Annotated in this window: 56 protein-coding genes and 1 riboswitch (2 of these 57 only partly in view); of the genes, 22 read left to right on the forward strand and 34 right to left on the reverse strand. The window is 73.8% G+C overall.

Going from position 1 to position 55758, the window contains the following annotated elements; translation table 11 throughout:
- Positions 1-739: the 3' portion of a VWA domain-containing protein gene (locus VFG42_RS16420; RefSeq protein ID WP_324909844.1), read on the forward strand. Its footprint begins 239 nt before the window's first position; 739 of the gene's 978 nt are visible here — the last part of the coding sequence; its start codon lies off the left edge, out of view; its stop codon occupies positions 737-739.
- A gap of 42 nt (positions 740-781) precedes the next feature.
- Positions 782-1939: an acyltransferase gene (locus VFG42_RS16425; protein ID WP_324909845.1), complete on the forward strand. Its 1158-nt coding sequence runs from the start codon at positions 782-784 to the stop codon at positions 1937-1939.
- Here VFG42_RS16425 and VFG42_RS16430 read toward each other — a convergent pair.
- Complete coding sequence (locus VFG42_RS16430; RefSeq protein ID WP_324909846.1) at positions 1905-2198, reverse strand: DUF4333 domain-containing protein; 294 nt, start codon at positions 2196-2198, stop codon at positions 1905-1907. The genes VFG42_RS16425 and VFG42_RS16430 overlap by 35 nt on opposite strands.
- Positions 2195-4549: a glycosyltransferase gene (locus VFG42_RS16435; RefSeq protein ID WP_324909847.1), complete on the reverse strand. Its 2355-nt coding sequence runs from the start codon at positions 4547-4549 to the stop codon at positions 2195-2197. Before VFG42_RS16435 ends, VFG42_RS16430 begins: the two co-directional genes overlap by 4 nt.
- Before the next feature lie 96 nt (positions 4550-4645).
- Here VFG42_RS16435 and VFG42_RS16440 point away from each other — a divergent pair, with 96 nt between their 5' ends.
- Positions 4646-5332 (forward strand): chlorite dismutase family protein, encoded by a 687-nt coding sequence (locus VFG42_RS16440; RefSeq protein ID WP_324909848.1) that lies wholly within the window; start codon positions 4646-4648, stop codon positions 5330-5332.
- A gap of 93 nt (positions 5333-5425) precedes the next feature.
- Here VFG42_RS16440 and VFG42_RS16445 read toward each other — a convergent pair whose 3' ends face one another.
- Together VFG42_RS16445 and VFG42_RS16450 are read right to left on the reverse strand one after the other, a co-directional pair.
- Complete coding sequence (locus VFG42_RS16445; RefSeq protein ID WP_324909849.1) at positions 5426-6727, reverse strand: hypothetical protein; 1302 nt, start codon at positions 6725-6727, stop codon at positions 5426-5428.
- Between the two features lie 175 nt (positions 6728-6902).
- Positions 6903-7289, reverse strand: coding sequence for an iron-sulfur cluster assembly accessory protein (locus VFG42_RS16450; protein WP_324909850.1), 387 nt, complete (start codon positions 7287-7289; stop codon positions 6903-6905).
- Positions 7290-7324: 35 nt separating this feature from the next.
- Between VFG42_RS16450 and VFG42_RS16455 the strand changes: the two genes are divergently transcribed.
- A complete protein-coding gene (locus tag VFG42_RS16455; RefSeq protein ID WP_324909851.1) occupies positions 7325-7561 on the forward strand; it encodes a BolA family transcriptional regulator in 237 nt (78 codons plus the stop codon).
- Positions 7558-7953, forward strand: coding sequence for a Grx4 family monothiol glutaredoxin (grxD, locus tag VFG42_RS16460; protein WP_324909852.1), 396 nt, complete (start codon positions 7558-7560; stop codon positions 7951-7953). Before VFG42_RS16455 ends, grxD begins: the two co-directional genes overlap by 4 nt.
- A 3-nt stretch (positions 7954-7956) precedes the next feature.
- On the opposite strand, the gene VFG42_RS16465 is transcribed toward grxD, so the two are convergent.
- Positions 7957-9702 carry a hypothetical protein gene (locus VFG42_RS16465; protein WP_324909853.1) on the reverse strand — a complete coding sequence of 582 codons (1746 nt, stop codon included), beginning with the start codon at positions 9700-9702 and terminating at the stop codon, positions 7957-7959.
- A gap of 67 nt (positions 9703-9769) precedes the next feature.
- On the opposite strand from VFG42_RS16465, the gene mtnA reads away from it, so the two are divergent.
- Positions 9770-10819 carry an S-methyl-5-thioribose-1-phosphate isomerase gene (mtnA, locus tag VFG42_RS16470; RefSeq protein ID WP_324909854.1) on the forward strand — a complete coding sequence of 350 codons (1050 nt, stop codon included), beginning with the start codon at positions 9770-9772 and terminating at the stop codon, positions 10817-10819.
- Between the two features lie 58 nt (positions 10820-10877).
- Here the strand turns inward: mtnA and VFG42_RS16475 are convergent, their stop codons facing one another.
- On the reverse strand, positions 10878-11948 hold the full coding sequence (locus tag VFG42_RS16475) for an NAD-dependent epimerase/dehydratase family protein (protein WP_324909855.1): 1071 nt from the start codon (positions 11946-11948) through the stop codon (positions 10878-10880).
- A gap of 45 nt (positions 11949-11993) precedes the next feature.
- Between VFG42_RS16475 and VFG42_RS16480 the strand changes: the two genes are divergently transcribed.
- Positions 11994-12869, forward strand: a complete 876-nt coding sequence (locus tag VFG42_RS16480) for a DegV family protein (protein WP_324909856.1) — start codon at positions 11994-11996, stop codon at positions 12867-12869.
- A gap of 5 nt (positions 12870-12874) precedes the next feature.
- Here the strand turns inward: VFG42_RS16480 and VFG42_RS16485 are convergent, their stop codons facing one another.
- The 7 genes from VFG42_RS16485 to VFG42_RS16515 are packed head-to-tail and all read right to left on the reverse strand — an operon-like array spanning position 12875 to position 16658.
- Positions 12875-14005, reverse strand: coding sequence for an AI-2E family transporter (locus VFG42_RS16485; protein ID WP_324909857.1), 1131 nt, complete (start codon positions 14003-14005; stop codon positions 12875-12877).
- A gap of 57 nt (positions 14006-14062) precedes the next feature.
- On the reverse strand, positions 14063-14299 hold the full coding sequence (locus VFG42_RS16490; protein ID WP_324909858.1) for a DUF3618 domain-containing protein: 237 nt from the start codon (positions 14297-14299) through the stop codon (positions 14063-14065).
- 56 nt (positions 14300-14355) lie between these two features.
- Complete coding sequence (locus tag VFG42_RS16495; protein WP_324909859.1) at positions 14356-14775, reverse strand: phage holin family protein; 420 nt, start codon at positions 14773-14775, stop codon at positions 14356-14358.
- Entirely contained in the window at positions 14772-15071 is a 300-nt protein-coding gene (locus VFG42_RS16500) for a hypothetical protein (protein ID WP_324909860.1), read from the reverse strand. Before VFG42_RS16500 ends, VFG42_RS16495 begins: the two co-directional genes overlap by 4 nt.
- Positions 15068-15205, reverse strand: a complete 138-nt coding sequence (locus VFG42_RS16505; RefSeq protein ID WP_324909861.1) for a hypothetical protein — start codon at positions 15203-15205, stop codon at positions 15068-15070. Before VFG42_RS16505 ends, VFG42_RS16500 begins: the two co-directional genes overlap by 4 nt.
- Positions 15206-15237: 32 nt before the next feature.
- On the reverse strand, positions 15238-15846 hold the full coding sequence (locus tag VFG42_RS16510) for a TetR/AcrR family transcriptional regulator (RefSeq protein WP_324909862.1): 609 nt from the start codon (positions 15844-15846) through the stop codon (positions 15238-15240).
- Positions 15846-16658, reverse strand: a complete 813-nt coding sequence (locus VFG42_RS16515; RefSeq protein ID WP_324909863.1) for a carbon-nitrogen hydrolase family protein — start codon at positions 16656-16658, stop codon at positions 15846-15848. The genes VFG42_RS16510 and VFG42_RS16515 overlap by 1 nt, the downstream gene beginning before the upstream one ends.
- Before the next feature lie 72 nt (positions 16659-16730).
- Here VFG42_RS16515 and VFG42_RS16520 point away from each other — a divergent pair, with 72 nt between their 5' ends.
- Complete coding sequence (locus VFG42_RS16520) at positions 16731-17540, forward strand: DUF2804 domain-containing protein (protein ID WP_324909864.1); 810 nt, start codon at positions 16731-16733, stop codon at positions 17538-17540.
- A gap of 37 nt (positions 17541-17577) precedes the next feature.
- A complete protein-coding gene (gene pepT, locus VFG42_RS16525; RefSeq protein ID WP_324909865.1) occupies positions 17578-18894 on the forward strand; it encodes a peptidase T in 1317 nt (438 codons plus the stop codon).
- Here the strand turns inward: pepT and VFG42_RS16530 are convergent.
- Genes VFG42_RS16530 through VFG42_RS16550 form a run of 5 tightly spaced genes read right to left on the reverse strand, consistent with a single transcriptional unit; the run spans position 18880 to position 23557 of the window.
- A complete protein-coding gene (locus VFG42_RS16530) occupies positions 18880-19839 on the reverse strand; it encodes a GGDEF domain-containing protein (protein ID WP_324909866.1) in 960 nt (319 codons plus the stop codon). The two genes, pepT and VFG42_RS16530, sit on opposite strands and share 15 nt — an antisense overlap.
- 39 nt (positions 19840-19878) lie before the next feature.
- A complete protein-coding gene (locus VFG42_RS16535) occupies positions 19879-20724 on the reverse strand; it encodes a DNA-3-methyladenine glycosylase family protein (protein WP_324909867.1) in 846 nt (281 codons plus the stop codon).
- A complete protein-coding gene (locus VFG42_RS16540) occupies positions 20725-21429 on the reverse strand; it encodes a MerR family transcriptional regulator (protein WP_324909868.1) in 705 nt (234 codons plus the stop codon). It lies immediately after the preceding gene.
- Entirely contained in the window at positions 21426-22673 is a 1248-nt protein-coding gene (locus VFG42_RS16545) for a CaiB/BaiF CoA-transferase family protein (RefSeq protein ID WP_324909869.1), read from the reverse strand. Before VFG42_RS16545 ends, VFG42_RS16540 begins: the two co-directional genes overlap by 4 nt.
- Positions 22670-23557 carry a 3-keto-5-aminohexanoate cleavage protein gene (locus VFG42_RS16550; protein ID WP_324909870.1) on the reverse strand — a complete coding sequence of 296 codons (888 nt, stop codon included), beginning with the start codon at positions 23555-23557 and terminating at the stop codon, positions 22670-22672. Before VFG42_RS16550 ends, VFG42_RS16545 begins: the two co-directional genes overlap by 4 nt.
- A 136-nt stretch (positions 23558-23693) precedes the next feature.
- Here VFG42_RS16550 and VFG42_RS16555 point away from each other — a divergent pair, with 136 nt between their 5' ends.
- Both VFG42_RS16555 and VFG42_RS16560 read left to right on the forward strand, forming a co-directional pair.
- Positions 23694-25004, forward strand: a complete 1311-nt coding sequence (locus VFG42_RS16555) for a glycosyl hydrolase (protein ID WP_324909871.1) — start codon at positions 23694-23696, stop codon at positions 25002-25004.
- Positions 25001-25768: a tyrosine-protein phosphatase gene (locus VFG42_RS16560; protein WP_324909872.1), complete on the forward strand. Its 768-nt coding sequence runs from the start codon at positions 25001-25003 to the stop codon at positions 25766-25768. The genes VFG42_RS16555 and VFG42_RS16560 overlap by 4 nt, the downstream gene beginning before the upstream one ends.
- On the opposite strand, the gene VFG42_RS16565 is transcribed toward VFG42_RS16560, so the two are convergent.
- A complete protein-coding gene (locus VFG42_RS16565) occupies positions 25728-27323 on the reverse strand; it encodes a lipopolysaccharide biosynthesis protein (RefSeq protein WP_324909873.1) in 1596 nt (531 codons plus the stop codon). The two genes, VFG42_RS16560 and VFG42_RS16565, sit on opposite strands and share 41 nt — an antisense overlap.
- Before the next feature lie 231 nt (positions 27324-27554).
- Positions 27555-27655, forward strand: a riboswitch (cyclic di-GMP riboswitch).
- 28 nt (positions 27656-27683) lie between these two features.
- Between VFG42_RS16565 and VFG42_RS16570 the strand changes: the two genes are divergently transcribed.
- Positions 27684-29384, forward strand: a complete 1701-nt coding sequence (locus VFG42_RS16570) for a putative glycoside hydrolase (protein ID WP_324909874.1) — start codon at positions 27684-27686, stop codon at positions 29382-29384.
- 18 nt (positions 29385-29402) lie between these two features.
- On the opposite strand, the gene VFG42_RS16575 is transcribed toward VFG42_RS16570, so the two are convergent.
- The 11 genes from VFG42_RS16575 to VFG42_RS16625 all read right to left on the reverse strand — a co-directional run bounded on the left by VFG42_RS16575 (position 29403) and on the right by VFG42_RS16625 (position 42450).
- Positions 29403-30290: a glycosyltransferase family A protein gene (locus VFG42_RS16575; protein ID WP_324909875.1), complete on the reverse strand. Its 888-nt coding sequence runs from the start codon at positions 30288-30290 to the stop codon at positions 29403-29405.
- Positions 30287-31384 (reverse strand): glycosyltransferase, encoded by a 1098-nt coding sequence (locus tag VFG42_RS16580; RefSeq protein WP_324909876.1) that lies wholly within the window; start codon positions 31382-31384, stop codon positions 30287-30289. Before VFG42_RS16580 ends, VFG42_RS16575 begins: the two co-directional genes overlap by 4 nt.
- Positions 31381-32463, reverse strand: a complete 1083-nt coding sequence (locus VFG42_RS16585; RefSeq protein ID WP_324909877.1) for a glycosyltransferase family 4 protein — start codon at positions 32461-32463, stop codon at positions 31381-31383. The genes VFG42_RS16580 and VFG42_RS16585 overlap by 4 nt, the downstream gene beginning before the upstream one ends.
- Positions 32460-33884, reverse strand: coding sequence for an O-antigen ligase family protein (locus VFG42_RS16590; protein WP_324909878.1), 1425 nt, complete (start codon positions 33882-33884; stop codon positions 32460-32462). Before VFG42_RS16590 ends, VFG42_RS16585 begins: the two co-directional genes overlap by 4 nt.
- 7 nt (positions 33885-33891) lie before the next feature.
- Positions 33892-35256: a polysaccharide biosynthesis tyrosine autokinase gene (locus VFG42_RS16595; protein WP_324909879.1), complete on the reverse strand. Its 1365-nt coding sequence runs from the start codon at positions 35254-35256 to the stop codon at positions 33892-33894.
- Positions 35257-35268: 12 nt separating this feature from the next.
- Complete coding sequence (locus VFG42_RS16600) at positions 35269-38223, reverse strand: glycosyltransferase (RefSeq protein WP_324909880.1); 2955 nt, start codon at positions 38221-38223, stop codon at positions 35269-35271.
- Positions 38224-38332: 109 nt separating this feature from the next.
- Positions 38333-38893: an acyltransferase gene (locus tag VFG42_RS16605; RefSeq protein WP_324909881.1), complete on the reverse strand. Its 561-nt coding sequence runs from the start codon at positions 38891-38893 to the stop codon at positions 38333-38335.
- Between the two features lie 89 nt (positions 38894-38982).
- The gene (locus VFG42_RS16610) at positions 38983-39660 is read right to left on the reverse strand and encodes a zinc metallopeptidase (protein ID WP_324909882.1); all 678 of its coding nucleotides are present in this window, start codon (positions 39658-39660) and stop codon (positions 38983-38985) included.
- A 55-nt stretch (positions 39661-39715) separates the two neighbouring features.
- Positions 39716-41293 (reverse strand): acyl-CoA carboxylase subunit beta, encoded by a 1578-nt coding sequence (locus tag VFG42_RS16615; protein ID WP_324909883.1) that lies wholly within the window; start codon positions 41291-41293, stop codon positions 39716-39718.
- Between the two features lie 15 nt (positions 41294-41308).
- Positions 41309-41626, reverse strand: a complete 318-nt coding sequence (locus VFG42_RS16620) for a hypothetical protein (protein ID WP_324909884.1) — start codon at positions 41624-41626, stop codon at positions 41309-41311.
- Positions 41627-41664: 38 nt separating this feature from the next.
- Positions 41665-42450 carry an enoyl-CoA hydratase/isomerase family protein gene (locus tag VFG42_RS16625; RefSeq protein ID WP_324909885.1) on the reverse strand — a complete coding sequence of 262 codons (786 nt, stop codon included), beginning with the start codon at positions 42448-42450 and terminating at the stop codon, positions 41665-41667.
- Between the two features lie 194 nt (positions 42451-42644).
- Between VFG42_RS16625 and VFG42_RS16630 the strand changes: the two genes are divergently transcribed.
- From VFG42_RS16630 to VFG42_RS16650, 5 genes are all read left to right on the forward strand, one after another.
- Positions 42645-43253, forward strand: coding sequence for a helix-turn-helix domain-containing protein (locus VFG42_RS16630; RefSeq protein WP_324909886.1), 609 nt, complete (start codon positions 42645-42647; stop codon positions 43251-43253).
- A gap of 53 nt (positions 43254-43306) precedes the next feature.
- Positions 43307-44500, forward strand: coding sequence for an acyl-CoA dehydrogenase family protein (locus tag VFG42_RS16635; protein WP_324909887.1), 1194 nt, complete (start codon positions 43307-43309; stop codon positions 44498-44500).
- Complete coding sequence (locus tag VFG42_RS16640) at positions 44497-45633, forward strand: acyl-CoA dehydrogenase family protein (protein ID WP_324909888.1); 1137 nt, start codon at positions 44497-44499, stop codon at positions 45631-45633. The genes VFG42_RS16635 and VFG42_RS16640 overlap by 4 nt, the downstream gene beginning before the upstream one ends.
- A gap of 30 nt (positions 45634-45663) precedes the next feature.
- Positions 45664-46884: an MFS transporter gene (locus VFG42_RS16645; RefSeq protein WP_324909889.1), complete on the forward strand. Its 1221-nt coding sequence runs from the start codon at positions 45664-45666 to the stop codon at positions 46882-46884.
- A gap of 184 nt (positions 46885-47068) precedes the next feature.
- Positions 47069-47857, forward strand: a complete 789-nt coding sequence (locus tag VFG42_RS16650) for an SGNH/GDSL hydrolase family protein (protein ID WP_324909890.1) — start codon at positions 47069-47071, stop codon at positions 47855-47857.
- Here VFG42_RS16650 and VFG42_RS16655 read toward each other — a convergent pair.
- Positions 47854-49017: a helix-turn-helix domain-containing protein gene (locus VFG42_RS16655; protein WP_324909891.1), complete on the reverse strand. Its 1164-nt coding sequence runs from the start codon at positions 49015-49017 to the stop codon at positions 47854-47856. The two genes, VFG42_RS16650 and VFG42_RS16655, sit on opposite strands and share 4 nt — an antisense overlap.
- A gap of 136 nt (positions 49018-49153) precedes the next feature.
- Between VFG42_RS16655 and VFG42_RS16660 the strand changes: the two genes are divergently transcribed.
- The 3 genes from VFG42_RS16660 to VFG42_RS16670 are packed head-to-tail and all read left to right on the forward strand — an operon-like array spanning position 49154 to position 50772.
- The gene (locus VFG42_RS16660) at positions 49154-49981 is read left to right on the forward strand and encodes an SDR family NAD(P)-dependent oxidoreductase (RefSeq protein WP_324909892.1); all 828 of its coding nucleotides are present in this window, start codon (positions 49154-49156) and stop codon (positions 49979-49981) included.
- Between the two features lie 27 nt (positions 49982-50008).
- The gene (locus tag VFG42_RS16665; protein WP_324909893.1) at positions 50009-50386 is read left to right on the forward strand and encodes a cupin domain-containing protein; all 378 of its coding nucleotides are present in this window, start codon (positions 50009-50011) and stop codon (positions 50384-50386) included.
- Entirely contained in the window at positions 50383-50772 is a 390-nt protein-coding gene (locus VFG42_RS16670; protein WP_324909894.1) for an ACT domain-containing protein, read from the forward strand. The genes VFG42_RS16665 and VFG42_RS16670 overlap by 4 nt, the downstream gene beginning before the upstream one ends.
- A gap of 13 nt (positions 50773-50785) precedes the next feature.
- Here VFG42_RS16670 and VFG42_RS16675 read toward each other — a convergent pair whose 3' ends face one another.
- Both VFG42_RS16675 and VFG42_RS16680 read right to left on the reverse strand, forming a co-directional pair.
- Positions 50786-51592 (reverse strand): HEAT repeat domain-containing protein, encoded by an 807-nt coding sequence (locus VFG42_RS16675; protein ID WP_324909895.1) that lies wholly within the window; start codon positions 51590-51592, stop codon positions 50786-50788.
- Positions 51589-52152, reverse strand: a complete 564-nt coding sequence (locus VFG42_RS16680; protein WP_324909896.1) for a hypothetical protein — start codon at positions 52150-52152, stop codon at positions 51589-51591. Before VFG42_RS16680 ends, VFG42_RS16675 begins: the two co-directional genes overlap by 4 nt.
- A 30-nt stretch (positions 52153-52182) precedes the next feature.
- Between VFG42_RS16680 and VFG42_RS16685 the strand changes: the two genes are divergently transcribed.
- Positions 52183-53019 (forward strand): N-acyl homoserine lactonase family protein, encoded by an 837-nt coding sequence (locus tag VFG42_RS16685; RefSeq protein WP_324909897.1) that lies wholly within the window; start codon positions 52183-52185, stop codon positions 53017-53019.
- Between the two features lie 2 nt (positions 53020-53021).
- Here VFG42_RS16685 and VFG42_RS16690 read toward each other — a convergent pair whose 3' ends face one another.
- Positions 53022-53627, reverse strand: a complete 606-nt coding sequence (locus tag VFG42_RS16690; RefSeq protein WP_324909898.1) for an NAD(P)H-dependent oxidoreductase — start codon at positions 53625-53627, stop codon at positions 53022-53024.
- A gap of 128 nt (positions 53628-53755) precedes the next feature.
- On the opposite strand from VFG42_RS16690, the gene VFG42_RS16695 reads away from it, so the two are divergent.
- Positions 53756-55758, forward strand: the 5' portion of a protein-coding gene (locus VFG42_RS16695; protein WP_324909899.1) for a hypothetical protein. The gene runs 295 nt beyond the window's last position; the window shows 2003 of its 2298 coding nt (coding positions 1-2003); the start codon lies at positions 53756-53758; its stop codon lies beyond the right edge, outside the window.

A 55758-nucleotide genomic window follows, 5' to 3' on the forward strand; every position in this document is an offset into this window, starting at 1 on the left:
GGCCAAGCCCCAGCGGACGATCGCCGTGCCGGTCGAGGGCGCGTCGGTCGTGCTGGTCACCGACCACAGCGGGTCGATGTCGGCGACCGACGTCGAGCCCGACCGGCTGAGCGCCGCCGAGACCGCCGCCGAGACGTTCCTGGACAAGCTGCCCAAGCAGACGCGGGTCGGCGTGGTCGCCTACTCCGACGGCCCCGACGGCACGCTGCCGCCGACGACCGACCGCGACCGCGTCCGGGGCACGATCGAGGCCCAGACCGCCGCGGGCGCGACGGCGACCGGCGAGGCGCTCCAGGTCGCGATCGACACGCTGGCGCCCGGCGGCGACAAGTCCAAGGCCAAGGCCTCGGCGATCATCCTGCTCTCGGACGGCAAGACCACGACCGGCCGCGACCCCGTCGGCGTCGCGCGCATCGCCAAGCGGCTCGGGATCCCGATCTACACCGTCGCGCTCGGCACCGAGGACGCGACGATCCCCAACCCGGTCTCGCCGCTCTCGCCGCCGATCGCCGTCCCGCCCGACCCCGAGACCCTCAAGCAGATCGCCCAGGTCAGCGGCGGCCGCGCGTTCACCTCCGACGACGCCGGCGAGCTGCGCGGGATCTACTCCTCGCTCGGCTCCAAGCTCGCCACCAAGCACGAGCAGCGCGAGATCACCCCCGGCTTCGCCGGCGCGGGCCTCGTGCTCCTCATCGTGGCGGGGCTGCTGTCGCTGCCGCGGCTGGGCCGCCTGCCGTAGCCCGCCGCGAAAGCCCCGGCGCCGACCGGACGTTGTTCGGAGATGAGCACGCGTGCGCAGGCTCCGGTGGCGCCGGTCGAGGGCCGCAAGCTCGGGCATGTTCCCGGGCTGGACGGGATCAGGGCGATCGCCGCCCTGGCGGTGGTCGGGTTCCACCTCCGGCTGGCGGTGTTCGGCAACGGCGACATCGGCGTCGACATCTTCTTCGTGCTCAGCGGGTTCCTGATCACCTCGATCCTGCTGACGCGCACCCCGCCCGGCGGGCGGGTGGACTTCCGGGACTTCTACCGGCGACGGGCGCTGCGGCTGTTGCCGGCGTACTTCGCGGTGGTCTTCGCGTGCGTCGTCGCCGAGTGCTTCTCGGACTACGGCGCGACGTTCAAGGGCGCGGTCTTCGGCAGCTTCTACGTCGCCAACTGGGTGCAGGCGATCCAGGGCACCGGCCTGGGCACGCTCTCGCACGCGTGGTCGCTGTCGATCGAGGAGCAGTTCTACCTCGTGTGGCCGGCGCTGCTGGGGCTGCTGCTGCACCGCTTCGGCTGGAACGGCCGGGCGCTGCTGAAGGCCGTCGCCGCGCTGCTGGCGAGCGCGTGGCTGCTGGTCGCGGCGCTGGCGCTCGTCGACGCGCCCGCGCGCGTCGCGTCCAACGCCACGCCGACGCGCGCCGTCGAGCTGCTGTTCGGCGCGCTGCTGGCGATCTACGTCGCGACGCCGAGCCTGTCGGGCGACCTCGCGCCCCGGCGCGGCCGCAGCGCGGTCGCGCTCGCCGGCGTGGCGGCGCTCGTCGCGCTGCTGGGGCTGATCGTGCTGACCGGGACGACGCCCGACGAGGACAGCCTCATCGGCTGGCCGGTGATCTCGGTGCTGACCTGCACGGTGATCTACGCCTGCCTGCGCCACGTGCCGGCGGTCACCGCGCCGCTCGGCGTGCGGCCGATGGTCGAGATCGGCCGCCGCTCCTACGGCCTCTACCTCTGGCACTTCCCGATCTTCGTGATCGTCGACACGCGCTGGGGCCTGGACAGCACGTCGGCGCGGCTGGGCGCGCTGGCCGTCACCGTGGTCGTCGTCATGCTCTCCTACCGCTTCGTCGAGCAGCCGTTCCTGCGGCGCAAGGACGCGGCCGCCCCGGAGACGATCGAGCCCGCGGACGCGGCGCCCGCGCTCAGCTCACCCGCGGTCGCACCGACGTCAGCGTGAAGCGCCCGTCGTGCGTGAACGTCACGACGATGTCGACGGTCGCGCCGGAGAGCGTCGTCGTGCAGTGGGCGGTCGAGCCCTGCTTGGGGCTGACGTCGTCGGGGCAGTCGACGGTCGTCGAGACGTCGGTCTGGCGCTTGATCTGATCGGCGATCTTGGACTCGAGGTCCTTGCGGTCGACGCGGTCGCCGCCGCAGGCGGTGGCGACGAGCGCGACGGCGGACAGCAGCACGGCTGCCGGCGCCGCGCGGTGGCTCAAGCGTCGACCTCGTAGGCGGTCGACTCGCCGCGCCGCGGCAGCGGCGGAAGCTCGACCGGCGCGGCGTGCATCGCCCGCATGCGGACGTCCCGCCAGGAGACGCCCTCCTTCAGCAGCGCGGGCGCGCCCATGACGAAGGCCGTGGCGATCTCGACGGCCTGCAGGATGATCCCGTAGCCGAGCGCGTCCTCGACGCTGATCCCGTAGCCCTTGTGCAGCACGAACACGCACGCGGCCTGGAAGACGCCGAGGTTGGACGGCGTGGCCGGCAGGACGGCGGACACGTTGACGGCGAACAGGACGGCCGCCGCGGCGCCGAGGCCGGCGCGGTCGTCGAGGCCGAAGGCCATCAGCAGCACGTAGCAGGACAGCCACTGGATGACCCACGCCAGCAGCTGCGCGCTGGCGGCGACGCTGCCCAGCCGCGGCTGGCGGAAGACCTCCAGGCCCGCGCGGACCTGCGCGGTCGCCCGCCGGCCCTGCGTGGCCCACGCGCGCACGCGCGCCGAGGACGCGCGGGCGCCGCTGCGCAGCACGGCGGGCGCGCCGAGCACGGCCGCGAGGATGACCAGCGGCAGCGTCGCGAAGGCGATCAGCCCGCTCTGGTGGTGGTCGAAGACCGGCACCGACCGGAACATCGCGCAGCCGAGGATCACCAGCGCCAAGATGTTCAACAACGTCTGGGAGACGATCGTGCCCAGGACCATCGGCAGCCCGTCGCGGGGCCGGCCGATGCGCCGCGCGACGATCATCGCGCGCGCCGGCTCGCCGAGGCGCGCGGGCAGCGTCGCGGACATCAGCACGCCGATCATCGTGCCCTGCAACGCGTCGCTCAGCCGCGGCCGCGGATGCGTCGGGAACGCCGCGCGCAGGATCGCCGCCCACGAGACCGCGCGAACGGCCATCGACGTGCACATCAACGCGAGCGCCACGAGCACCCACGAGACCGTCGCGTGCAGCAGCGAGTCGGTGATCTTGTCCAGGCCGATCCGCCGCAGCGCCTCCAGCGCGCCGCCGACGACGGCCAGGGCGACCAGCGCCATCAGCACGCGGCGCACGAGCGCCAGCACCGGCCGCTTGGCGCGCACGCGCGGGACCGGCGGGTCCATCGACGGCAGGCGCCGCGCCGGGCGGCGCGGCTGGAGATCCGAGGGCAGCGCGCCGATGCGCACGGCGGCGCGGTGGACGAGCGAGCCCTCCGGCGCGCCGACCGCGATCGCGTCCTCGTAGGCCTTGACGACCTGGCGGGCGACGACCGGCCAGGCGTAGCGCTTGGCGGAGTGCAGGGCGGCGGCGCCCATCGCGGCGCGGCGCTCGTGGTCCAGCGCCATCGCGCGCAGCGCCTCGCCGAGCGCGGCCGCGTCGCCGCGCGGCACGAGCATGCCCTCGACGCCGTCCTGGACGACGTCGCGGTAGCCCGCGATGTCGGAGGCGACGACCGGCGTGCCGGCCGCGAAGGCCTCGGTCAGCACCATGCCGAACGACTCGCCGCCCAGCGACGGGGCCGCCAGCACGTCGGCCTCGCGCAGCACGGCGGTCTTGGTCGCGTCGTCGACCTTGCCCAGGACCGTCACGCCGTCGCGGCCGTCGAGCAGCAGCGGCTCGACCTCCTCGGCGGCGGCGCCGACGATCGTCAGCTGGACCGGGACGTGCTCGCGCAGCGCCTCGTAGGCGCGCAGCAGCACCGGCAGCCCCTTGCGCTCGACGGCCTGGCCGACGAACGCGACCCGCAGCGGGCGCTGGGCGGTGACGGCCTCGGCCGGGGCGGGCTCCAAGGACTCGTCGACGTGCACGCCGTTGGGCACGACGCGGTAGCGGCCGCCGTAGAAGCGCTCGCCGGTCCACTTGGCGGCCTCGGACACCGCGAGGCGGACCTTCAGGCGGTTGAGGCGCCGCCGGGCGCCGATGGCGATCGCGATCCCGTGCGACACCTTGCTGGTGCCGTAGGTGTGGAAGGTCCCGACCATCGGCACGCCGCAGGTCGTCAGCGTGTCCCAGCCGACGCAGGGCACGACCGGCTCGTGGATGTGGACGACGTCGTAGCCGCCCGTCCGCAGCTCCTCGCGCAGCGCGCTCACGTTCGGCGCGTAGGGCATGGTCAGGTTGGAGACCGCGCCGTTGGCCGGGAAGCCCATCGTCCGCCCGAGCGGGACGATCCACTCCGGCAGCGCGCGCTCCTGCGGAACGGCACCGCGATGCCGCCGCGCCGACCGACGGTCGGGCGGGTCCACGGGCGCCAGAACCCGCACATCGTGACCCAGGATCGAAAGCTCTTCCCGCAGCGCCTCGATGTGCCGCGTGACGCCCCCGGGATAGGTCCACGAATAGGGGCTGACGAGCGCGATGCGCATCGAGATCATGGTATCGGCCCGATGCCCGGAATGGCCTGGGGGATAACCCGTCTTCACACGAGCGTCCGGGACCCGCGGACTAAACTGGACGGCCTGATGGCTGACCGGCACTTCGTGAAGTACACGTTCCTCAAGCTCGATCCTGCCTGGCGGCGCCTGCCGGAGTCCGAGCGCGCGGAGCACAAGGCGGAGTTCCTGGCGGCGTGCGAGGACTTCGGGACCGACCACCTGATCCAGGGCTTCTCCCTCGTCGGCACGCGCGGCGACGCCGAGCTGATGCTCGTGATGGAGGCCGAGAACCTCGACCGCGTCCACGAGTTCCACGTCGTGCTGGCGCAGTCGGGCCTGATGAAGTGGGCGACGCAGCCCTACTCGTTCCTGGGCCTGCGCAAGACGTCGGAGTACAGCGACGAGGAGCGCCACATCCCCCGGCGCTTCAAGGGCAAGTACCTGTTCGTCTACCCGTTCGTCAAGACGCGGCAGTGGTACGGCCTGGATCCGAAGGAGCGCTGGCGGATCATGCAGGAGCACATCGAGGTCGGCCGCGAGTACCCGACGGTGGACAACCACACCACCTACTCGTTCGGGCTCGACGACCAGGAGTTCGTGGTCGCCTTCGACACCGACGACGCGGGCGCGTTCCTGGACCTCGTCCAGCGGCTGCGCACGACCGAGGCGTCGGCCTGGACGCTGCGCGACACGCCGTCGTTCACCTGCATCAACACGTCGATCGAGCGCGCGCTGAACGCGCTGGACGGCGAGTCGCTGTCGGTCACGGCCTGAGCGCCGCCGCCCCGGTCCTGGCCGGGAGGGTCGCCCCGACGTGCTGGTCGCCGGCGACCTCGTGGTCCGGCGCGCGATCGAGCGCGGCTGGGGTCAGGCGCAGGCGGCCGGGCGCGGCGGCGGCCCGTCGCTGGGCGCGCGGTCGGCGCCCCAGGCGGCCCAGAGGTCGTAGGTCGGGTAGACGCGGGTGAGCCCGGCGTCGACCAGGCCGACCGGGTAGGCGGTGTCCTCGCGGAAGGTGTACTGGAACGCCGCGTCGACGCGCGGGTCCGCCGCCCAGCGGTCCAGCAGGCGCTCCTGGGCGCGGCACTGCGCGCGCAGCGACGCGTCGTCGGTCGGGCGCGGCGCGCCCGGGTCGTCGCCGCCGACGCCGGTCTCGGTGATCCAGATGTGCGCGCCGCGCGTGCACGGCCGGGCGTCCAGCGCGGTCTCCAGCTCGGCGACCGGGTCGGGCTTGCCCGGATCCGGATGGACCTGGGCGTAGTCGTGCTGGGACCACAGCCGCGACGCGCAGGCGACGTCGTCGGGCAGCGCGGAGACCATCTCCTGGACGGTCGAGCGGCGCGGCGAGGCGACGGTCGTCCCGGCCATCTCGCCGAGGACGAGCTGCTGGTCGCCGGGCACGGCGTCCAGCGCCTGCTCAGCCGCGCGCACGAGCGTCGCGTAGACCGACGCGGCCACCGTCGGCGCGTCCTTGGAGCAGGTCGCGCGCTGGGGCGAGATGAAGGCCGGGTGGTTGGGCTCGTTCCACGGGCTGTAGTACGTGACCGTCGCGCCCTGCTGGCCGGCCAGCGCGGCGATCTGCCCGATGAGCGCCTGGTAGGCCTCCAGGCCCTGCGCGGTGATCGGCCGCGACGTCGGGCCTGCGTCCGAGCGCTCGCACCCCGACGCCGGGTCGGCCGCCCACGCCGGGACGCCCGCGATCACGATCTCGACCTCGGGCACGCCGAGCCCCGCCTTCTGCAGCGAGGCGATCGCGGCCAGCTCGTCGGCGATCCCGCTGGACTCGCCGCACGGCGCCAGCCCGCGCAGGCAGCCGTCGGCCGGATGCGACAGGTCGGCGGGCCGCGACGGATCGGGCTGCAGCTGCGACCAGTAGACCGGCACGCGCACGAAGCGCGGCTTGAGCGCCAGCAGCCGGTCGCGCCAGATCCCGAACCCGGGCGCGACGACCGGACGCGTGCCGGGATCCCACAGCAGCTGCGAGTTGGACTCGGTGATGCCGGTCGCCAGCACGACCGGCCGGTCGGGCGTCTGGGCCGGCGCGCTCGTCGTCGCGGGCGCGACCTGCGAGGCGGACGGCGGCGCCGCGGCCGCGGTCTTCGCGGGCGGGCGCGCGTCGTCGTCCCCGCCGCCGCAGCCGGCGAGGAAGAGGACCGAAACCAGAACCGCCAACCAGCCTGAGCCGGCTGAGTGTCGGTTCCGAAGCGAGCGCGGTCGTGGACGTGTTCCGGGCGGATGCTGAGCGCCACACGATTCCGCAGGCGATCCTGGTTGGATCGTCAAGGGATCGGGTGGTGCTCAGCGTCGGCCGGGACGCGTCCACGGCCGTGCTCGCCGGAACCGGCGCTCAGACGGCCGAGACCTCAGCGTCGTCCTCGACGCGGAACGACGAGCCGCAACCGCAGGCCGCGACGACGTTGGGGTTGTTGACCTGGAAGCCCGCGCCCTGGAGCGAGTCGACGTAGTCGATCTCCGAGCCGTCCACGTAGGGCAGCGACTGGGCGTCGACCAGGATGCGGAGGCCCTGGTCCTCGAAGATGGCGTCGCCATCGTGCTGGTCGTCGAAGGCGAGCTGGTATTGGAAGCCGGAGCAGCCGCCGCCCCGCACGCCGACGCGCAGTCCGGCGGAGCTGATGTCGGCGCCCTGGGCCTCCAGGAACTCGCGAACCTTGACGGCGCCCTTCTCCGTGAAGCGGACGCCCTTGGCCTGGTAGGTGACGGTGGTTCCGGTCATCGCTATACAAAGGATAGCGATACCCTCAAGCCCCGATGCCGACGACGGACGAACTCAAGAGCCGCATCGAGGCGGCGCTGCCCGACAGCACCGCCGAGGTGGAGGACTGGACGGGTGGAGGCGACCACTTCCGCGCCACCGTGGTCTCCCCCGCGTTCGCCGGGCTGAGCCGCATCCAACAGCACCGTCTCGTCTACGACGTGTTCGGCGCCGAGATCGGCGGGGCGATTCACGCGCTGTCACTGACCACCAAGGTTCCGGAGCACTCATGAGCGACAACCCCATCCGCGAGGCGATCGCCGAGGCGATCCGCGACAACCCGACGATCCTCTTCATGAAGGGCACGCCCGACGCGCCCGCGTGCGGCTTCTCCGCGCGCACGGTCGCCGCGCTCCAGACGCTCGACGCGCCGTTCGCGGCGGTCGACATCCTGCCCGACCCGCGCATCCGCCAGGAGCTGTCGGCGCTGTCCAACTGGCCGACGATCCCCCAGCTGTTCGTCAAGGGCGAGCTGGTCGGCGGCTGCGACATCGTGCTGGAGATGCTCGAGTCCGGCGAGCTGGCGCAGGCGCTCGGCGTCGAGCAGCCCGACGACGTCGAGGACGGGGCGGCGGCCGCGCCGACGCGGCCCGCGCCGCTGGGCATCGAGAACCGCCTGTCCTGAGCCCTAGGGCTTGACCACGACCCGCAGCGCCGCGCGTCCGCTGAAGCGCAGCTGCGGGTCGTGCAGCACCTCGATCTCCGACGTGGCGGTGTCGCCGTTGCCGTCGCCGGGATCGCGGAAGCTCGCCGTCACGCCGTCCTCGCGGTGGATCGCGCCGAACGCCGCGGTCAGCTCGCGCAGCGAGCGCGGGCCCGGGTCGTCGCTGCCCGACGAGTCGTCGCCGAGCGAGATCGTGAACGTCGAGCTGTAGTCGCCGCTGTCGGTCTGCCCCGCGACGACGTCGGCGGGCGTCCCGGTCAGCGTCAGGATGTGCGTGCCCTTGCTCAGGTAGCGCGGGATGTGGACCTTGACCGTCCGCGTGAGCTTGGCCCCGCGGACCTTCTGGGCGTAGACCTTCACCTTGACGTCGCGTCCGCGCTTGACGCGCGTGGGCCCCGTGGCGCCCAGGATGTAGGCCTGGCGCAGCGAGCGGCGCAGCTTCAGGCTCACCGCCGCCGACGTCACGTGGACGACGCCGAAGTTGTACTGGTCGAGCAGCGTCGTGGCCGAGGCGACGTCGGCGACCAGCGGCGCGGCCGGCGAGCTGGGCGTCCCGCCGACGTAGGTGTTGCAGAACCGCAGCGGCGCCTGCTGCTCGCGGATGTCCAGCCGCAGGCACAGCTCGCCGCTCTGGCGCGCGGGCGAGCCGCGCAGGATGTCGTAGGCGGCCTGCGCGACGGCGACCGGCGCGACCTGGGTCAGCGACGAGGTGCCGGTCGGCTGGCCGACCGCGGTCTCGTCGGCGATCCGGCTGTTGACGTGCACGACGCGGCCCGAGTCGAGGTCCTTGGCGGTCACGCGCAGCGGGAACGTCGTGGGCAGCGCGCCGAGGCGGCCGACGACGGCGGTCGGCGCGTCGTTGGTGAGCGTCCCGAGGTCGTGGCCCGGCGTCGCGTACTTGTAGGAGACGGAGTCCTCGGTGTCGAGCGGGTTGTTGACCACCGTGTAGACGTAGGCGTCCTGCAGCAGCAGCGAGCGGCGGCCCGCGCCGTCCAGCGGATGGCCGAAGGCCCAGACGGTGTCGCCGTCGACGTAGGTGACGGTGCCGACCGCGCCGGCCTGGATGTCGCCCGAGGACAGCGACGCGGCGACCGAGGCGCCGGGCTGGAGGGTCTGCGGCGAGAAGGCGGCGACGCGCGGCGCGGCGGGCGCCGCGTAGACCGCGCGGCCGGCCTTCTTGGCGGCCTTGGCCAGCGCGGTGGCGACCGGGCCGCTGACGCCGGCGAAGCTCAGCGGCGTGCCCAGCGCGCGGGCGCGGCGCGCGAGCTTCTTGGAGGACTTCGACGCGCTCGCCGCGCTGACCGGCGGGATCGCGGGCTCGCCGAGCATCGTCTGGATCGGCGTGACGAGCACGAGCTTGTTGCCGTAGTCGCCGGTGCCCTGGGCGATCGCGCCGATCGTCTTGGCGACGCCGTCGGCCGGGTCGACGCACACGACCGGCGAGCCGCTGAAGCCCTCGGCGATGCCGGTCTCGTCGACCGCGGGGCCGCTGGCCTTGACGAGGATCGACGCGTACGGCTCGGCGAGGACGTCGACGACCTCGACGTCGAAGCTGGTGATCGCGGTGCCCTTGATCACCGTGTAGCCGGTGCAGCGCATGCCGTTCTGGACGGCCGACAGCGGCATGATCGGGCCGCCGGCGGCCTGCGCGGCGGCGGGGATCAGCAGGGCGAGGAGGGCGGCGGCAGCCGCGGAGAGCGAGCGGGGCACGGGTGCGGCGAACAGTAGAGAAGGGTCCGGCGCGGGCGTCGCACCAGCACCTTCTAAGGTGACCGGCGTGGCGATCCCGTCCGCGTCCGAGCGCATCCAGGCCGTCCGCTGGGACGGCAAGCGGCTGTCGATCCTCGACCAGACGCGGCTGCCGCGCGAGGAGGTCTGGCTGAGCCTGACCGGCGCGCGCGACACCGCCGAGGCGATCGCGCGCCTGGCCGTGCGCGGGGCGCCGAACATCGGGATCGCCGCCGCCTACGGGCTGGCGATGGAGCTGAGCGCGCGGCCGTCGCTGGGGGCGCTGGAGGAGGGCGCGGACGTGCTGATCGCCTCCCGTCCGACCGCCGTGAACCTGGCGTGGGCCGTCGAGCGCGTGCGCGCGGCGGTCATGAGCGCGGGGCCGACGACGATCTCCAGCGCGGCGCGCGGCGAGGCGCAGAGGATCCAGGCCGCCGAGGACGCGGCGTCGGAGGCGCTCGCCGGGTTCGGCGCGGACCTGCTGGACGGCGCGCGGACGGTGCTGACGCACTGCAACACGGGGGCCTTGGCGACCGGCGGACGCGGGAGCGCGCTCGGCGTGTGCGTCGCGCTGGCCGAGCGCCACGAGGGCGTGAAGGTCATCGCTTGCGAGACGCGGCCGCTGCTGCAGGGCGCGCGGCTGACCGCGTGGGAGCTGGCGAGGCTCGGGATCCCCCATGCCGTGGTCGTCGACGGCGCCGCGGCGTCCCTGCTGCGCCGCGGCCTGGCCGATGCCGTGATCGTCGGCTGCGACCGGGTCGCCGCCAACGGCGACACCGCCAACAAGGTCGGGACGTACTCGCACGCCCTGGCGGCGCGGGCGGCGGGCGTGCCGTTCGTCGTCGCCGGACCGACCTCCACCATCGATCCCTCCACCGTGGACGGCGACGCGATCGAGATCGAGGAGCGGGGCGCGGACGAGGTGACGTCGTTCGGCGGCGTGTCGGTGGCGCCGGCCGGGACGCCGGTGATCAACCCGGCGTTCGACGTGACGCCGGCCGGGTTGGTCAGCGCGCTGGTCACCGAGCGGGGCGTGGCGTCGCCGGTGGACGGGGCGTCGGTGGCGGCGCTGCTGGCCGGCGCCGACGCCGTGGCGTGAGCGCGCCGGCGGCGCGACCCGCGTCCCGGTCGCGGGATCGACCGGTCGGATCGACCGCTCAGTCCCGCAGGGCCCGCGCCACGCCCGCCAGCCGCGAGGTCCCGAACCCCGCGACCCGCAGCGCCAGCGGCTGCCGCGTTCCCGGCGCGCGGACGGCGTCGGGCTCGCGTTCGCGGTACCACTCGATCGTGTCGATCAGCGGCTGCTCGTGGTGGCCGGTCGTCCAGCCCAGCTCGCGGCGGGCCTTGTTGGAGCGGTAGGCCCAGCGCAGCGAGAGCGCACGGACCTCCTCGACGGTGATCGGCGGGCGGCCGGGCAGCGCCTGGAAGGCCTGGGCGACGGCCAGCGCGGCGGGCAGCGGCAGCTTGACCGCGGGCGGCTCGACCCCGCTCAACCGCCCGAGGTCGGCGAACAGGCGGTCGTTGGTGAAGTTCCGGCCGCCCAGGATGTAGCGCTCGCCCACCGCGCCGCGCTCGGCGGCCAGCAGGTGGCCGCGCGCGACGTCCTCGGCGCCGACGATGCAGAGCGTCCCGTCGACGTAGATCGGGATCTCACGGCGCAGGAAGCGCCGGACCAGCTCGGTCGAGGACCGGTGCACGTCGCCGCGCCCGAGCACGTGCGCCGGGTTGACGATCACGACCGGCAGCCCCTGAGCGCAGATCCGCAGCGCCTCGCGCTCGGCCTCGGCCTTCGCGTTGGCGTAGGTCAACCCGACGCGGGCCGCGTTGAAGCCCTGGGTCTCGTCGGCCGTCACGCCGCGCGGCGCGGGCCCGATCGCCGCCACGGCGCTCGTGTGCACGACGCGCTCCACGCCCGCGCGCAGCGCCTCCTCCAGCACGACGCGCGTGTCGAGCACGTTGGCGCGATGCAGCGCGCGCCAGCCCGCGCGCAGCGTCGTCGCGCCCGCGACGTGGAACAGCAGGTCGACGTCGCGCAGCGCGCGGCGGGCGTCGCGGCGCACGACCACGTCGCCGGCGAAGACCTGGACGCCGTCCTCGATCCCGGCCAGCGCGGCCCGCGACGCGCCCTCCGGCACGGCGACGCGCACGCGATCGCCGCGCTCCACGAGCGCTCGGGCGACGTGCGAGCCGATCAGCCCGGTCGCACCGGTTACGAGCGTGACACCCATCCGGCACGCATCCTGCCACGCTCCGAACCCGTAGGCTGGCGCACCATGTCCCAGGTCGCGGTCGTCACCGACACCACGCACTACGCGCCGCGCGAGCTGCTGGCCGCGCACGACATCCGCCAGGTGTCGCTCTACGTCAACCTCGGCGACCGCCACGAGCGCGAGTCCGACATGCCGGACTTCGACGGCTTCTACAACACGCTGCGCGCGATGGACCAGCTGCCGACGACGTCGCAGCCGTCGATCGGCGACTTCCTGGAGGTCTACGAGCCGCTGGCCCAGGAGGGGCGCGACATCGTCTCGGTCCACATCGCCGGCGGCATCAGCGGCACGCCGGAGACCGCGCGCCAGGCGGCGACCGAGATCGCGACGCGCTACCCGGGCCGCCGCGTCGAGGTCGTGGACTCGCGCACCGCGTGCGGCGGGATCGGGCTCTGCTCGCTGGCCGGCGCCGCGGCCGCGTCGACCGGCGCCGACGTCGACGCCGTGCGCGCCCGCGTCGAGGAGGCCGCCGACGCCATGAAGATCTGGTTCGCGGTCGACACGCTGGAGTTCCTCAAGCGCGGCGGGCGCATCGGCACCGCGCAGGCGTGGCTGGGCGGCGCGCTGAAGATCAAGCCGATCCTCACGATCGACCGCGAGATCACGCCGGTCGAGCGCGTCCGCACGGCGGGCCGCGCGTTCGAGCGGATGGTCGACTACCTCAAGGCGCGCAAGGAGGACGGCGCCGACGGCTGGGTCGTCCAGCACATCCAGGCCCCGGCGGAGGCCGCGCGCCTCGTCGAGCGCGGCCGCGAGATCTTCGACTCCGAGCCGGTCTTCGTCAGCGAGATCGGCCCGGTCATCGGCACCCACGTCGGCCCCGGCCTGATCGGCGCGGGCGGCCTGCCGCGCGCGCTGATGGCCGAGCTGGGCGTCTAGCCGCCTCAGCCCGGCGAGGGCACGATCACGCCGCCCCCGCCGCCGTCGTCGTCGGGCGGCGGCCGGTCGGGATCCAGCAGCGCCTGGGTCTTCAGCTCCTGGCGCCAGGCCCACCACTCACGCAGCACGATCTGGATCGACGCCGCCAGCGGGATCGCGACGATCGCGCCGAGGATGCCCAGCAGCGTCGAGCCGAACAGCACGGCCACGAGCACGACGAACGGCTGCACCTGCACGGTCCGCCGCTGGACCTGCGGCTGGATGATGTTGTTCTCGATCTGCTGGTAGACGACCGCCCAGACCGCCCAGATGATGGTGTCGGTCGGGAAGTTGTTGAACAACGTGACCACCCCGATGAGGATGGCCGCCGCGGTCGCGCCGACGAGCGGGATCAGCGACGCCAGCCCGGCCATCACCGCCAGCGGCGCGGCGAACGGCACGCCGAGGATCTCCAGCACGATGAACGCCTGGACGCCCGCGATCAGCGCGATCGTCAGCGCGCCCTGGACGTAGCCGCCGACCGCGCTGGCGGTGTGGTCCAGGATGCGCCGCATCCGTTCTCGCTCGGCCGGGGGTCTGAGCCGCAGGGCCGCGTCGGTCCACTCGCGCCCGCGCGACACGATGAAGATGCTCAAGATGAGGATGTTGACCAGCGCGAAGATCGAGTTGACCAGGCCCAGGCCGATGTCGCTGAGGACCTTGGCGGCGTCGCCGACCCGGCCCGGCAGCTGGTTGGCCTGCTTCTGCAGCTGGCCGGTCAGGTCGTACTTGTCGTCCAGCTCGCGCAGGCGCTTGTTCTTGTTGACGTAGTCCTGGACGTCGTTGGCGTACTTGGGCAGGTCCTCGGCGAAGTTCGTGCCCTGCGTGACCAACGGCGGCACGACCAGGGCGGTCAGCCCGATCGGGACGAGGATCAGCCCCAGGTAGACGATCGCGATCGCGAACCCGCGGCGCATGTGGTTGTTGAGCCGGTTGACCGGCGCCGAGAGCGCGACCGCGATGAACGTCGCGGTCAGGACCCAGCCGATCGGCCTGCGCAGCAGGAAGATGAGGTAGAGCGCGAGCGCCGCCAGGACGACGATCGTCACGATCCGGAGGATCGAGCGGGCAGGCAGCTCTGAGGCGCGCGTGGGCATCCGCCCCGAACCGTAGGCATGGGGCCGGACGGTCCAGGGCGAATCGCTACGCGGCGTCTACCAGCGGCGCTTCTTCTTGCGGCGCATGAGGCCGCCGATGGCGGCAATGCCGCCACCGATCACGAAGCCCGCGACGGCGGCGCCGATGAGCACCTCCTGCTGGTGCTCGCGGATCTGCTTGCGCCAGTCGGTGACCTCGGCGACCTCGCCGCGCAGCCGCTCCAGCGAGACGGCCAGCTCGGCGCGGTTGGCCTCGATGGAGGCCCGAATCTCCTCCGGCGAACGTTGGGACATCAACAAGCCTCCGGGAGGAGATTCGCGATCTCCTCGGGCGAGCGCTGGGCGGCCATCTAGACCGTCCCCCCGGGATGCTCGGCGGACACGGTCTCCTTGATCAGCTTGGCCTCCTCGATGGCCATCTTCGGCGCCGGCGGCGAGCCCTTCTTGAGCGCGCGGTAGGCGACGTAGCCCGCCAGCGCGGCGAGCAGGAGCAGGATCGCGGCGATCGTGAAGTAGCCCCAGAAGTACTGGCCGTCGGGGAACGGGATCGCCCAGTAGGCCAGCCACGCCAGCCCGAACAGGATCATGATCGCCGCCCCGAGGACGAAGACCCCGGCCGCCGCGGCGACCGCGGCGCCGACGCCCAGCGAGCGCACCTTCTGCGTGACCTCGGCCTTGGCCAGCTCGATCTCCTCGCGGACGAGCAGCTGGGCCTTCTCGCTGACGTCCTGGATCGCGGCGGCCAGGTTGGTGGGCTGCTGATCGCTCACGAGTGCTTCCTCCGGGCCATGCCCTTCAGGAACAGGGCGGCGACGAGGCCGCCGGCGAACGCGGCGCCGACGAGCTTCTCGGGATGGGGATCGACCTCGCCGCCCGCGCCGCCGAGCAGCGCGCTGCCCGCGGGCTGCGCGAACGTCGCGTCGCCCAGGGGGACGGTCGGCGTGGGCTCGGCCGGCGGATCCGCGGCGGGCGGGATCGGCGCCTGCGCGACCGCCTCGGCGGGCTCGGGCGCCGGATCCACGTACGCGGGCTCCGGCGTCGGGCTGTCGGGGTCCGGCCCGGTCACTCCGGCGGGTCCTCGTCGAAGATCCGGCGGAAGGCCATGGCCGCCGCGCGCGAGGCGACGACCGACGCGGCCGCGCCGAACGCCGCGAGGAGGCCCGACCAGGCGAGGCGCTTGACGATGTCGTTCTGCTGCATCGGGCCACAACCCTACCCGCAAGGCAGGCGGGCTATTGATCCAAGCCGCCGCAGATCGTCTCGACGATCAGCCGCTTGGCGTCGTCGATGTCCTGGCCGGCCTTGGGCAGCGAGTCGAAGATCCAGCCGGTCAGCACCTGCTCGATCGCCCCGTAGAACGCCATCGCGGCGAACTGCGGCGAGATGTCGGAGCGGAACTCGCCGGCCGCCTGCGCGCGCTCGACCACCTGGGCGATCAGGTTGTAGGCCTCGGTGATCTTCGCCAGGTGCGTCTGGCCGAACGAGTTCGCCGCGCGCGTGACCTCCACGATGATGACCTTCATCAGGTCGGGGTCGTGGCGGTAGGAGTCGACGATGAACCCGGCGATCGCCTCGAGCTTCTTGCGGGCCAGGATGTCCTGCTCGTCGACCTGCCGGATCGCCTCCAGCATGACGTTCCAGCGCTCGAGGAACAGCGTGTCCAGGACCTCGTCCTTGGACCGGAAGTAGTGGTACACCAACCCGTAGGCGACGCCCGCCTCGTCGGCGATGTCGCTCACGCGGCAGGTGTGGAACCCCTGGCGGGCGAAGACGCGGACCGCCGCGTCGAGGATCAGGCGGCGCTTCTCGGCGGCCGCGGCGCTGTTGCGGGCGGTGGCCATCAGTACGTCTCCGGCCGGCGGTTCGCCAGCGACGGGAGGTCGGCGCGGATGCGGGCCTGGCGGTCGAGGTCGAGGTCGGCGATCGCGTAGGACTCGGTGTCGGGCGCCTGGGCGAGGACGAGGCCCCAGGGGTCGACGATCATCGAGCGGCCGCCGGTGCGCAGGCCCGGCGCGTGGCGCCCGACCTGGTTGGCGGCGATCACGAAGGCCTGGTTCTCGATCGCGCGGGCGCGCAACAGCACCTCCCAGTGGTCACGGGTCGTCGGCTCGGTGAAGGCCGACGGCACGGCGAGGACGCGCGCCCCGTCGACCGCCAGGCGGCGGTACAGCTCGGGGAAGCGCAGGTCGTAGCAGATGGTCAGCCCGAGGCCGACGCCGTCGGCGGTCGCGCTGAGCACGATCTCGTCGCCGGGCGCCTCGCCGTCGGACTCCTTGTAGGCGCGACCGCCGACGAGCACGTCGAACATGTGGATCTTGCGGTAGGTCGCGCGGTCGGCGCCGTCGGGCCCGACGTGGACCGACGTGTTGGAGCCGCGGCCGTCGGCGCGGCCGTCGACCCGCTCGGCGATCGAGCCGGCGACGAGGTCGATGGCCAGCTCGCGCGCGATCGCCCGCGCCCACGACAAGGCCGGGCCGTCCAGCGGCTCGGCGCCCGCGCGCTGGTCCTCGGGCGACCCGTAGACCGACCACTTCTCGGGCAGCACGACCAGCGACGCGCCGTCGGCCGCGGCGGCGCGCACGAGGCGGTCGGCCGTCTCGAGGTTCCTCGCCTTGTCGGCGGTCGCGGTGAGTTGGACGGCAGCGGCGCGCAAGAGTCGGTGGAGTGGGGGCCCGAGCGGCGATTGACTGGTCAGTCAACAGCGCGTCTGGGAGCATACCCCGCCGTGCCGAGCCTGTCCGAGCTGCCCCTGCGAGACCGCCCGACCGGGCTGCCCGTGCCGCCCGCGCGGATGGCGCCGCTGCGCGACCGACGCCCGCTGAAGCGCTGGCGGTACCTCGGGCTGTACGGCGAGGATCTCATGCTTTGCGCCGCGACGGTGCGCGTCGCGGGCCTGCCGCAGTCCTTCTGGGCGTTCTGGGACCGCCGCGACCTGCGCGAGAAGACGGTCTTCCGCCCCGGCGCGGTGGCGATCGCCGACGACGCCGCGCGCTTCGCCGACGCGCGCCTGACGCTGGAGCCCGACGGCGACGCGATGGCCGTGACCTCGCGCCACGGCGACTCCTACATCTGGACGCGCAAGCGGCCGGTGCGCGCGACCGGCACGGTCGGCGGCCGCGCGATCGAGCTGCGCGGGCTGATCGACGACTCCGCGGGCTACCACGCGCGCCGCACCGACTGGCGCTGGTGCGCGGGCGTCGGCGAGGCGCCCGACGGCACCCCGTTGGCCTTCAACATCGTCGACGGCGTGCACGACGCGCCGGTCGGCAGCGAGCGCACGGCCTGGGTCGGCGGCGTCGCGACCGAGCTGCCGCCCGCGACGTTCGCCGACGACCTGTCGGCGGTCTCGTTCGGGGACGCCGACCCCGCCCGCCTGGCCTTCGCCGAGGAGGCCCGCCGCGCCCGCGCCGACGACTTCAAGCTGTTCGCCTCCGACTACGTCCAGCCGTTCGGGACGTTCTCGGGGACGCTGCCCGGCGGGATCGCCGTCGCCCGCGGGTGGGGCGTGATGGAGCGCCACAGCGTCCGCTGGTGACGCGGGGCCGCCGCGGTCACGGTCTAGGCTGGACGGCATGCCGTCCCCGTTTTCCTCTCCCCTCGCCGAAGCGCTGGCGCCCGGCCTGCTCGAGCGCTTCGACCGCTACTGCCGCATCGAGTCCACCGCCGCGCGCAAGCGCACCAAGAGCCCCAGCTCGCCGGGGCAGCTGGAGATGGGACGGCTGCTCGTGGACGAGCTGAAGGCGGCCGGGCTGGAGGACGCGTTCCTGGACGACAACGGCTACGTGGTGGCGACGCTGCCCGCCACGGTCGAGGACGCGCCGGTCATCGGCCTGGTCGCGCACGTCGACACGTCGCCGGACGCGCCGGGCGCGGGCGTCGAGCCGATCGTGCACCGCGACTACGACGGCGGCGTGATCGAGCTGCCGCGCGGCGGCACGAGGCTCGACCCGGCGACGGTCGGCGCGTTGGCGGACAAGAAGGGCCACGACGTCATCACCTCGTCGGGCGACACGCTGCTGGGCGCCGACGACAAGGCCGGCGTCGCGGAGATCGTCACCGCGGTCGCCCACCTGGCCGCGCACCCCGAGCTGCCGCGTCCGACGATCCGCGTGTGCTTCACGCCCGACGAGGAGATCGGCGAGGGCGCGACGCTGTTCGACGTCGAGCGCTTCGGCGCGTTCTGCGCCTACACCATGGACGGCTCGGAGGTCGGCGAGCTGCAGGACGAGACGTTCGACGCCGCCGAGGTGACGGTGACCGTCCACGGCGTCGACATCCACCCGGGCTTCGCCAAGGACATCCTGGTCAACGCCGCGCGCCTGGTCGCGCGGTTCGTCGCGGCGCTGCCGTCCGACCACATGACGCCCGAGACGACCGACGGCCGCGACGGCTACATCCACCCCTACGCCCTGGGCGGCGACGCGCAGAAGGCGACCGCGACGATGATCGTCCGCGACTTCGACGAGGACCAGCTCGCGCGGCACGTCGACCTGATCCGGTCGACCGCCGAGGAGGTCGTCGGCGCCGAGCCGCGCGCGCGGCTGGAGGTCGACGTCGTCCACCAGTACCCCAACATGCGCTCGCACCTGGAGCCGTTCCCCGAGGTCGTCGAGGCCGCCGAGCGGGCGATCTCCGCCGAGGGCCTGGAGGCGCGCCGCACGGTGATCCGCGGCGGCACCGACGGCTCGCGGCTGAGCGCGATGGGCCTGCCGACGCCCAACGTCTTCACCGGCGGCCACGAGTTCCACTCGGTCCGCGAGTGGGCGTCGCTGCAGGACATGGCCTCGGCCGCCGCGGTGATCGTCCGGCTCGCCGAGGCGTGGACGCAGGACGACCTGCGCGGCGCCGCGGCGGCGGCGGCGCGCGAGCGCGCCTCAGCCGAGTTGTAGGGGTCGCCGCGGCCGCCCGCGCTTGGCCGCGTAGAGGTCCGCGTCGGCGGCCGCCAGCGCGGCGTCCAGCGACACCTCGCGCTCCCACGCGGCGACGCCCGCCGACCAGGTCGTCGGATGCGCCTCGCGCAGGCGCGCGACCACGCGCGCCGCGCCGTCCTCGGACGTCGCGGGCAGCAGCACGGCGAACTCGTCGCCGCCGTGGCGGGCCAGGAGGTCGGCGGGGCGCAGCACGCCCCGCCAGGCCGCCGCCAGGTCGGCGAGCAGCAGGTCGCCGGCCGCGTGGCCCTCGCGATCGTTGACGGCCTTGAAGTCGTCGAGGTCGATGAGCACGACCGTGAGGTCCGCGCCGGTGCGCGCGGCCAGCTCGTGCTCGCGCTCGGCGGCGGCGACGAACGCGCGGCGGTTCAGCAGGCCGGTGAGCGGATCGGTCTCGGCCTGGCGCCGGACGCGCTCGCTGAGCTTGGACAGGGCGTGCGCGGAGCCCCAGACCGTCGCGCTGACCAGGATCCACGCGGTCACCATCCCGTGCAGCCCGCCGGCCAGCAGGCCCGCGCCGAAGCCGACGGTCGTCAGCGCGCAGTGCAGGCGCGTGGCCGCCGGCGTCAGGAACAGCGCGCTGTAGACCGTGATCCAGACGTAGGCGTAGCCGGCGAGCATCGCCCCGCCGGTCGTCGCCGAGGCGCCGACCAGCACGCTCGCGCACCCGATCTGCACGGCGACGGTGAGCGTCAGGCCGCCGTGGCCGACGCGCGATCCGGCGAGGATCAGCCCGCCCGCCAGCACGACGCCGCCGAGCGTCAGCGCGATCAGCAGGTCGGTGGGGCGACCGGGCGCGACCGGGAACGCCGCCGAGAACGCGCACGCGACGGCGGCGACGAGCGTCAGCCCGGACAGCGACCGGACCTCCGGCGGGGCGGCGACGAGCCGGTGAGCCATCCTCATCTCCGGGAGGACCTACCCGGTCGGCCGGCGGACTCCTCCTCAGCGTGGCGCGCCGAGCGGAGGTTTGGCGAGGTTTGCCCAGAGCTGCAGGACCGCGTGGCTGCGGTGCGGCGCCCAGCGCGGCGCGTCGGCGGTGCTCGCGCCGAGGCCCCGCAGCGCCGTGCGGACCGCGACGTCGCCGTCGAGGAAGACGTCGGGGTCGCCGAGGCGCAGCGCGACGTAGCCCGCCGTCCACGGGCCGATCCCGTACAGCGCGGTCAGCGCGCCCGCGTCGGCGGGCGTCGCGAGCGGCGGGTCGGCGGCGGCCAGCTCGCGCAGCGTCCGGGCGCGCGTGCGCGGCATGCGGAACGCGTCGTCGGGCGCGGCGAGGAGCGCGGCCGGCTCGGGGAAGGCGAAGGCGAGCGGGCCCGCGCGCCGCACGCCCGCGCCGAGCGCGACCCTCCGCCCCACCGTCGCGGTCAGGTGCGACAGCAGCTTGCTCGCCGCCGCGACGCTGATCTGCTGGCCGACGACCGCGCGCACCGCGGCCTCCCAGCCGGAGGCGACGCCGGGCACGCGCAGGCCGGGCCGGGCCGCGACCAACGGGCCGAGGACGGGGTCGTCGCCGAGCGCGGCTCGCGTCGCGGCCGGGTCCTGGTCGAGGCCGAAGAGCGCGCGGGCGACCGCCACCGCGCGCGGCTCGTCGTCGGGCGCGGCGAGGGCGAGCGTCGCCTCCACCCCGTCGACGCGCGGCGTGAGGGAGACGACCGCGTCGCCTCCGTCCAGCGCCAGCGTCCGCCGGTACGTGCCGCCCTCGACCGCCTCGACGCCGGCGATCGCGCGCGCGGCCAGGAACGCCAGGACGGCACCGCCGTCGAAGGGCGGCGCCGTCGGCAAGAACACCATCTAGCGCTCGCGCGCCTGGCGCGCCAGCTCGGCCAGCAGCAGCTTGGAGTGCAGCGCGCCGAGCAGCTCGCGCAGCGGCTCGGTGCCCGAGGCGATGATGTCGGCGGCGCGCTCGGCCTCGACCTCGCCGGCCAACCGCCCCAACATGGTCGCGATCTCCTCCTCGACCAGCGGCTGCAGCGCCTCGCGGTAGCGCAGCGTGTCGTAGACCGTGAAGCCGAGCGTCTCGTCGTAGCCGCCCGCGCGGAAGCGGACCATCGCCTCGATGATCGCGACGTCGTCGGGGTCGTAGCCGCGCGTGTCGGGGGTCAGGATCTCCAACTCGGCGAGGCGGTCCAGCACGACCTCGGGCAGGTCGTAGCGCTCGCGGATCTCGGCCTTGCTGACGCGCGCGGTGTCGCGGCGCTCCAGCGCGCGCTCGATGATCCGGTCCTCCAGCTCGACGAGCGCCAGCGCCCGGTCGGGGTCCTCGTCGAGCATGCCCTTGATGACCTTCAAGGGCATGAAGCGGTCCTCCTGCAGCCGCTTGATGAGCGTGATCCGCTCCACGTACGCCGGCGGGTAGTAGGCCATGTTGCGCGACGTGCGCACCACGCCCTCGCCGTCGCCCAGCAGCCCCTCGCGGAGGTAGTGCTTGATCGTGCCCGCCGAGACGCCGCTGCGCTGGGCGAGCTCGCTCATCTTGAGGAGGCCGTCGTCGTTCACGAGGCCAGGAACGTATCTCCGGTCGCAGATGCCGCCGCGGCCGCGACCGCGCCGGACTCCAGCAGCCGCGCGATCGCCGCCTCCTCGTAGCCGGCCTCGCGCAGCACCTCCTCGGTGTGCTCGCCGAGCGCCGGGCCGCCGCGCCGGACGGCGCCGGGCGTGCGCGAGAGCTTGACCGGGAAGCCGAGGCCCTTGACCGTCCCCGCGCCCGGCTGCTCGAACTCGATCACCATCTCGCGGGCGCGGACCAGCTCGGACTCCAGCGCCTCCTCGACCTCCAGCACCGGCTCCAGGCAGCAGTCGTGCTCGTCGGCGAACGCGGCCCACCGCTCGCGCGTGCGGCTCGCGAAGATCGCCTCGACCTCGGCGTGCGCGTCGGAGCCCGGCCGCTCGAACTGCTTCTCGATCAGGTCCGGTCGCCCGACGCCGTTGGCCCACGCCGCGAAGAACTTCGGCTCCAGCGCGCCGAGCGTGACCCAGCCGTCGGCGCAGCGGTAGGGCCGGTAGCAGAGCAGCGAGCCGCTGAGCATCTCCCGGCCGCGCCGCGGCGTCTCCCCCGCGGCGAACACGCGCGCGGCGACCATCGCCAGCCAGCTCAGCGCGCCGTCGAACATCGAGGCGTCGACGAGCTGGCCCTCGCCCGAGCGGTCGCGCTCGCGCAGCGCGGCGAGGATCCCGAAGGCGCCCATCAGCGCGCCGCCGCCGAGGTCGGCGATCTGCGCGCCGGCCTGGATCGGCGCGCCGCCCTCGTCGCCGCCGAGCGCCAGCACGCCGTTGAGGCCCAGGTAGTTCATGTCGTGCCCCGAGCGGTGCACGTTGGGACCGGTGAGGCCGTAGCCGGTGATCGCGCAGTAGACGATCCGCGGGTTGCGCGCGCGCATGACCTCGTAGCCGACGCCGAGGCGGTCGAGCACGCCGGGCCGGAACGACTCCAGGACGACGTCGGCGTCCTCGACGAGCTTGAGCAGCACCTCGCGTCCGGCCTCGGACTTCAGGTCGACGCGGATCGAGCGCTTGTTGCGGTTCAGCGACAGGAACAGCGACGACTTGGCCGTCTCCTCCGCGCCCTCGAACGCGGGCGGCGACCAGCGGATGTAGTCGCCCATCCCGGTGTCCTCGACCTTGATGACGTCGGCGCCGAAGTCGGCCAGCAGCAGCGAGCAGAACCCGCCGGGCAGCAGGCGCGACAGGTCCAGGACGCGCAGGCCCTCGAAGGGCAGCGCGGCGGCGGCGGAGCCGCTCACGCGGCCACCCGCGGCTTGAGCCCCAGCAACGCGCGCGCCTCCTCGACGGTCGCCGGACGGCGCCCCGCGTCCTGCGTCATCTGCCGCGCCTTGGCGATCAGCTCGCCGTTGGACTTGGCCATCTCGCCGTCGGGCAGGTACAGGTTGTCCTCCAGCCCGACGCGGATCGAGCCGCCCAGCGCCAGCGCGGCGGCCAGCAGCGTCCACTGGTTGCGCGAGATGCCGATGACGCCCCAGTGGTGCGGACCCCCGGGGACGTCGGCCAAGTTGTCCGCCATGACGGCGAGGTTGCGCGCGGTCGGCGGGATGCCGCCGACGACGCCCATGACGAAGTCCGCGTGCAGCGGCGGCTCCAACACCCCCATGTCGATCAGCGGCGTCAGCGAGCCGACGTGGCCGAGGTCGAAGCACTCGTGCTCGGGCTTGATCCCCAGCTCGCGCATGGCCTTCAACAACGCGATGATCTCGTCGAACGGGTTCGCGAAGACCGCCGAGAACACGAAGTCCTTGCGGCGCTTGGAGTACTTCGCGTAGTTCATGGACCCCATGTTGAGCGCGGCGACCTCGGGCGGGCAGGCCCTCAGGTACTCGATGCGCCGCTCGACGCCGACCCCGATCGTCCCGGTGGAGAAGTTGAGGATCGCGGCGTCGCCGACCTCGGCGCGGATCGCGTCGTGGATCGCCGTGAAGTCCTGCGCGTCGTAGCTCGGCGTGCCGTCGGGCTTGCGCGCGTGGATGTGGATGTGGACGCCGCCCTCGTCGACGATCCGCCGCGCCTCGGCGGCATACTCCGCGGGCGTGTAGGGGATCGCCGGGCACTGGTCGCGGTTGGCCAGCGCGCCCGAGATGGCGCAGGTGATGACGACGGGGTCCTCGAGGCTCAAGACGTTCTCGCTCGCTCCGGGGTGACAGTGAGAAGTGGGACGTGCCACTTCCTACTCTGCCGCAATTCGTCGGTCATGGCAACCGGGACGTACCGCGGTACCAGAAGTCGGCCCATCCAGCGCTATCCTGCGCGCCTTGCACGCGCACGCGCCGGTCCGGCACCTCCGCATCGCCCTGCTCGTCCTCCTGGCCGTCGGCGCCTGCGCCGTCACGGCCTCCGCGGCGGGCGCCAAGGCGCTCTACGGCATCCAGGGCGTCGCGGTCGGCACCTCGCCGGCCAAGCTCGCCAAGGAGCTCGACGCCGTCCACGACCTCGGGATGACGTCGCTGCGCGTCAGCGTCGACTGGTCCCAGCTGGAGCCGGCCGCGGCAGGCCGCTACGACGCGACCTACCTCGCGAGCCTCGATCGGCTGAACGCCGCCGCCGCGGAGCGCCAGATCAAGCTCATCCCGTTCCTGGTCAGCACGCCCTGCTGGGCGTCGTCGGCCCCCGACAAGGCCAAGGCCCAGTGCTCCTCGAAGGGCACGCCGTTCGCGGTCTCGCGCTACCAGCCGTCCGACTTCGCCGCGTTCGCCGACACGTCGGTCTTCCTCGTCACGCGCCTGCGCGCCAACCTCGCCGCCTACGAGGTCTGGAACGAGCCCGACCAGGCCAACGAGAACTACTGGGCCGGCCCGAGCAAGGTCCGCAACTACGTCGCGATGGCCAAGGCCGCCTACGGCCCGCTGAAGGCCGCGGCGCCCGAGGTCCCGGTCATCGCCGGCTCGTTCGTCGGCGGCAACGGCAAGTGGCTGCAGGCGCTGTACGACGACGGCTTCAAGGGCTCCTACGACGCGCTCGCCGTCCACTTCTACGACCTGCCGCTCGACGCGCTGAAGACCACGCGCGCGGTGCAGCTGCGCAACGGCGACCGCTCGAAGCTGTGGCTGACCGAGTACGGCTACGACAGCTGCTACGCCAAGCGCGGCCCGTCCGGGCGCGTCGAGCACGCGTGCCTGACGCAGGCCGGCCAGGCCAAGGCCGTCAAGGAGCTGATCCGGGCGACGCGGTCGACGTCCTACGTCGCGGCGCTGACGCTGTACGAGCTCAACGACTTCAACACCGACTACCAGTTCGGCGTCTTCGACCGCCGGGGCCACAGGAAGACGCTCTACGGAACGCTGCGCTCGCTGATGCGCCGTCCGCTCCCGGCGGCGACGGTGAAGCCCAGGATCCGCCTGAGCCTCAGCGGCGGGCGGCTGCGCGCCACCGGCACCGGGTCGATCATCGACACCTACAGCTTGACGCTGCGCGCGCACGGCCAACTGCGCTACCGCGCGATCCTGCGCACCGACCGCTTCGGCCGCTTCACGGTGCGGTTCCCGGCCTCGACGCCGCGATCGGGAGTGAAGGTGAGGATCGCGTCACGTTGGACAGCGACGGTAAGCTCGTCCGCCTCTCGGTGAGCGTCGACCTTCACTGCCACATCCTTCCCCGCCTCGACGACGGTCCGCCGTCGATCGAGGAGAGCGACCAGCAGGCCTCGGCGCACCTCGCCGCGGGCGTGTCCGCGGTCGTCGCGACGCCGCACGTGCGCGGCGACCTGCCGCAGAACACCAGCCGGATGATCGAGGCGGCGACCGTCGCGCTGCGCCTGCACCTGGCCCGGCGCGACATCCCGCTGGCGATCCACTCCGGCGCGGAGGTCGACCTCGCCCACGCCTGTGACCTCGACGACGTCGAGCTGGGCGCCCTGACCATCGCCGGTCGCCGCTGGCTGCTGGTCGAGGCCCCGCTGTCCCGGCGTCCGACCGACGCCGAGGTCCTCCTGGGCCTGCTGCGCTCCCGCGGCCACCAGCTCGTCATCGCGCACCCGGAGCGCTGCCCGCAGTTCCAGCGGCGCCCGGAGTCGCTGCGGTCGCTCGTGGCCGGCGGCGCGCTGACGCAGATCACGGCGTCCGCGTTGGACGGCGCGTTCGGCACCACCGCGCGCAACTACGCGCGCTGGATGCTCGAGGAGCGCCTGGCCCACGTCGTCGCCTCCGACGCCCACGACACGCGCGCCCGGCCGCCGGGCGTGCGGGCCTCGCTGGCCGCGGCGGGCGCCAAGCACCTGGAGGGCTGGCTCACCGACGAGGCCCCGGCGGCGATCGTCGCGGGCGCCGACTCCGTGCCGCCCCCGCCCGCGCTCAACCGCCGCGGACTGCGTCGGCTGCGCCGCGCCGCGTAGGCCCGCCCAACCGGCGCAGCAGCGGCGCCAGCGGCCCGATCCGATGGCCGGCGGCCTCGGTCAGCCAGGCCGTGTCCTCCTCGGACAGCAGCGCCAGCCGGCCCGTCGCGAGCCACAGCACGACCGCTGCCGCCGCGCCGGCGGCCACGACCTCCGCGAAGCCGTCGAGCAGGACGATCGGCACGAGCGTCGCCAGGCCCGCCAGCAGCGCCAGGACGATCGAGCTCACCATGAACCGCGGCTCCAGCTCGGCCGGGGCCAGCATCCGCCCGACGAGCACGAGCGACGGCACGCCCACGACGAGCTGGGCGACCACGTTGACGACCGCGGCGCCCTCGGCGCCCCACGGCGGGACGAGCAGGAACGCGAGGCCGAGGTCGGCGATCGTGCCGATCACGCCCCAGATGACCAGGAAGCGCATGCGGCCGAAGATCCACAGCAGCGCGCTGGCCATCCCGGTGACGGGCAGCAGCGCGAACGGCGTCAGCAGGATCGCCAGGACCGGCTGGGCGCCGTGGTACTCGCTGCCGTAGACGAGGCCCAGGAGGGCGGCGCCGAGGCCGGCGGCGACCGCCACGAGCGTCGGGCAGAGGGCGATCAGCAGGCGCGTGCCGCGCCAGTAGCCCCAGCGGATGCGGTCGTGCTCGCCGGCGCCGTGCAGCGTGGCGACCGCCGGCAGCGCGACGTTGGTCACCATCGCCGGCACGCGGCCGACCGCGGCCGCCGCGGCGAACGCGACGGAGTACAGCGCGACCTCGGTCGCGCCGGAGTAGTGGCGCAGGAAGACGACCTCAGAGCGGCTCAGCACCACGAACTCGATCACCGCGAAGAACGTCGAGGCCTGCATGAACGAGCGGAACTCGCGGCGGCGCGCGGAGGTGATCGGCACCGTCTCGCCGAGCTGCCCGCGCAGGCGCGCGGCGTAGCGCGTCGTCCAGGCCAGGTTGACCGCCGCGACCGCGAACTCGACCGCGAAGTACCCGGTGATGCCGCCGCCGAGCGCGAGCACCGAGATCGCGGCGATGACCGCCGCGATCGTCGTGACCAGGCCCGGCAGGAGGCTGTCGCGCCAGCGCTGCGCCGCGACCAGGAACGAGCTGGCCGCCGCGTGCACGCACGCCACCCAGGTCGCCAGGCCCGCGAGCACCCAGCCGCCGCTCGGCGTGGCGCCGAAGACCGCGGCCGCGGTGAAGCCCACGGCGGCCGCCAGCCCCGACAGGACCTGCACGCGGACCGTCCAGCGCAGCAGCCCGACGACCATCCCGTTCTCGCCCGCGCCGAACAGCTCGGCGCCGAAGCGCGACAGCGCCGCCGGCACGCGCGCGGCGAAGACCGACACGCACGAGACCGAGATGAACGCCATGAAGCTCTGGCGGCCGAAGTCCTCGGCGCCGAGCAGGCGCGCGGCCGCGATCGAGATCAGCAGCGTCTGCAGGGGCGGGACGACCGCGACCAGCAGCCCCCACACGCCGCCGCGCAGGACGGTGGCCCCGTCGGTCTGCCCGAGCTCCGGTCCGTTGAGGCCGTCAGCGCTCGCGGGACTGGGTCCGCTCACGCCCGCCGCCGCACGGGCTCACATGGGGCGATCGGCACGCCGCTGACAATAACGCGTGCTCCTGGGAGCTTTCTCAGCCGCGTCCACCGGCGTCCAGCCGCTCTGGACGCCGGTCCGATCCTGAACACCGGTTCAACGTTTGTCCGAACCTTGGTGCGTCGTGGTCGGGCCTTCGACCACGGCCGCCGATCCTGAAGCCACGCAAGGGCGAACCCCGTCGCCCTCGCAGACCATCGACAACGGCAAACCCGCCGCGAGGCGGGGACGCAAAGCCACGGGGCCCGGGTCTGCGCGCGCAAGCGCCAGGCCGAGTGGCCAGCCGGGCTACCGAAAGGCAGGCAAGTCACAATGCGCGCACGAATGCTGCTCGCAACCCTCGTCGGGTGCATGTGGTGCACGTTCGCCGTCCCGAGCATCGGGCAGGCCGCACCCGCAGGGCACTACCAGCTCTCCTTCGCGACGCCCTCGTCCTTCGCCAGTGTCTCGGCGGCGGCGCAGCGGAACTCCTACATCGTGCTCCAGGCGTGGGACACCACGCGGGCGCGCCAGATCAAGGCCGCCAACCCGAGCACGACGGTGCTGATGTACCAGAACTTCTCGGCCATGGCCAAGGGCGCCGGCCCCAACGGGCTGTACTCCAGCGGCGTGGGCATGGAGCAGGCCGACACGGCGCACCCGGACTGGTTCCTCAAGAGCACGAGCGGCAGCCGTCTCACCGAGGGCGACTACTCGTGGCTGTACATGGCCGACATCGGCAACGCCGGCTACCAGAGCGCGTGGGCCGACAACGTCGTCTCCCGCCTGTCCGGCGGCCCGTTCGACGGCGTCTTCATGGACGACGTCAACACCACCGCCAAGTACCACACCGACCCCACCAAGATCGCGCGCTACTCCACCGACGCCGCCTACCAGGCCGCGACGCGCTCGATGCTGGCGACGGTCTACCCGCGCCTGAAGGCCGCGGGCAAGCTGGCGATCGCCAACATCGGCTCCTGGACCGAGAACCCGTCGGTGTCCGCCGACTGGCTGCAGTTCCTCGACGGCGGCCAGGACGAGATGTTCGCCAAGTGGTCCAAGACGCCGGGCGTCGGCTACCGCCCGACGATCGACTGGAAGATCCAGCTCAACGAGATCACCACGGCCGAGGCCAAGGGCAAGCGCTTCCTCGGCGTCACCCAGGCGGGCAGCGGCGACAAGCAGGCCGAGCTGTACGGCTGGGCGACGATGCTGATGGCCGCCGGCGGCCGCAGCGCCTACCTGTCGACCGACACCTACGCCGGCGACCCGGACTGGCTGCCGGAGTACGACGCGCCGATCGGCGACCCGGCCGGCGCGATGACCTCGCTGGGCAACGGCGCGTTCTCCCGCGCGTTCACCAACGGCCTCGTCGTCGTCAACCCGGGCACGAGCAACGCCAAGGTCGACTTCGGCGGCACCTACAGCGGCTCCGGCCTGACGAACGCCAAGAGCGCGACGCTGGCCCCGAACACGGCGCTCGTCCTCACCAAAGGAGATCAGGCGGGCGACGACACCACCCCGCCGAGCACGCCGGGCGTCCCGAGCGACGGCGGCTCGAGCACGGGTGGCACGACGGGCGGCGGCACGACGACGGGCGACGGCGGCGCGGCGACGAGCGGCGGCGACACGGGCACGACGGGCGGCGGCGACGCGGGCACGCCGAGCGACAGCGACGCGAGCGCGCCGAGCGCCCCGGTGACGACCCCCGCGCCGGTCACGACGCCCGCGCCGGTCACGACGCCCGCCGCCCCGGTCACCGCGCCGACGGCCCCGGTGACCACGCCGACGGCCCCGGTCAGCACGCCCCAGCCGCCGGCCACCGCGCCCACGGCCCCGGTGACGGCCCCGACCAAGGCGCCGACGAAGGCCAAGACGCCGTCCAAGAAGAAGCCGTCGACCAAGACGCGCGACGCCAAGGCGCGGGCCGCCATCGTCAAGGCCACCAAGAAGCGGGCCACCAAGGCCGCCGCCAAGAAGAAGGCGGCGACCAAGGCCAAGAAGACGGCGGCCGCCAAGCGCAAGGCGGTGGCCAAGCGGAAGTAGCCCGCCGCGCGGCCGCGGTCAGCGGCCGAGGCGCGGGAAGGCGGCGGCCACCGGGGACGGTGGCCGCCGTCGGCACGTCAGGGCCCGTCGCAGCGGCGCGGGCACGAGCGCCTTGAGCGCGCTCGCGCTCCCGTCCGCCGCGCCCGTCGCGCCCGCGCGACGCAGGTCGCCCACGCGCCCGGTCGAGCGGATCCACGCGTCGAGGCGCTCCTGGCCGCGGGCCATCGCCGCGGCGTCGCGGTGCGCCTGGCCCTCGGAGTAGCGGTAGACGGCCAGCGGCTCGCGCAGCAGGTCCATCGGGTGGCCGGCGTCCAGGAGCCGGAGCCACAGGTCCCAGTCCTCGCTGGTGCGCGTGTCGGCCGGGAAGCCGCCGACGGCGCGTAGCGCGTCGGTCCGCACCGCGCATCCGACGTAGACGAAGTTGTGATCGGCCAGCGCGGCGAACTGCGCGTCGGCGCCGGCGGGCAGCGGCGTGGGCGGCGCGACGTCGTCGAGGACGGTGCGGCGCCGCACGCGGCCGTAGCGCTCGTCGTAGATGTAGGCGTCGCAGGCCACGAGCGCGACGTCGGGTCGCCGCTCCAGGCGGTCGAGCATGCGCTCGGCGTAGACGGGCAGCATGAGGTCGTCGGCGTCGAGGAAGGCGACGACCGGGCCGCGAGCCCGCCCGATCGCGCGGTTGCGCGCGGCCGACGGCCCCGCGTTGGCCTGCGTGAGCAGGACCACGCGCGCGTCGCGCTCGGCGCGGCGGGCGACCTCGGCGACCGTGGCGTCGGTCGACCCGTCGTCGACGACGAGCACCTCGATCTCGGTGACCGTCTGCGCCAGCGCGGAGTCGACGGCGGCGCCGATCGTCGCGGCGGCGTCGAACGCCGGCATGACGACGCTCAGGCGCGGCGCGGCGCTCACCGACGGCGCTCCCGCAGCGCGGCGTAGCGGTCCTCGTAGGCGCCGACCATCGCGTCGACGCTGAACGCGCTCGCCGCCAGCGCCCGGCCGTGGTCGCCCATCGCCGCCCGGCGCGCCGGGTCGGCCAGCAGCGCGGCGAGCGCGTCGCCCAGCGCCCGGCCGTCGTCGAGCGGGACGACCTCCCCCGCCCCGCCGGCCAGCAGCTCGCGCATGCCCTGCACGTCGGTGGAGAGCACCGGCGTCCCGGCCGAGAGCGCCTCCAGCGCGGCGATCGACAGGCCCTCCCAGTCCGAGGAGAAGACGAGGACGTCCGCGCGGGCGATCAGGTCGCGCGCGTCGGCGCGGGCGCCGGTGACGATCACGGAGCCGTCGAGGCCCAGCGCCGCGCGGCGGGCCGCGATCTCGTCGCGCAGCTCGCCGTCGCCGACGACCAGGAAGCGCGCGCCGGGCACCGCGGCGGCCGCGCGCGCGCCGGCGACCAGGAAGCGCGCGTGGTTCTTCTGGGGCACGAGCCGCCCGACGACCGCGGCGACCGGGCCGTCGCCGAGGCCCAGCTCGGCGTCCAGCGCGGCGCGGCGCTCCGCGGTCAGCGGGGCGACCGGCTCGACGGCGTTGTGCACGACGCTCGCCCGGCCGGCCGGGAAGCCGGCGGCGGTCAGCCGCGCGCGCAGGTCCTCCGACACGCAGGCGACGTGCGCGGCGCCGCGCAGCAGCCGGGCCGCGCGCGCGTACTCGTCGGGCAGCACGCCGTGGAAGGTCGACAGCACGGGCGCGGCGCCGCGGCCCGCGGCCCGCGCGGCGACCGCGGACAGGATGGTGGCCTTGACGTTCTGGGCGTGGACGACGTCCGGGCGCACGCGGCGCACCGCCGACGCGAGCTGGCGCGCGGTGCCCGCCGCGCCCGCCAGCGCGCGGCCGTGGTCGTCGAGATGCAGGCGCAGGTGCGGCACGCCGGCGAGGTCGGCGTCGCGCATGCCCGGCGGCGCGGCGAGCGCCACCTCGTGGCCGCGGGCGGCCAGGCCGGCGGCCAGCATCGCGACGACGCGCTCGGCGCCGCCGACGCCCATCCCCGGGCTGGTGAGCAGGATCCTCACGGGCGCCCGCCGGCCCGCAGGCGCTCGTACAGGCCATGGATCGCCTCCGCGTTGGCCGCGGCGGTGAAGCGCTCCTCGACCCGGGCGCGCGCGGCGCGCACCTGGCGGCGGCGCAGGTCGTCGTCGGCCAGCAGCCGCGCGACGGCCTCCGCGATCGCCGCGCTGTCGCCGGGCGCCACGAGCTGGGCGACCGAGTCGTCGGCGATCTCCGGGATGCCCCCGACGGTCGTCGTGACCACCGCCACGCCGGCGGCCATCGCCTCCAGCAGGCTCATCGGCGCGTTCTCGGCGTAGGACGCGATGACCAGCACGCGCAGGTCCTCCAGCGCTCGCGCGGACGGGACGAAGCCGGGGAACGCCACGCGGCCGGCCAGGCCCAGCTCGTCGCGCAGCGCCAGCAGCGCGTCGCGCTCCGGGCCGTCGCCGAAGACGGTCAGCGGCGCGGCGCCGTCGAGCCGCGCCGCGGCGCGCAGGAACACGTCGACGCCCTTCAGGGCGACCAGCAGCGCGAGCATCCCGACGCCGCCGTCGCGGTCCTCGCGGAAGGCGGGCGGCACGACGCCATTGGGCACGACGACGAGCTTGTCCGCCGGGTAGCCCAGGCGCGCCACCAGCTCGCCCGCGATCGTCCGCGACGGCGCGACGATCGCGTCCGCGCGGCGGCAGAGCCCGGCGTCCAGGCCGCGGTAGGCCAGGCGCGTGCGCAGGTCGTGGGTCTCGGTCCCGATCGGCGGCGGGTGGTAGGGGTCGGGCAGGCCGTGGACGGTGATGACCCGCGGCGCGCCGCGCCCGGGCCGCGGCGCCATCCGCAGCCACAGGTTCGCGCGCCGGTCGTGGCCGTGGACGACGTCGCAGCCGCGCGCGGCGCGCATCGTCGCCACGGCGGCGCGGGCGTCCCGGAAGCCGCGGTTGGGCACGAGCGCCACGTCGGCGCCCGTCGCCGCGAAGCGCTCGGCGACCTCAGCGAACGCGCAGACCGCGCGCACCTCCACCCCGCGCGCGACCAGGCCGCCGGAGAGCAGCAGCGCCTGCTCCACCGGACCGCCGCGGTCCAGCGTCGAGAGCAGCGCCGCCCTCACGACGGCAGCGGGAGCGAGCGGACGGGCGCGGGCCGCGGCGGCGGCGGCGCGGCGGACGCGCGCGGGGCGCGGCGCCGCGCGGCGCGCTCCGCGGACGTCTCGTGCTGGTAGGCGTCGCGCGCGACCACGCAGGCCAGCGCGCCCAGCAGCCAGAACGGCGTCGTCAGCTGCTCGCTCAAGAACGACGCCGAGACGATCGCGATGATCAACGCGGCCTGCAGCGCGGTGGCCAGCCGTTGCTCGTCGGTGTCGTCGGCCTCGGCCGCGCGGCGCTGCACGGAGCGCAGGATCAGCCACGCCCCGGCCAGGTAGGCCAGGAACAGCGCCAGCGCCGGCGCGCCGTCCTCGGCGAGGATCTCCAGGTAGCTGTTGTGCGTCACCGGCGGCCCGATGTTCTCCGGGTTGTTGCGCAGCAGCGGCAGCACCTCGGGCGGGAAGCGCTGCGGGCCGACCCCGAGCACCGGGTGGTCGATCGTCAGCAGCAGCGCCCCGCGCCAGAACGACTGGCGCGACACCTGGTTGGCGTTGGCGATGTGCGCCTTCTGGTGCAGCGCGCTGTCCAGCAGCGGCCGCCACAGAGTCAGCGCCAGCGCGGCCACCGCGACCAGCGCCAGGACGCCGCCGAGCAGCACCCGGATCGGCACGCGCCGGGTGACCAGCCCCCACGCCAGCAGCGCCGCGCAGCCGACGAGCGCGCCGCGCGAGAGCGTCGCGAGCATCGCGGCCGCGATCAGCACGAACGCGGCGGCCCACGGGAGCTTGCGGCCGCCCTTGAACGTCAGCAGGTACGCGCACAGCGGCAGCGTCGTGGCCAGCAGGTAGCCGAAGTCGTTGGGGTCCTCGACCGGGCCCGCGACGCGGCCGGTCGTCTTGCCGCCGAGGAACAGCAGGATCCCGTAGAAGGCGGCCAGCGCGACCGACCCCACGTAGACGCGCAGGACGCGCCGGACCTCGACCCGGCCGTCCACGAGCTGGACGACGAGGAAGAAGAACACGAAGAACAGCAGGTACCGGATCAGCTTCGTGACGCTGTCGGTGATGCCGGTCGAGGTGATCACCGACGCGCCGACCCACAGCGTGAACGCGGTCGCGATCCCCAGCAGCGCCGGCAGGTGCACGATCGTGCGCCGCTGGCCCGCGAGCTTCAACATGTAGGCCAACAGGACGATCGCGCCAACGGCCTTGACCGCCGACAGCGTCGCCGACGGGAACTGCAGCTCGTTCTCCCAGGGCAGGGCCGCGATCATCCCCAGCAGCGTCCACTCCGGCCGGGTGATGAGCACCCACAGCCCGCCCGCCGCGAAGATGACGCCGAGCACCAGCAGCGGGCTCGCGCCGACCAGCAGGCCGGTGAGCAGCCCGACCGCGATGGCCAGGACGTGGCCACCGCGCACGCGGTCGAAGGTGACGGCCCCCGCCATGAGCGGCCTACGCGTTGGCGTTGTCGCGCCCGAGCCCCGCCGGGATCGGCTGCGCGTTCTGCTGCGGCGAGATGTAGGGGCCGTAGCCGTAGGCCGCGATCTGCTCGCCGTCCTGGCTGTTGGCGAAGTTGACGATCGCGCCGATCAGGTTGGCGTGCGCGAAGCGCAGCTTGTCGACCGCGCTGACGATCGCGCTGGTCTGGCTGCGCTCGGCGCCGACGACGAACGCCGTGGCGTCGGCCGACGGCGCGATCACGCGCGCGTCGCTGACCGGCAGGACCGGCGGCGAGTCGATCAGCACGATGTCGGCGTCGGCCTTGACCTGGCGCAGCACGCGGCCGAAGCGCACGTGCAGCAGCTCGGCGGCGTTGGCCGAGATCGGCCCGCTGGTGAGGACGCGGACGTTGGCGTAGGCCGTCGGGCTGGGCTGGACGACCGTGTCGGAGATCGTCATCGCCGTCGACAGGCCGACGTCGTTGCGCAGCCCGAAGAGGTCGTGCTGACGCGGGCGGCGCAGGTCGGCGTCGATGACGACCGTGCGCACGCCGATCTGGCCGAGCGCGATCGCGAGGTTCGCCACGACCGTCGACTTGCCCTCGCCGGGCTTGGCGCTGGTGACCTGCAGGACGCTCCAGTCGCCGTCGCGCAGCAGCTCGACGTTCGTGCGCAGCGCGCGGTAGCTCTCCTGCAGGACCTCGTAGTCGCCCGTCTCCCAGACGAGCTGGGCGTCGGAGCGGGCCAGCGAGCGCTCGCGCGGCAGGCGGCCGAGGACCGGCAGCGCCGTCGCCTCGGTGACCTCGTCGCCGGTCTCGATCGTGCGGCGCATCCGCTCCAGCACCAGGGCCAGCAGGACGCCGGCGATCAGGCCGAGGAGGATCGCGACCGACAGGATCAGCGGCGGGCGCGGCTGGATCGGCGTGGCCGACGGGACCGCGGGGTTGACGATGCTCGGCACGAGCAGGCCGTTGTTGGCGAGGCGGTTCGACAGCGCCTGGGCGGCGGTGCGCGCCGTGTCGGCGGCGCCCTGCGGGTCGGTGTCGCGGCCGATGACGTCGAGGATGCCGCTGCCCGCGCCGGTCGAGGTCTCGATCTCGCCCGGCAGCGGGCGACCGAGCAGCTTGGCGGCCGCGTCCTTGTTCTCGCGGGACTTGGCGACGGCCGCGTAGGTCGACAGCAGCGCCGCGAGGTTGTCGGTCGGGACGTAGGTCTGGCCGCCCTTGGGGTCGGGCGTGAACGCGATCGTCGCCGTGGACTCGTACCGCTTGGGCTGCGTGAAGGCGTACGCGCCGGCCGCGAGCACGCAGGCGACCAGCGTCAGCGCCACGATCACGCGGCGCTTCCAGATGACACCCAGGAAGTCGTCGAACTGCATGAGGCCTCGAGTCTAAGTGGGGATCGTGAACGGGCGGGCCGCGACGAGCGTGCGGTAGACCGCCAGCCAGTCGGCCGCCATGCGGTCGGCGGAGTAGTGGGTACGGCGGTGGCGCTGGGAGGCGATCAGGCGCTCGCGGACGGCGGCGTCCTCGACGACCGCGCGCAGGAGCGCGACGGCCTCGTCCTCGGAGGCGCAGGTCTGGCCGGCGCCGAGCAGCTCCTCGCTGGGCGCGATGTCCGACGCGATGACGACGACGTCGCGCGCCATCGCCTCCAGCACGGCCATCGACTGCGCGTCCCAGGCGGTCCAGTGCAGCATCGCGGTGGCCGCGGCCAGCTCGCGGCGCGCGTCGGCGGCGTCCAGCCAGCCGGTGAGCGCCACGCCCGCGGCCTCCAGCGCGGCGACGCCGGCGGTCGACGCGTCGCCCGCGGCGCCGCCGATCCAGCGCACCTCGGCGACGTCGGACAGGCGCCCGAGGATCCGCGCGGCCTGCTCGGGCTGGTGCTGCGGGCCGACGCGGCCGAGCGCGACGACGCGCGGGACCGGGCGCTCGGGCGGCGTCGGCTCGTGGCCGGGATCCAGCTCGGGCAGGCCGTTGGCGACGACGCTCACGCGCGGCGCGCGGATGTCCCGCGAGGCCTGCGCGGCCTCGCTGCGCGACACGGCGCCGACCAGGTCGACGCGCCGGGCGATGACGGCCTCGAAGAGGCGGTAGGCCAGCAGGCGGGCGCCGCCGTCGCCGGCGCGCGAGAACGAGTAGCCGTGCGGCGAGTAGACGCGCGCGGTCCCGCGGCCGAGGGCGAGCGCGCCGACGGCGCCGGCGAAGGTCGAGTGCAGGTGGACGACGTCGGGGCGCACGTCGCGGACGAGGCGGCGCAGGGCGACGGCGGCGCGCAGCTGCTCGACGATCGTGCGCCGGCGCCACGGCAGCGCGACGACCCGCACGCGCTCGTCGAACCGCCCGCGCACGTCGTCGGGCGTCTCGGGCCGCACGCCGTGGGCGACGATGACCTCGTGGCCATGGTCGGCCAGGCGCTCGCTCAGCGCCGAGACGACCGCGAGCACGCCCGTGGCCAGCGACTCGGCGACGTGCAGGACGCGCAGCGGGCGGTCGCCGTCGGCGGTCGGCGCCGCGTCGGCGCCGCCGTCGTGGCGGGCCAGCTCGCGCTCGATCGCCGCGTCGAGGAAGCGCTGGACCTCGCGCTGCAGCGGCAGCGGCTCGAGCGTGTGGGCGCGCGGGACGTCCTGGAGCGTCTCCAGCTCGACGTGCGGGTCGGCCGCCAGCCGGGCGAGGTCGCCGGAGGCCTCCAGCTCGTCGCGGAAGGGCTCGCCCGGGCTGAAGACGATGCTCACGCGCTGGTCGGAGGCGGCGATGCCCTCCAGCGCGGCGTCCAGCGGCGGCGCCTCGTGGCGGCGGCGCAGCTTCTGGCGCGCGGTGCTCACGGCGCCGCGGGCGAAGATCCCGGCCAGTTGGCGCGCGCGGGCGACGCTGACGCCGCCGCGCAGGACCTTGCGCCACAGCGTCAGCGTGCGGATGTTCGACAGCGCCTCGCGCTCGCGCGCCAGCGCGGCCATCGGCCCGCCGAAGAACAGGCCCGGGTTGACGATCAGCCCGGCCGAGACGCGCGGGTCGGCGCGCAGCGCCTCGAAGGTCCAGTAGCCGCCGGAGCAGAGGCCGCCGAGGATGAAGCGCTTGGGGCGGACGGCGTCCTGCAGCGCGGCGAGCGTCTCCTGCAGCTGGACGGCCAGCTGCGGGTGGAAGTGCGCGTGGAGGTCGTAGACGCCCGGCTGCTCGGCGTCCTGGGGCTCGGCGTCGAGGTCGCCGACGCGGGCGAGGTCGATGCGCAGCGACGGGACGCCGCGCGCCGCCCAGCGGCGCGCCAGCTCCAGCCACATGCGGTTGTGGCCGACGCGGCGCAGGGCGCCGGGGTGCAGGAGCACGAGGCAGGTGTCGGAGACCGGCTGCCCCGCGGCGGGCTCGGCGAGGATGCCGAGCATCGCGACGCCGGCGGCGTCGACGGTGAACGGGCGCTCCTCGATCGTGACGCCGTCGACGTCGATCTCCAGGCGCAGGTCGGAGGGCGGCGCCTCGCCGTCGTAGGGCTGCGCGGTGCCGCGGGCCAGCCAGGCGCCGACGGCGGCGATCGTCGCGTACGGCGTGCGGGCCTCCGACGGCTGCATCAGCAGGTCGCCGTAGCCGTCGCCGGGCAGCGTCTCGACCTCGGCGCCGGCCGCGGCCAGCGCCTCGGCCAGCCGCGCCTCGGGCTCGACGCCGTCGCGGCCGAGCAGCAGCGCGCGCCGGGCGAGCGCGCCGTCGAGCGGCGTCGCGGCGAGGTCGAGCGCGGTGAGCGCCGCGACGGTCTCGGCGCTGAGCAGCGCGCCGGCGGTCATCAGCGCGCCCTCGGGCACGCCGTCCATCAGCTGCTCGGAGGTCGCGCCGGCCGCGGCGGCCTGCATGCGCGAGAGCATCTTCAGCTCGCGGACGACCGTGCGACCGCGGGACGGGACGGCCCACAGCACGAGGTCGTCGATCGGCGCGCCGGCCGCGGCGGCGGCCGTGCCGACGACGCCGCCCAGGCCGATCCCGATCGCCGTGACGTGGCGACCGGTGGTGGCCGCCAGCCAGCGGGCCGCGTCGGCGGCGCCGGCGATCCAGGCGCCGAGCCGGTCGGGGTCGCGCGGGCCGCCGGGGCCGTCGCCGGTGCCGGGCAGGTCGACGCGCAGCGTCGGGTGGCCGTCGGCGGCCAGCAGCTGCGCCCAGTCGCGGCGCGGGCGGTAGGAGGTGGCGTCGGCGTTGCCGAACGGGCCGAGCAGCAGCACGGGCGCGCCCGGGGTCGCGCCGGCGGGCGCGTCGTGGAAGAGGCCGAACGTCGCCTGCGCCCCGGTGCCGACGTAGACGGGCCGCGGCTGAGCCGGCCGGCTCAGCGGCCGCGCATGCGCCATCGGGAAGTCAGCGACGTCCATCTTCCCTCCTATCGGCATGCGCGAACGGCGTCTGAAGGCGTGCACGGTGACGCCATGGCGTCGCACCGGAGTCCGGATCGGCGCATCCGCGCACCGTAGCGCCGGCCACCTAGACGACCCACCCGTCGCGTCCGGCGTCGTCCAGCGCGCGACGCATCTCGTCGCGCGCCGCGGCCGAGAGCGTCCGGTCCTCCGACGGGAAGCGGTCCTCGGGGAAGAACGGGCCGGCGTCGAGGCGGTCGCGCTGGCGCGCGAGGTAGTCCTCGACGCGGCCGATCTCGGCGGCGGGGTTGCCGGCGACCAGCGCGCCGGGCGCGACGTCGCGGGTGACGACGGAGCCCGCGGCGACGATCGCGCCGTCGCCGATCGTCACGCCGGGCATGATCAGGGCGCGCGCGCCGACGAAGACGCGGCGGCCGACGACCACGCGGCCCACGCGCGTGCGCCCGAGGTGGCGCTTCGTGCTCGCGTCGTGGGCCAGCAGGTAGGCCTGCGGCGCGATCGTCGTCTCGGCCCCGACTTCGATCAGCCACGGGAACGCGCCGTCGAAGACCACGCCGTCCTGGACCGAGACGTCCGGGCCGAGCTTCAGCCCGGCGGCCACCAGCCGATCGAGGTCCTGGCCGCTGCGCACGTAGCGAGCGGCGCGGCGGGCGAGCGACTTGAGCATTCGCCGGAGGCTAGCCCGAAGCCGCCGCCACGGCGGGCGGCGGCTCCCGGCGACGCGTCGCACCTCGCCCCGCCTTCCCCCTTCGCGGTCTAGCGACGCGAGGCGAGGAAGAAGTAGATGAGCTGGCTCAGCGCGGCCACGAACGCGGCGACGTAGGTCCACGCGGCGGCGTCGAGCACCCGCTTGGCGCCGGTCAGCTCGTCGGCCTCCAGCAGCCGGCCGTCGTTGAGCGCGACCAGCGCGCGCTTGGACGCGTCGAACTCGACCGGCAGCGTGATCAGCTGGAAGATCACGATCGCGGTGAACAGCGCCAGGCCGATGTTCGTCAGGCCGGTGGCGCCGAGGATCAACCCGATGAAGATGGCCGGGATCGCGAACGACGAGCCGATCGAGGCGACCGGGACGAACGTCTGGCGGACGCGCATCGGCACGTAGTTGCGGGCGTCCTGCACGGCGTGGCCGGCCTCGTGCGCCGCCACGCCGAGCGCGGCCACCGTCGAGGCCTCGCCCACGTCGGGGCTGAGGTTCAGCGTGCGGTTGCGCGGGTCGTAGTGGTCGGTCAGGCGGCCGGGAACCTCGCGGATCTCCACGCCCTGCAGGCCGGAGGAGCGGACGACGGCCGCGGCCGCCTGAGCGCCGGTCATCCCGTTGCGGACGGGGACCTTGCTGTAGTGCTCGAACGTGCGCTTGACCTTGCTCTGCGCCCACAGGCCCATCGCCAGCGGGACGATCATGGTCAGCAGCCACACCAACGTGAGGTTGGACATGGCCTTGACGGTAGGCCGATGGGCTTAGGCCAGAATAAGCACGCAGCAGCGCTGCCTAAACGGGCACCACGCCGTTGCGCTTCCAGGGCCGGTCGACGCGCTTGCCCTCGGCCATCTCCAGCGCGCGGCAGATCGTCGGGCGGGTCTCGCGCGGGTCGATCACGTCGTCGATCATCGCGTTCTTGGCCGGGATGTAGACGTCGATGATCTTCCTGTAGGCGTCGATCAGCTCCCGCTTCTCGGCGGCCGGGTCCTCGGCCGCCTCGACCTGCTTGCGGAAGACGATCTCGACCGCGCCCTCGGCGCCCATCACCGAGATCTCGGCCGACGGCCAGGCGACGATCAGGTCCGGCTCGTAGGCGCGGCCGTTCATCACGTAGTAGCCCGCTCCGTAGCCCTTGCGCAAGACGACCGTGACCTTCGGGACGGTCGCGTTGGCCACGGCGTAGAGCATCTTCGCGCCGTGGCGGATGATCCCGCCCTCCTCGACCTTCGACCCCACCATGAAGCCCGGCACGTCCATCAGGAACACGAGCGGGATCCCGAAGGCGTTGCAGAGGTTGACGAAGCGCGCGGCCTTGTCGGCCGAGTCGTTGTCGAGGATCCCGCCGAGCTGCTTGGGCTGGTTGGCGACGATGCCCGCCGGGCGGCCGCCGAAGCGCGCGAAGCCCGTGATGATGGTCTTGGCCCACTGCGGCTTCATGTCGAAGAACTCGCCGTCGTCGACGATCTTCTCGATGACGTCGTACATGTTGTAGGGCTTGCGGTTGGACTCCGGCAGGACGTCGAGCAGCGCCTCGTCCCCGCGGTCGATCGGGTCGCCCGTCTCCCGCACCGGCGGCGCGGCCTCGTTGTGGGAGGGCATGAACGACAGGTAGGCCTTGATCTTCTCGATGCAGTCGCGGTCGTCGGCGACCTCGAGGTCCCCCACGCCGGACTTGCGGCAGTGGACCCGGGACCCGCCCAGCTCCTCCTGGGTGACGTCCTCGCCGACCGCCGCGCGCACGAGGTGCGGGCCGGCCAGCGCCATCGAGCCGCGGCCCTTGACCATCGGGACGAAGTCGGCCAGGCCCGGGATGTAGGCGGTGCCCGCCGCGCACGGGCCCATCAGCGCCGCGACCTGCGGGATGACGCCGGAGGCCACGACCTCCTCGCGGAACAGGTGGCCGGAGCCCGCGAAGAGGCTGCCGACCGCCTCCTGGATCCGCGCGCCCGCCGAGTCCAGCAGCCAGACCATCGGCATGCGCTTGGTGAGCGCCAGCTCGCGCAGGCGCGCGACCTTGATCTCGCCGGTCATGCCCATCGACCCGGCCATCACCGTGAAGTCGTAGGCCGCGATCGCGACCATCCGCCCGTCGACCTTGCCGTAGCCGGTGATCACGCCGTCCGCCGGCGCGTCCTTGTCCTCCAGCCCGCGGACCGAGTAGTGGATCCCGGCGTGCAGGCCCAGCTCGCTGAACGTGCCGGCGTCGACGAGCAGGTCGATCCGCTCCCGCGCCGTCAGCTTGTCGGCCGCATGCTGCTTGGCGATCTTCTCCTCCCCGCCGCCGAGCCTGGCGGCGGCGCGCCGCTCCAGCAGCTCGTCGACGAGAGGGCGCAGCAGGGACGTGGGAACGTTGGTGACGTCGCTCATCAGAAGTAGGAAGTCCTACTTCCCACTTTGCGATCCGTCAAGGCGTGAGGAGGTTCGCAGGCCCGCGTCGGAGAGGCCGCCGGGCGCCGGGAAGGGCGAGGGCAGGATCGACGGGTCGAGGACGTCGAGGTCGAGGTGCACGAAGACCGGGCGGCCGCGCAGCGCGTCGGCCAGCAGGCCGGGGCGGCCGACGCGGGTCACGCCGCGGGTCTCCAGCAGGACGCCCTCCGGGCCCTCGACGTCGCGCAGGCCGCAGGCCACGACCGCGGTCGGGCCCTCCACCCGCTCCGAGGAGCGGCAGAGCATCCCGATGACGCTCAGCGCCCCGTCCACACCGGATCCCGCTTCTCGAAGAAGGCGGCCCGCTTTCGTCATCGGCCCCGCCAGACAGGGTCGCGCTTCTCGAAGAACGCGGCGACACCCTCCTGGATGTCCTCGGTCGAGAACGCCAGCGTGAGGTTGTGGTGCAGGTACTCCAAGGCCTCCGCGAACGGCATGTCCTGCTGGCGGTGCATGGCGTCCTTGCCCAGGCGCATCAACACGGGGGACTTGCCCGCCAGCCGCCCGGCCCACTCCGCCACGGCCGCGTCGAACTCGTCCTCGGCCACGACGCGGTTGACGATCCCGATCCGCTCGGCCTCCTGCGCGGAGATGCGGTCGCCGAGCAGCAGCAGCTCGTTGGTCTTCTTGCGCCCGACGTTGCGGTAGATCAAGGCCATGATCATGAACGGGAAGACCCCGACGTTGATCTCGGGCGTCCCGAACGTGACCCCGTCGCGCGCGACGATCAGGTCGCAGGCCAGCGCCAGCCCCAGGCCGCCGGCCAGGACGTGCCCGTTGGCCGCGCAGATCGTCGGCTTGCCCAGCTCGCCGATCAGCTGGAACAGCCGCGGGAAGCGATCGGTCCCGAAGTGCTTGTGGACGAGCGGCACGCCCTCGGCGAAGCCCGCCAGGTTGCCGCCGCTGCTGAAGACCTTCTCGTGGGTGGAGGTCAGCACGACGCAGCGCACCGCCGCGTCGTCGCGCGCGGCCCCGAACGCCGTCAGGAGATCATCCAGCACTTGGTCGGAGAGCGCGTTGCGCGTCTCGGGCTGGTCGAGCGCGATCGTCGCGACCCCGCGCTCGTCGACCTCGTAGCGGACCGTCTCGTAGCTCATGGCCGGGGAGCAAAGCACGCTCCCGCCCTCCGCGGGTGCTCCCATTCGGAACACGCGTGCTCCAGATCGTCATCGGTGAGCGTCTGTGCGCCACGCTCGGGCCAGTTCGGCCAACCCCGGGAAGGACCTGGGGGCCGAGGAGGAACAGAGCGTTCACACGCCGTGCTCCGCTACGGCACCATTGGACCCCAGTCATGAACGACGCCACCTCCGACGCCCGGCTGCGCTCCGACGCCCGCCGAAACCGCCGCACGGTCCTCGATGCGGCGGTCGCGCTCCTGGCGAAGCGCCCCCAGGCCACGATGCAGGAGGTCGCCGACGCCTCAGGGCTCGGCCGCACGACCGTCTACCGGCACTTCCCGCGCCGCCAAGACCTGATCGACGCGCTCTACGACCAGGTCCTCACCGAGTCCGCCCAGACCGTGCACGACGCGATCGAGGCGGCCGGCAACGCGCGCGAGCTGCTCTGCGACCTCGGCGCGCGGATCATCGCCATCGGCGACCGCTACCGCTTCCTGGACGCCCACCCCGAGCTGCGCGAGCGCACGCTGGCGGGCGCCGGCGACGACCGCGAGGGCGCCGATCCGCTGCAGGACTACCTCGCGGCCGCCCAGGGGCGCGGCGAGATACGCCGCGACGTCCCGGTCAGCTGGATGCTCACGAGCCTGCGCGGGCTGGCGGTCGTGGCGATGTTCGAGGTCAACGCCGGTCGGATGGACGTCGAGGAGGCGGCCAAGCACGTCGGCGAGACGTGCGCCACGGCGTTCGCGACGACCGCGGGGAACCACGTCGGCGTGAGCTGAAAGTAGGACGTGCCACTGTTTACTTTTGGCCGGCGGGCCAGTACGGTCCGCCCATGGCCACCGCTGACAGCGTCCTGAAGCCCGACCACGGCGCGGCACGCAAGCACTTCATCTTCACCGACGAGCACGAGCAGCTCCGCGAGTCGGTCCGCGCCTTCGCCCAGAAGGAGCTGGCGCCCCACGCCGAGGAGTGGGAGGAGACGACGTTCCCGGACTCGGTCTTCCCGCGCTTCGGCGAGCTCGGCTTCCTCGGCCTCGACAAGCCCGAGCAGTACGGCGGCCAGGGCGGCGACTACTACACCGCGCTCGTCCTCGCCGAGGAGATGGTCCACGCGCGCTCCGGCGGCCTGGCGATGGGCATCGCCGTCCACACCGACATGGCGATGCCGCCGATCCTCGCGTTCGGCACCGAGGAGCAGAAGCAGGAGTGGGTCGTGCCCGCGATCAAGGGCGAGAAGATCCTCTGCCTCGGCATCACCGAGCCCGACGCGGGCTCCGACGTCGCCGGCATCAAGACCCGCGCGGTCTACGACGAGGCCACCGACGAGTACGTCATCAACGGCTCCAAGACCTACATCACCAACGGCCATCGCGCCGACGTCATCGTGTTGGTCACCAAGACCGACCCGGACGCCGGCCACGGCGGCATCACGCTGTTCCTGGTGCCGATGGACACGCCCGGCGTGATTCGCGAGAAGCGCTTGGAGAAGCTCGGCATGCACGCGTCCGACACCGCGCTGCTGGCCTTCCAGGACGTGCGCGTCCCGTCCTCGGCCGTCCTCGGCGAGAAGGGCAAGGGCTTCTACCACATCAGCTGGGAGCTTCAGGGCGAGCGGCTGATCGGCGCCGCGGGCTGCGTGGCCGGCGCGCAGAACTGCTTCGACATGACGTTGAAGTACGCCAACGAGCGCAACGCGTTCGGCCGCTCGATCGGCAAGTTCCAGGTCATCCGCCACAAGTTCGCCGAGATGGCCGTGAAGATCGAGACCGCGCGCCAGATGGTGTACACGACCGCGTGGCGCTTCAACAACGGCGAGTACCCCGTGCGCGAGATCTCGATGGCCAAGCTGTACGCCTCGCGGATCGCCGTCGAGGTCGCCGACGAGTGCATCCAGATCCACGGCGGTGCCGGCTACATGAAGGAGTACGGGGTCGAGCGCGTCTGGCGCGACCTGCGCCTCAACCGCATCGGCGCGGGCACCGACGAGATCATGTTGGAGGTCATCGGCCGCTCGTACGGTCTGTGAGCGTCTTCGCCGACGAGCACGAGGCGCTGCGCGAGTCCGCGCGGCGCTTCGTGCTCGCCGAGCTGCGCCCGCACGCGCGGGAGTGGGAGCGGGCGCGGTGGTTCCCCGACGAGGTCTTCGGCCGCTGCGCCGAGCACGGCTTCCTCGGGCTGAAGTACCCGGAGGAGTACGGCGGCCAGGGCGGCGACTACGTCCACGAGGCGGTCTTCGCCGAGGAGCTGGCCCACTGCGGCAGCGGCGGGCTGGCGGCCGGGATCGGCGCGCACGTCAACATCGCCACGCCGCCGATCTTCAAGTTCGGCACCGCCGACCAGAAGGAGCGCTACCTGCGCCCCGCGATCGCGGCCGAGAAGATCGCGGCGCTGGCGATCACCGAGCCCGACGCGGGCTCCGACGTCGCCGGCATCAAGACGCACGCCCGGCGCGTCGACGGCGGCTGGGTGCTCAACGGCTCCAAGATGTTCATCACCAACGGGGTGCGCGCGCACTTCTGGGTGACCGCGGCCAAGACGACCGGCGAGGGCGGCCACCACGGGCTGTCGTTCTTCATCGTCGACCGCCAGGACGGGGTCAAGCCGTCCAAGATCGAGAAGATGGGCTGGCACGCCGGCGACACCGCGCTGATCGCGCTGGACGACGTCTTCGTGCCCGACGAGAACCTGCTCGGCGGCGAGAACCAGGGCTTCTACCTGATCATGGCCAACTTCCAGTGGGAGCGGCTGGTGATGGCGCTGGGCGCGGTCGGCGCGATGCAGGTCGCCTACGACAAGACCGTCGAGTTCGCCAAGCAGCGCAACGCGTTCGGCCGCCCGCTGACCGGCTTCCAGACGCTGCGCCACAAGCTCGCCGACGTCGCGACGACCGTCCACACCTCGCGCGTGGTGACCTACGACGCCCTGGAGCGCTTCGTGCGCACCGAGGGCGACGCGGTCAAGGAGGTCACGATGGCCAAGCTCGCCACCCAGCGCGCCTGCTTCGACGTCATGGACACCTGCCTGCAGATCCACGGCGGCGCGGGGTACATGGAGGAGTACGAGATCGAGCGCATGGCCCGCGACGCGCGCCTGGGCCCGATCGGCGGCGGCACGGACGAGATCATGCGGGAGATCCTCGCCAAGGTGTTGGCGCTCTAGACCCCGTCCCGGTGGGTACGTCCGCCGGAAGTGAGCACCTCGCGCGTCAACGCCGGCGAGCGCCGGCTGCTGTTGGTCCTGGGTCTGCCGACGTTCGCCTACGCGCTGGCGACGACGGTCGCCACGACCTACCTGCCGGTGCTCGCGCAGGAGTTCACGCGCTCCTCGACGGTGATCGGCCTGCTGATCGCCGTCGAGGGGATCATGGCGCTGCTGCTCGCGGTGCCCGCGGGCGCGCTGAGCGACCGCGGCCGCAGCCGGCTGCCGTTCGTGGAGTGGGCGTCGCCGGTGCTCGTCGTCGCGCTGGCGCTGATGGGGCTGGCGGCGTCGCTGCCCTTCGCGCTCGTCGTCGTGGTCGTCTTCTTCGGCGCCTACTTCGTCGCCTACGAGCCCTATCGCGCGCTCTACCCCGACATGGTCGACGACCGGATCACCGGGCGCGCCCAGTCGACGCAGGCGCTGTGGCGCGGCCTGGGCACGATCATCGCGATCGCGACCGGCGGCGCGCTGCTGACGCTCGGCGACGCGGTCCCGTTCGTAGCCGCCGCGGCCGTGACGACGCTGACGATCGCGACGTTCCTGATGCTGCTGCCGCGCGAGCGCGCCGAGCACGAGCCCAACAAGTCGACCTCGCTGCGCGACGACGTCGCGCGCCTGTGGTCCACCGTGCGCCGGCGCGGCGACCTGCGCGCGTTCATGGTGGCCAACGGCCTGTGGGAGCTGTCGCTGGGCGCGACGAAGACGTTCATCATCATCTACCTGACGCGCGGGCTCGGCGTGTCGACCGGCCTCGCGGGCGTGGCCGTGGCGGCCACCGCGGTCTTCATCGCCGCCGCGACGCCGATCAGCGGCAAGCTCGCCGACCGCTTCGGCCCCGTGCCGGTCATGCGCGTCTCGCTGCTGATCTACGGCCTCGGGATGCTCGTGCCGTTCCTGGTGGCCAACAAGGTCGTGGTCGGCGCCATCACGCCGCTGGTCGGCTTCGGCGGCGGCGTCGTGATGACCCTCCCCTACGCGCTGCTGATCCCGCTCATGCCCGACGACGAGCACGGCCTGACGACCGGCCTGTACTCGGTCAGCCGCGGCATCGGCACCGCCCTGGGCCCGCTGCTGGCCGGCGTGGCCATCGGCGTCCTGGGCGGCGTGTTCACCAAGACCGGCGGCTACCAGGCGATGTGGGGCGTCTGCGCCGCCGCGATCCTGCTCAGCATTCCCGTGCTCGGGCGCTTGCGCGAGCAACGAGAGCGATAGCCGCGGGTCGCTCTCCATCCCGGTTCTGAGCCGATTGCGGGACAGAACCTGCATCGGTTGCGCGATCGCGCAACGCAGCACCGCCAGTCTTTTGCCCTTCCACGAAGCTCAGCGACGCTCAGCGGACTAGGGTCGGCAGGCGGGGGAGGTGTCGGGTCCAACTATCGGAGGAGTGTCCGTTCCCATGAAGCGCTTCACGCGCGGCGTCGCGCCGATCCTCGGCGTCCTGCTGCTCCTGCTGTCCATCGCGTCGGCGAGCGCGTTCGCCGCCGACAAGTACGTCGCCCTCGGCGACAGCTACTCCGCCGGCAACGGCGCCAACAGCACGAACCTCGACTCGAGCTGCAACCGCAACACCTATGCCTACCCCTACCTGCTCTCGCAGCAGAAGGGCTACGCGCTGACGTTCGTCGCCTGCGCCGGCGCGCAGACCGGCGACGTCATCAACAACCAGGTCGGCTCGATCACGTCGGACACGAAGCTCGTGACGATCACGATCGGCGGCAACGACATCGGGTTCACGAACCTGATCATCGCCTGCACGACGCTGGGCTGCTCCTCGCAGATCGCCTCGTCGCAGAACCAGATCAACACGCAGCTGCCCGCCAAGCTCGACGCGGCCTACAACGCGATCCGCGCCAAGTCGGCCACGGCGCAGGTCGTGGTGCTCGGCTACGGCCGCCCGTTCGCCTCGCCGCCGAAGACGTGCCTGGCGGCGACCGGCGTCTCGTCCTCGGAGGAGACCTCGCTGACCGCGCTGGTCGACAGCCTCAACGCCACGATCAAGGCCCGCGCGCTCGCGCACGGGTTCAGCTACGCCGACGTCAACCCCTACTGGTCGGGCCACGACGTCTGCGCGAGCAACCCGTTCACCAACGGGCTGACGCTCCTGCACACGGCCGACAGCTACCACCCGACGCGCAACGGCTACGCCAACGGCGACGTGCCGGCGATCCGGGCGATCGTCGGCTAGCGCTCCGCGGGCGCGGGCCACAGGGCCCGCGCCCGCAGCGCCAGCTCCAGCTCCAGGCGGCCCTCGCCGCGGGACATGCGGTCGCCGAGCAGCTCGCGCAGCTGCGCGACGCGGTAGCGGACGGTCTGCGTGTGCACGTGCAGCTGCTCCGCGGCGGGGCGGATCTCGCCCTGGTGCTCCAGCCACGCGGAGAGCGTCTCGACCAGCCGCTCGCGCGCGGCCTCGGGCGCGACCGACAGCGGTCCGTCGAGCACGTCGGCGACCAGGCGGCGCGCGACGTCGGCGTCGCCGAGCAGCAGCAGGTCGACGCGGTGGTCCTCGGAGCGGACCGGGCCGTCGTCGGCGAGGTCCAGCGCCCGCTCGGCCAGGCGCGCGCTGGCCGCGGCGGCGCTCGGCGCCACGACCGGGCCGACCCCGGCGCGGACGTCGCCCAGCGCCTGCAGGACCGCGCCGCGGCGGCCCGGGCCGTCGGGGTCGCCGACGAGCGCCCAGCCGGTCCCGTCCACGCGCGCGACCAGCGCGTCGGGCGGCAGCCGGGCGGCGACGCGGGCGCTGCGCTCGTCGCGGAACGCGATCACCAGCAGCGACGCGGGCACGCGCCAGCCGGCGTCGGCCGCCGCGCCGGTCAGCTCGGCGTCCGACGGCGGCGCCTCGCGGCGGACCGCCAGCTCGACGAGGCGACGGCGCGCGTCGACGCGCTCGACCGCGGTCAGCGACTGCTCGTAGGCGTAGCCCTCGACGGTCGCCGCGCAGAGCCGGTCGATGTAGATGAAGATCGCGTCGGCCAGCGCGTACAGCGCGCGCGGCTCGACGCCCGCGTCGTCGCCGGTCTCGACCATCAGCCGCCACGCCCGCTGCGCGCCCGCGCGGTAGGCGGCCAGCACCGAGCCGACCGAGCGGCCCGCGCGGACCTCGCTGCGGCCGAAGGCGAAGAACACGTCGTGCCGGGGCAGCCGCTCGTCCTGGCGCTCGGACTCCAGCAGGTCCAGGAACCCGCAGATCCCCTGGTGGACGCCGTCGCGCACGTCCAGCCGGCCGCCCCACCACTCCTGAAACGGCGGCACCGCGTCGACCACGCTCTCCAGCACCTCATCGGTCAGGCGGTCGATCGTGGGCCGCAACACGCCCACGACCGCCGCCCGGACCTGCTGCGACTCCACGACCCTCTCCTCCTGCGAAAGCCCGGGGCGACCGTACCCCAGTCCCGCGCGCGCGTGGGAGAAAACTCCCTGCGCGATGGCTCACTAGGATCCGGCGAACCTGACGCAGGGTTCAATTTCGAAGAAGGAGACGCGCATGGGAGTCCTCGACGACAAGGTGGCGATCGTCACCGGCTCGGCCCGCGGCATCGGCCGGGCGACGGCGGAGCTGCTCTCCGCCCAGGGCGCCAAGGTCGTCATCAACGACCTCGACGGCGACGTCGCCAACCAGACCGCCTCGGAGATCGCCGGGGAGACCGCGGTCTTCGCCGGGGACCTCACCAAGGGCGACGCGCCCGACCAGCTCGTGCGGACGGCGATCGACGCCTGGGGCAAGGTCGACATCATCGTCAACAACGCGGGCTACACGCTGGACGCGCCCGTGCACAAGCTCTCCGACGACTGGTGGGAGCGCATGCTCGCGATCCACCTGACCGTCCCCTTCAAGGTCATCCGCGCCGCCGCGCCGCACCTGCGCGAGCCCGCCAAGAAGGAGCGCGAGGAGGGCGTCGAGGTCTTCCGCAAGATCGTCAACGTGTCCTCGACGTCGGGCATGTTCGGCAACGCCGGGCAGGCGAACTACGCCGCCGGCAAGCTCGGCGTGGTCGGCCTGACCAAGACCATCGCCAAGGAGTGGGGCCAGTTCAAGGTCAACTGCAACGCGGTGGCCTTCGGCTTCATCGAGACGCGCCTGACGGCGTCCAAGGACGACGCCAACCAGATGGAGATCGACGGCGAGAAGGTCCAGCTCGGCATCCCGGACCAGCTGGCGCAGATGGGCAAGATGCTGATCCCGCTCGGTCGCGCGGGCACGCCGGAGGAGGCCGCGGGCGGCATCTTCTTCCTGTGCTCGCCGTGGAGCAACTACGTGCACGGCCAGGTGCTGAACATCACCGGCGGCCAGATGACGGGGATGGCCTTCTAGGCCTCGACGCGGGTAGCCTCGTGCGGCATGAAGGTCATTCGACCGAACGTCCCGCCGCACGAGGAGCCGCGTGGCGTGGTCGGCGGCCACGAGGTCTCGCGCGCGACGACCGGCAGCGAGAACCTGTTCATGGGGATCTTCCGGCTGCCGGCCGGCGCGGCCTCGCGGCCGCACTACCACGCCAACTGCGAGTCCGCCTGCTACATGCTGCGCGGCCAGATGCGGATCCGCTGGGGCGAGCGGCTGGAGAACGTGGTCGAGCTGGAGGTCGGCGACATGCTGTGGGTGCCGCCGCACGAGACGCACGTCCTGGAGAACCCGTCGGCCACCGAGGACGCCGAGTACGTGGTCGCCCGCGACTCGCCGACCGAGGACGCCGTCGAGGTGCCGTGGGCGCCGCGATGAGGATCCGGGTGCTGGAGGGCGGCTACGCGGTCTGCCGCCTGGGCGCGCTGGAGGAGACGCCGCCGACGCCGGAGCGCGGCGCGGGCTTCTGGTCGCTGACCGAGGTCGGTGAGGAGCGCTCGCTGGTGTGCCTCGAAGACCTGGTCGACGGCGCCTGGGCGGACGGCGCGACCGTCGTGCGCGGCTGGCGCATCCTCGAGGTGCTCGGCCCGCTGGACCTCGGGCTGACCGGCGTGATGGCCGCGCTGGCCGCGCCGCTGGCCGACGCGGGCGTGCCGATCTTCCCGATCGCCACGCACGACACCGACTGGATCCTCGTGCCGGGCGCGCAGCTGGGCGTGGCGCTGGACGCGCTGCGCGGCGCCGGGCACGAGACGACGGGCTAGCCGCCGCGCGCGCTCACGGGCGCGCGCACTCCTCGAGCTGCTCGAGGTTGTCCTCGACCTGCCGGCGGACCCGGTCGGGGACGCCGTTGGGCCAGCGCTCGGCCAGCGCCGCGGACAGGCGCCCGTCGTCCGGGAAGGCGATGGTCAGCGCGACCAGCGCGCGGTCGATCAGCCCGTCGTACCAGCCGTCGTCCAGCAGCTCCAGCAGCCGCGCGACCGCGCGCGGGTCGGCGCGCAGCGCGAGCGCGTAGAGCGCCTCGGCGGAGGTGTGGCGGTCCTCGTCGTGCAGCCGCACGGCGAGCGCGTCGAGGACGCGCGGTCCGGTGCGGTAGCCGAGGTGGCCGAGCGTGAACGTCGCCCAGTCGCGGATCTCGGCGATCGGGTCGGCCGACAGCGCGATCAGCGCGTCGATCGCGCGGTCGTCCTCGGCCTCGAAGGACAGGCCGTCGACCACGCCGCGGCGCACGAGCGGATGCTCGTGGCCGGCCAGCGCGATCAGCGACTCGAGCGCGCGCGGGTCGCGCAGGTGCATGAGCGCGGTCGCCAGCGCGGCGAGCACGTGCGGGTGGGTCTCGATCGCCAGGCGGTCCAGCAGCAGCGTCGCGCGCTCCGGACGGTCGGGCGCGTCGGGCCCGCCGACCTGCGCGAGCACGTCGACCGCCGCCTCGCGCACCACCGGGTCCTCGCTGACCAGCCGCCGCTCGGCGGCCGCTCGGACGGCCGCGGGATCCTCGTGGGCGTGCAGCGCCTTGATCGGCTCCCAGCGGTCGTCGAGGTCGCCGGAGTTCGCGACCGCCGCGGCGAAGAGCTCGTCGATCATGGCGCGACGGTCCCCGGCGCGAACGCGCAGCCGGTGAAGTAGTCGCCCGCGCGCGAGGCGAGGAAGGCCACCAGCTCGGCGCGCTGGTCGCCGGTGGCGCCGGCCCGTGGTCGGATCGCGGTCGTGCGGATCCCGAAGCGCGCCCACTCGACCGACAGCGTGCGGGCCGCGTTCTCCAGCGCGGCGCCGACGGCGTCGGCGTGCTCGCCGGCGTCGGCGCCGGGGGCGACGAGGATCGCCTTGCCGCCCTCGCGGTCGGCCTCGATCCAGGAGGCGACGGCGACCGCGCGCACGACGTTCCACGCGTCGTCGACCGCGACGCGCAGCCCGGGCACGCCGCCGCCGGCCGCCGCGAACGCCGACGCCGCGTCGACGACCAGCACGTCGATCGGCCCGAGCGCGCCGATCGCCGCCGCGACCGCGTCCTCGTCGGCGAGGTCGCCCTCGACCGTCACCACCCGCGCGCCGAGCGCGACCAGGCGCTCTCGCTCGACGGCGCCGTCCCCGCAGACGCAGGCCGTCAGGCCGTCCAGGACACCGGGACGCAGCACGTCGAGCATCCGCCGGACCCTACAACTAGGGTTCCGCACATGGCGTCCTCCCCCGGCGTGCGCGTCCACCCCCTGATGACCGCGCGGATGAAGGCGATGCCCGCGTTCTACGAGCGGCCGGGCGGGCCCAAGCCGCTGGCGATGGCGCGTGGCCTCGGCCTGCACGTGCCGCGCTCGAGGTGGTTCTGGCTGCCGATCCCGGCGTTCCTGCTGGAGCACCCGGAGGCCGGGCCGGTCCTCGTCGACACCGGGCTGCACGAGCAGGTCGCCACCGACAAGAGCGCGGCGCTCGGGCGCCTCGGCGGGCTCGCGTTCACCATCGACATGAAGCCCGAGTGGGCGGTGCCCCACCAGCTGCGCGCGCGGGGCGTCGACCCGGCCGACGTCGAGACCATCGTGATGACCCACCTGCACTACGACCACGCCAGCGGGCTGTCGCACTTCCCGCGCGCGACCGTGCACGTGGACGCGCGCGAGCACGCCGACGCGAGCGCGGGCAGGCTGATGGACGGCTACATGCCGCGGCTGCTGCGCACGCCGGGCCAGCGCTGGGAGACGTTCTCCCACGACGAGGAGGTCGTCGACCTGCTCGGCGACGGCACGATCCGGCTCCTGCGCACGCCCGGCCACACCTCCGGCCACCGCTCGGTCGCGCTGCGCCTGGCCTCCGGCGGCGACCTGCTGCTGACCGGCGACGCGGCGTACAACCTGCCGACGATCGAGCGGTCGCTGACGCCGCTGATGACCTGGAAGGACGACGCCTTCCGCGCGTCGCTGGCGCGCGTCCAGGCCTGGACGGCCGAGCACCCGGGCGCGCCCGTGATCCCGGGGCACGACCCCGAGACCTGGGCGACGCTGGCCGAGGTCTACGCCTAGCCTCAGCGGCCGCCGGCGCCGCCGGCGGCCTCGGCCTCGCGGATCGCCTTGCGCCGCGGGCGCAGCGTCTGCTCGGTCAGCACCAGCTCGGAGAGCATCGCGTCGGCCGCGGCCTCCATCGTCTCGTTGGGCTGCAGGCGGCCTTCCTCGTCGATGAACTGCGTGTGGAACGGGATGTTCACCGCCTCGAAGAGCGGCATCATCTTCAGCGTCGTGACGACCTGCTTGAGCTGCTGGACCGCGCGGGTGCCCGCCGCGACGCCGCCGTAGGACACGAACGCGACCGGCTTGTGCTGCCACTCGAAGTGCAGGTAGTCGATCGCGTTCTTCAGCGTCGCGGGGTACCCGTAGTTGTACTCGGGGGTGACGAAGACGAACGCGTCGCCCGCGTCGATCCGCGCGCTCCACGCCTTGGTGTGCTCGTGCTCGTAGCGCCGCAGCCGCGGGTGGGCGGGCTCGTCGAGGAACGGCAGCGCCACCTCGGCGAGGTCGACGAGCTCGACGTCGAAGGCGCCGTGCGCGCGGGCGCGCTGCACGAACCACTCGGCGATCGGCTCGCCGGCGCGGCCGGGACGGGTGCTGGCCAGGATGACGTGCAGCTGCGGCATGGACCCAAGGCTAGGCGGCGCCGACCATCGCCTCGGCGCCAGGTCTGACGCCGGTCGCCCGAGCGGTGGCGAGGAGCCCGACCGCTGAGCAGCGCAACCTCGGGCCGTCCGCGCGGGTTATGGGCGCGATGCGCCGAACGCCGATCGCCGTCGTCCTCCTCGCCCTCGCGCTCCTCGCGCCCGCCGCCGCGCACGCGCGGGTGATGGTCGTCGCCTCCGGGATCGGCAGCGCGACGCTGCTGGACGTGTCGTCCGGCGGCGTCGTCGCGCGCGTCCCGCTGGCGGGCGCGGCGCGCGCGATCGCGATCGCCCCCGACGGCGGGCGCGGCTACGTCGCGGCGGGCGCGGGCGTCGCGGCGATCGACCTCAACGCGCGCGCGAAGGTCGGCGACGTCCAGCTGACCTCGACGGTCCTGGCGCTGGGGATGAGCCGGAGCGGCAAGCGGATCGCGGCCGTCCGCCGCGGCGCGGTCGACGTCATCGACCCCGCGACGATGACCGTGCTGCGCAGCGCGAGCCTCGGCAAGCTCGGGCGGGCGCCGCGCGCGGTCGCGATCTCGTCCGACGGCGCCAAGGGCGTGGTGGTCCTCGACGGCAAGCGGATCGCGGTCGTCGACCTCGTCGGCGGCGGCGTGCGGCGGATGCGGCTCGCGAGCGTCACCGGCGTCGCCTTCGCCCCCACCGGTCGCCACGCCTACGCGATGACGGCCACGAAGCGGCGCACCGCGCTGGTCACGATCGACACGTCGAGCGGCCGGCTCGGCCGCGCGATCCGGACCGCGCGCGGCCCCGGCGGCGATGTCGCGGTCACCGCCGACGGCAAGCGCGTGATCGCGGGCGCCGGCGCCGACTCGCGGGTCCTGGCGGTCTTCGACCTCGCCTCCGGCCGGGTCGTCGCGCGCACCGCCACCGGCCGCGGCCCCGGCCATCCGGCGGTCGCGCCCGACGGCGTCCGGCTCTACGTCGCCGACCAGCGCGCCGGGACGATCAGCGTGCTCAGCGCGCTCTCCTTCCGGCGGCTCAGCGTGCGCCGCCTGCGCGCCGGCGAGCGCCCGCGCGCGCTGGCCGTCCAGCCCGGCCTGGGCCTGATCACCGGCACGCCGGGTCCCGACCGGCTCACGGGCACGCGGCTGGCCGACCAGATCCTCGGCCTCGACGGCGACGACACGATCTACGGGTCGCGCGGCGCCGACGTGCTCTACGGCGGCAACGGGAACGACACGATCGACGGCGGCGCCGACGGCGACCGGCTGTTCGGCGAGGCGGGCGACGACCACCTGCTCGGCCAGCAGGGCAACGACGTCCTCGACGGCGGACCGGGCAACGACTATGCCTTCGGCGGGACCGGCGACGACGAGATCGACGGCGGCGACGGGGACGACTCGCTGGACGGCGGCGAGGGCGACGACATCATCCACGGCGGCGCGGGCAACGACCGGATCATCGAGACGACGCTGGGCAACGACATCCTGCTCGACGGCGGCGACGGCAACGACTACATCGACGGCGGGCGCGGCACCGACGTCATCGACGGCGGCGCCGGGGACGACACGCTGCTCGGCGGGCCCGGCGGCGAGAAGATCGACGGCGGCGACGGCAACGACACGATCGACGGCGGCACCGGCGGCGACGCGATCTACGGCCGCGCCGGCAACGACGCGATCCGCGGCGACGCGGGCCGCGACTCGCTCTACGGCGGCGACGGCGACGACCAGATCGACGGCGGCAGCGGCGACGACAGGCTCTCCGGCGGCGACGGCGACGACGAGATCGTCGCCGGGCCGGGCAACGACACCGTCACCGGCGGGCGCGGCAACGACGACATCCGCGTGGCCGACGGCGACCACGACGTCGTCGACTGCGGGCCCGGCCGCGACACCGTCTACGTCGAGGAGGACGCGCCGACGCGCGACACGCTGAGGTCCTGCGAGGTCGTCATCCCCGTCCCCGCGGAGCCCGCCACCGACGCGCCGCCGCCGTCCAACAACATCTTCGGGACGATCTACGACGACGTCCTCGTCGGCACCGACGGCGACGACTCGCTGTTCGGCAACGACGGCCGCGACGTGCTCTTCGGCGGCAACGGCAACGACTACGTCGACGGCGAGAACGACGACGACGAGCTGCACGG

This window comes from Baekduia sp., assembly GCF_035685985.1.
Lineage (GTDB): Bacteria > Actinomycetota > Thermoleophilia > Solirubrobacterales > Solirubrobacteraceae > Baekduia.

Coding starts and splice junctions, on each gene's coding strand:
- VFG42_RS16440 (WP_324909848.1), top strand. CDS start 4,646: ATGGCTGACCGGCACTTCGTGAAGTACACGTTCCTCAAGCTCGATCCT.
- VFG42_RS16610 (WP_324909882.1), bottom strand. CDS start 39,660: ATGTCCAACCTCACGTTGGTGTGGCTGCTGACCATGATCGTCCCGCTG.
- VFG42_RS16485 (WP_324909857.1), bottom strand. CDS start 14,005: ATGCCCACGCGCGCCTCAGAGCTGCCTGCCCGCTCGATCCTCCGGATC.
- VFG42_RS16650 (WP_324909890.1), top strand. CDS start 47,069: ATGAAGCGCTTCACGCGCGGCGTCGCGCCGATCCTCGGCGTCCTGCTG.
- VFG42_RS16450 (WP_324909850.1), bottom strand. CDS start 7,289: ATGACCGGAACCACCGTCACCTACCAGGCCAAGGGCGTCCGCTTCACG.
- VFG42_RS16630 (WP_324909886.1), top strand. CDS start 42,645: ATGAACGACGCCACCTCCGACGCCCGGCTGCGCTCCGACGCCCGCCGA.
- VFG42_RS16670 (WP_324909894.1), top strand. CDS start 50,383: ATGAGGATCCGGGTGCTGGAGGGCGGCTACGCGGTCTGCCGCCTGGGC.
- VFG42_RS16635 (WP_324909887.1), top strand. CDS start 43,307: ATGGCCACCGCTGACAGCGTCCTGAAGCCCGACCACGGCGCGGCACGC.
- VFG42_RS16675 (WP_324909895.1), bottom strand. CDS start 51,592: ATGATCGACGAGCTCTTCGCCGCGGCGGTCGCGAACTCCGGCGACCTC.
- VFG42_RS16490 (WP_324909858.1), bottom strand. CDS start 14,299: ATGTCCCAACGTTCGCCGGAGGAGATTCGGGCCTCCATCGAGGCCAAC.
- VFG42_RS16590 (WP_324909878.1), bottom strand. CDS start 33,884: ATGGCGGGGGCCGTCACCTTCGACCGCGTGCGCGGTGGCCACGTCCTG.
- VFG42_RS16435 (WP_324909847.1), bottom strand. CDS start 4,549: ATGCGCATCGCGCTCGTCAGCCCCTATTCGTGGACCTATCCCGGGGGC.
- VFG42_RS16475 (WP_324909855.1), bottom strand. CDS start 11,948: ATGGGTGTCACGCTCGTAACCGGTGCGACCGGGCTGATCGGCTCGCAC.
- VFG42_RS16510 (WP_324909862.1), bottom strand. CDS start 15,846: ATGGCCACCGCCCGCAACAGCGCCGCGGCCGCCGAGAAGCGCCGCCTG.
- VFG42_RS16600 (WP_324909880.1), bottom strand. CDS start 38,223: ATGGACGTCGCTGACTTCCCGATGGCGCATGCGCGGCCGCTGAGCCGG.
- VFG42_RS16680 (WP_324909896.1), bottom strand. CDS start 52,152: ATGCTCGACGTGCTGCGTCCCGGTGTCCTGGACGGCCTGACGGCCTGC.
- VFG42_RS16595 (WP_324909879.1), bottom strand. CDS start 35,256: ATGCAGTTCGACGACTTCCTGGGTGTCATCTGGAAGCGCCGCGTGATC.
- VFG42_RS16570 (WP_324909874.1), top strand. CDS start 27,684: ATGCTGCTCGCAACCCTCGTCGGGTGCATGTGGTGCACGTTCGCCGTC.
- VFG42_RS16480 (WP_324909856.1), top strand. CDS start 11,994: ATGTCCCAGGTCGCGGTCGTCACCGACACCACGCACTACGCGCCGCGC.
- VFG42_RS16615 (WP_324909883.1), bottom strand. CDS start 41,293: ATGAGCGACGTCACCAACGTTCCCACGTCCCTGCTGCGCCCTCTCGTC.
- grxD (WP_324909852.1), top strand. CDS start 7,558: ATGAGCGACAACCCCATCCGCGAGGCGATCGCCGAGGCGATCCGCGAC.
- VFG42_RS16625 (WP_324909885.1), bottom strand. CDS start 42,450: ATGAGCTACGAGACGGTCCGCTACGAGGTCGACGAGCGCGGGGTCGCG.
- VFG42_RS16690 (WP_324909898.1), bottom strand. CDS start 53,627: ATGCCGCAGCTGCACGTCATCCTGGCCAGCACCCGTCCCGGCCGCGCC.
- VFG42_RS16455 (WP_324909851.1), top strand. CDS start 7,325: ATGCCGACGACGGACGAACTCAAGAGCCGCATCGAGGCGGCGCTGCCC.
- pepT (WP_324909865.1), top strand. CDS start 17,578: ATGCCGTCCCCGTTTTCCTCTCCCCTCGCCGAAGCGCTGGCGCCCGGC.
- VFG42_RS16425 (WP_324909845.1), top strand. CDS start 782: ATGAGCACGCGTGCGCAGGCTCCGGTGGCGCCGGTCGAGGGCCGCAAG.
- VFG42_RS16660 (WP_324909892.1), top strand. CDS start 49,154: ATGGGAGTCCTCGACGACAAGGTGGCGATCGTCACCGGCTCGGCCCGC.
- VFG42_RS16685 (WP_324909897.1), top strand. CDS start 52,183: ATGGCGTCCTCCCCCGGCGTGCGCGTCCACCCCCTGATGACCGCGCGG.
- VFG42_RS16605 (WP_324909881.1), bottom strand. CDS start 38,893: ATGCTCAAGTCGCTCGCCCGCCGCGCCGCTCGCTACGTGCGCAGCGGC.
- VFG42_RS16535 (WP_324909867.1), bottom strand. CDS start 20,724: ATGGTGTTCTTGCCGACGGCGCCGCCCTTCGACGGCGGTGCCGTCCTG.
- VFG42_RS16665 (WP_324909893.1), top strand. CDS start 50,009: ATGAAGGTCATTCGACCGAACGTCCCGCCGCACGAGGAGCCGCGTGGC.
- VFG42_RS16530 (WP_324909866.1), bottom strand. CDS start 19,839: ATGAGGATGGCTCACCGGCTCGTCGCCGCCCCGCCGGAGGTCCGGTCG.
- VFG42_RS16505 (WP_324909861.1), bottom strand. CDS start 15,205: ATGCAGCAGAACGACATCGTCAAGCGCCTCGCCTGGTCGGGCCTCCTC.